Here is a 57,671-nt window from a genome sequence, read left to right as displayed (position 1 = left end):
CCCTCCACGCTCCTTTCTGATTCTTCATTAATTATCGTTTATCGATAATTTTTTATTGACTTTCGATAAATCCAGCGCCATCATGAAGCCCAACGACGAACGGAGCACCTATGAACCAACGCGAACTTTCCCTCTGTCTCAGGATCCTCGACGCGAGCATCGTCGTCGGATGCCTCTGGTTCTGCCTCGGCATCATCCCGATAAAGGCCGACGAAGCCCTGGCCGCGCACGGCACCGTTCTCGGGTGGGCATTCGCCGTCGTAAGCTGCATTCCCCTGCTGGCCATCGGCGTGCTCGCATGGCGCCTTTTCGCCGATATCGGCAGAAATAGGTCATTTTCAACGGAGAATGCCGCGCGCCTGCGGCTCGTCAGCCTCTTCGCGCTTGCCGAGGGAATCCTGTTCTTCGCGGCCATGATCGTGATCGCAGCGCTCGGCCTGCTCACATCTGGAGCCCTGGCCGTCGCGCTCGTCATCACCATAGCCTGCTTCGCGCTCGCCATCGTGTCCGCCACGCTTTCGCACCTCACGCGCAAGGCGGCGCAGCTCCAAGACGAAAACGACCTCACGGTGTAACGGAGCGGCCATGGCAATCCACGTGAATCTCGATGAAGTGCTCCGCCGCGAACGCATGACTCTGACCGAACTCAGCGACCAGGTGGACATAACCATCGCGAACCTCTCGAACCTCAAGACCGGCAAGGCGAAGGCCATGCGCTTCACCACGCTCGACGCGCTCTGCCGTGCGCTCGACTGCCAGCCAGGCGATATCCTCGCCTACTCCGACGAAGACTAGACCCCCATCGGGCGAACGCGGCCCGATGCATCAAGAGAGAACCGTTGCAGAACGTGCGTTCATGCGCGCAAGGAGGAATCATGCCTCGAAACCACGCATTGCCCCAGCCGCCAAGCGAAGCCGCGGCATCGCCGATGCCATCGGCAACCCCATCCGCATCGCCCGAAGCCCCCGTGAAGATGCCGAAGAAGAGCATCCCTTTCGACAAGAAGAGCCGGCTTGCGCTTTTGCTCGCCTTCGGCCAGGCCGTTCTTTCGTCATTCATCTTCTATCCGTACGATGCGATGGAATTCGGCTCCTTGCCGGGCGTCGGTCTCACGATCATGACCATCGCCGTTCTGGCATGCGCGTTCGCCATCTTGGGTAAACATGCGCGTATCGATCGGGTGACCATACCCCTTACCGTAACCTGCCTGATTCTTGCCCTCATTCCTGCGCTGTACGCGAATCCCGACCTTCGCTTCCTCAATTGCCTCATCTTAGGCGGAACGCTGACCCTGGATGTCTTCCTCGTGGCGAACCTTTGGGAAGGATGCTGGGCGAGCAGCCGAGCTGTCGGGGCCTCCATCTGGTTCTTCTTCGTAGCCCTGTTCTCGAATCTGCTCGGCCCTCTGAATGCCCTGGCGCACCGATCCCGCGGCAAGGACGGACGTGCGCACGGGCCGCAGGGCGTGGCCGCAGGCATCGGCATCGCGCTCGGCCTGCTCGTCATCCTCATCATCCCGCTGCTCGCCAGCGCCGATGCCATGTTCTCGCAGATCTTCTCGCGCATATTCGATCTCCTCGCGCACCTGCGCTTCGACAGGATAGTCACGCACCTGACCATCGTCCTCATCGTGACGCCTTTGGCGTTCAGCCTGCTGTGGGCTGCATCCCACGCCCGCTCCAACCCGCATGCAAGCGCGGGCGAAGGCGCCCTTCCTGACGCTTCGAGCAGACGCATCGCCCGCCGCATTCCGGCGGCGACGCAGGTCATCGTCCTCATAAGCGTCGATATCGTGTATCTCGTCTTCGTCGCGGTGCAGTTCATCTACCTGTTCGGCGGCACGGAAAGCGTCCATATGTACGGCGGCTATGCCGAGTACGCACGCACCGGATTCTTCCAGCTTGCCACCGTCGGCATCATCAATGCATGCATCGGGCTCCTTGCAGCGCAAGGCGCGGGACATGCGCAGTCCGTCGGATCCCGCGCGGCCCTTACGGTCGGCAACGTCGCGCTCGTGCTGATGACCGCGGTCATCCTCGCCTCGGCGGCGATGCGCATGAATCTCTATATCCAGGAATACGGCCTCACGCTGATGCGCCTGCTCACACTGCTCGGCATGACGTTCACGGCCGTGCTCCTCGCGGCGCTTCTCGTCAAAACGTTCTATGCGAAGACCAACTTCTTCCGCATCTTCATGATCGCTGGCCTGGCCCTCTGGATCTGCTTCAACTTCATGAACATCGACAAGCTGATCGTCCGGTACAACGTGGCCCAATATGAATCCGGCGCTATCGAAAACGTCGACACGTGGTATCTGAGCATGCATACCAATGCGGATACCTTGTCCGATCTTCAGGCGCTTGAAACATACCTGAGAACGAAATCCGACGCGAACGAAAAGCTACACCTCGGAGACGATCTGAACTACGGCGATTCATACGAGTACGAGGCGGATATCCTGAAAGACCGCATCATCGCCTATGAAGACTCGAGGACGCGTGAACCCTGGCCGCTCTGGTCTTGGGCGCATCGAGCGTGACCGACCCCCTACCCTCGGCCGACTCCCTACCCTCAGCCGACGCACCTGCGGTAGTAGAACACGGCGATCTGAGTGCGATTACGCAGACCGAGCTTGGCGAGCACCGAGCTGATGTGATTGCGGAGCGTGCCTTCGGACATGCAGAGCATATCGGCCGCTTCGGCGTTATCCAGACCTTCCGCGACCGCACGGACGACTTCGCGTTCACGCTCGGTCAGGGAAGAGAGCGCCGATTCGTCGGTACGGGAGCCCCCGATGCCGCCCGCCATGAATGCGGCCCGCTCCAAGACCTCGCCTTCAAGCACGTTCTGGCCTGCCATCACGGCGCGCAGCGCAGGGGCGATGGACGCGACGTCCTGTTTGATCAGGTACCCGCGCGCACCCATCTTGAGCGCCCGCACGATGTATTCGTCGTCCGAAAACGTGGTCAGGAACACGACGCGTGCCTCGGGATCGTGCCTCAAGAGCTCCTCGGCAGCGGAAAGCCCGTCGCGACCCGACATGCGTATATCGGAAAGCAGCACATCGGGAGCATGCTCTTCGAACAGGCGCACCGCATCGTCGCCGTCCGACCCGAACGCGACGACCTCGATATCTGCCTGCGCGTCCAGGATGATTCCCAGGGATTCACGTACGATCGGATCGTCGTCCACGATTACGAGCTTCATTCAGCGACCTCCTCGGTCGTCGTCCGTACGCTTCTATCCGCCGCATCCCTCGCACCGTCGTCAGGTGCGTCCGATTCTTTCCCCTTCGGAATGGATACGAACACCACGAACTCATCGCCGCAGGTCAATCTTATAATGCCTCCATGGGAAGCCACGCTTTCCCGCATCGTTCGCACCCCCATGCCGCCGGAGCGCTCGGCTTCAAGGAAGGCCTCCGCCGGACCACGGGGCACAACCCCGTCGTTGCGCACGACCAGCTGCCAGAACGCAGGATACTCGGTCGCACGGACGCTCGCGTGCGCCGCGTGCGCATGCCGTGCGGCATTGGTCAGGGATTCACGCGCGACCGAAACCAGGCAGCGCGTCACAGCCGCCGGCGGCTCTGTATCCAGAACGCATGCCACACGCACCTTCGGAATGCCCGAAGTCCCTGCGAGGCGATTCAGCTCCACGGAAAGGCTCACGCCGTCGTCTTCCAGGTCATGCACGCTCTTGCGCATGGTATCGAGCGCGTCGTCAAGACCCGCGGCGATACGGCCGAAATCAGCCGTCACGCTCGCATCCGGCGCATGCACCACCTGCAATGCCTTCGTCTGGAGCGACAGCCGCGTCAGCTGATGGCCCACCTTGTCATGGATGTCCCGCGCGATGCGCGTGCGTTCGGCCAAGGCGACTTCGCGCGCTTCGAAACCGCGCGCCGCCTGCAGCTCATGATTCCTCGCATCAAGATCGAGCAACCTGTCCTGCAGATCGTCCTGCAGGTTTCGCATGCGGCCTTCGGTATCGAGGAGCCTCGTCGTGCGAAGCGAGACCAAGGCGGCGCCAAAACAGGCGATGGCCACGCAGAACGCTTCGAAGAGGAAAATGCTCCGCGTGGCCATCCATGCGGCGAGAGGAAGAATCCAGGTCGCCGACGCGACCGCACTATGCGAAGTCTTCGACGCATCGCCCGCCCTCGCCGCGTCATACGCTACGAGAGGCAGCATGGCCAGACCCGATTCCGCTGCTCCGAAAACCACGGCGGAGGTCACGCACCATGCCGTGAGGATGCGGCGATCCGAACCCGCACATGCGACCGTGAGCTCGGAGGAGGCCGTCCCTACCGCCGAGCCGTCCTTCGCCGCCGCACCCGCACGTGCGGATATGAGCTCGAAGACCGCCGAGAAACCGATTCCCGCCACGAAGAAGACGACAGCCAGGCCGCGTTCGCCGCGCGCGAACGCGAATGCGAACGAGAGCGCCAAACAGACCGCCGCAACGAGGGCTTTGTCGATGATTCTTTCCATACCGGCCATTCTATGCGAAAGGCTCGGCCGGGCATCCATGACAAACGTCAGGGTCCATTCATGACGACGCTCACTTTCGCCCACCATGCTTCTGGTCGAGAATGAGGATACCGATCGAGAAGAAAGGCCCCTGTATGGAACGCAGCATCGTCCAGGTGCGGAACCTGGTGAAACGGTACGGAGAACTCGCAGCCGTCGATCATCTGAACTTCGACATCCACCCAGGTGAGATCTTCGGACTCCTCGGCCCCAACGGGTCAGGGAAAACCACGACGATCAACTGCATCCTGCAGCTGCTGCGCTACGACCATGGCGAGATCGATCTGTTCGGCACCCGCATGAACGCGACGGACTACGAATCGAAGCGTCGCATCGGCATCGTTCCTCAGGACGTGGCCGTATTCGACGAACTCACCGTACGTGAAAACATCGATGCGTTCTGCGCGCTCTACGTTTCCGACCGTGCGCAGCGACACCGAATGGTCGACGATGCCATCGCGTTCGTCGGACTTGAGAAATTCGAGAAATTCCGTCCGAAGAAGCTTTCGGGCGGGCTGCTGCGCCGATTGAACATCGCCTGCGGCATCGCGCACAAACCCGAGCTCATCTTCTTGGACGAGCCGACCGTCGCCGTCGATCCCCAGAGCCGCAATTCCATCCTCGAGGGAATCCTGCGCCTGAACGCAGAAGGTGCAACCATCGTCTATACCAGCCATTACATGGAAGAAGTCGAGCAGATCTGCTCGCGCATCATGATCATGGACCATGGCACGAAGGTTGCAGAGGGAACGAGCGACGAGCTCAAGAGCATGATCGGCATGGGCGAGCGCATCAGGATCGAAGCCGCGACGCTCGAAGATGCCGCGCTCGAACGGCTGCGCGGGCTCGCCTGCGTCCGCAGCGTCGCGTTCGATGGGGGCATCGCGACCGTTGAATGCTCGTCGGGCGCCCATAACCTCGTCGACGTCCTGGCCGTGCTGGCCGATGCCGATGCGCCGTACGGACGCGTGACATCCGAGCCGCCCACGCTGAACGACGTGTTCCTCGAGATCACCGGCCGCGCCCTGCGTGACGAGGCGTAGGGGGCAGCGATGCTGACGACATTCAAATACCAGGTCATAGGAATGCTGCGGGACAAAGTGCTCATGGTCTGGTCGCTCGGATTCATAATCGTGCTCTCGCTTATATTCATGGCCATGTTTTCGAACCTGCAGGACAGCTACGAACCCTCCGCCCAGCCGTTCGGCATCGTGCAGGACGACGCCTACGATGCGGCGCCGGGATTCGATGCGTGCATCAGAGGCATATCGGACGAGGATGCCGAAACGCGCCTCGTCGAGCCCACGTTCTTCGCGAATGCCGACGATGCGCGCGCGGCGGCGAAGAACGGCGACGTCGTCGGATATATCGATGTCGAGGACGACACCCCGACCCTGCACGTGACTGCCGAAGGGAACGATTCGGTCACCATCATGGTGCTGCGCGCGGTGCTCGATGCATACGTTGAGACGCGAGCTCAGTATCGGGCCATTCTTTCAGGCGACATGACCTGGGCGATCGAGCAGGGCGTCATCGACCCGACGACGCTCGCGTCCTTCACGCAGACGGGATCGGACGTTGATGCCGATGCATTCATGTCGTCGGTCATAGATGGGCTGGCCAGTCGCCAAGACCGCATCGCCATCGAAAAGGCGCAGGTCACGCATCAGGAGGTCGATGCGTCTGTGCGATACTACTTTTCCCTGCTCGCCTTCGCCTGCGGCATGGGCATGACCTTCTCGATGATCGCCATCAGAAACCTGTGCGCCAATACATCCGCGCTCGGCGCACGGCAGACCATGGCAGGCATGCCTCGTTGGAAGATGCTCGTATCCTGCCTTGCCGCTTCATGGGCCTGCATCATGGGATGCCTGCTTGCGGCATTTCTGTTCCTGAAATTCTTCGTCGGGGTCGATTTCGGTTCGCGTCAGGTGCTTTGCATCGTCGTTCTGGGAGTATCGAGCCTCATGTCATGCGCAGCCGGTGCCGTCTTCGGCACGATGCGCACTATGACGACCGGCATGATTTCAGGAATCACCTGCCTGCTTTCGCTGTTCACAGGGCTCTACGGCACGGCAGCGCAGAAACTCGCCGATTTCGTCGAAGCCACGGTTCCGGTGCTGTCCTGGGCGAATCCGTTGTGGGAATCGACCCATGGGTTCTTCAGCCTGCTGTATTACGACACGCTGAGCCCCTTCGCCCAGAATTGCGCCGCCATGCTCGGCATGGCCGCGATCTTCATGATCATCGCGCTGGCTCGCATGAGGAGGATGAGCTATGAGCATCTTTAGAACCGCTCTGCGGATCGTGGCCGCGCATAGAGCCTACGTGCTGGTCTATCTGATCCTGTTGAGCATGCTCGGCCTGTTCATGGGCCTTGCGAACGGCGTATCGAATTCCGAGACCGTTACAGATCCGAAGCCCGTCGTCGCGGTCGTGGATCGAGATGGCAGCCAGCTGTCGCATGCGGTCGCCGACTACCTTTCGACGGTCGGCGAAATGACCGAGATCGACGATAGCGCCCGCGCGCTGCAGGATGCCGCAGCCGAAGACCGCATCCAATACGTCCTTGTCATCCCTGAAGGATTTCAGCACGACTTCGAAGAAGCGGTCGCATCCGGCACGGATGCGCCCAGCCTCGATTCCGTCGTCAGCTATCGTTCGGGCGCGGCCATGCTCATGAATACGCGCACGGCCTCGTTCTTGGGCCAGGTCTATACGTATCTGGGAACGACGGCGCACGATGTGGAGGAAGCCGTGACGCTCGCGGACGATACGATGGCCGACCGCGCCGAGACCGAGCTCATACCCGCCGACACCACGCCCCTTTCGAACAGCCTGACCATCTACCTGCAGTTTTCAACCTATCCTCTGTTCGCGTTCATCGTGGTCGCCATTTCGATGTTCATGGATAAGCTCAATCGCCGCGCGATTCGCGGACGTACGCTCGGGTCGCCCATCCCAAGCTTTTCCCGAAGCACGCAGATCTTTTCGGCCTGTCTGCTCATCGGCTTGATCGGATGGTTCTGGATCTGCCTGCTCGGACTTGCCGTATTCGGAGGCGACATGGAGGCCTCGTCCTGGCCGCTGCTTGTCGTCGCCGGCGCCGCGATGCTCGCGTATGCGCTCTGCGCCGTTGCGATAGGGTTCCTGCTCGGCCAAGCCGGGCTTAAGGACAACGCGGTCAACGCCGTGGCCAATATCCTCGGCATGGTGCTCTCGTTTCTGGGCGGCGCCTGGATCTCTCTCGAATTCATGCCCGACGCCGTCGTCAAAATCGCCCATTTCACGCCATCGTATTGGACGAACAGCATGATCACAGGAGCGGCGCATGCGGATTCCGCTTCGATGCAGACGATCGCTCCCCTCATAGGAGACTGCGGAATCGCCCTGCTGTTCGCGCTCGCGATCTTCCTTGTGGCCGTCGCGATAGGGCGGGCGCGCAACGCGAACGCGTGATGGGAGAAAATGGCTCGAGACATGCATGGTCGGGCCACGTGGTTCGGTACGTATGAGTTCGACTCGACCCGATCGCTTCCCGTCCCGCACCCGATTCCCAAATGTAGGATGGGAGGCGGTTCGCGCATCGGGGCAAAACTGTACGACCAGCAGTTTGTGCGGCCACCCCTCCGAACATCCATCTGACATGACACTATGAATTGCATGTTATACGCATGTATAATGCATGCATGATAGCCAGGAGAACGGAGTGCGGAATGCCAGCCTTGCAGGTAAGGGAATTCCCCGAAGATTTGTACAAAAAACTGAAAGCGACCGCGGCACACGAACACCGCAGCATCGCTCAGCAGACCATCATGTGTGTAGAACGAGTGCTGCGGGATCATGGCGAAGAAGAGATTCAGGGCAGCGGCGAGATGCATCGGCATCGCGTCACGCCCCATTCCCCTTATCAACAGGACGAATCCCTTCAGAAACGAGAGGCGCGCATCGCGAAACGACAAGAGATCTTCCGAAGAATAGATGCCCTTCCGAAGCTCGACCTTCCAAACGGCGCACTCGGTCCCGTCGATATCATCCAAGGTATGCGCGAAGAACGCGACACACAGATTCTTGGTACATCCTTGAATCAGGTCGTTTCATCGACGGAAGAGGAACGTGCATGATCGTCCTTGATGCCAGCGCAGTCGCGCAGATCGTTTTTGGTTCTAGGGAAGGCGATGCGCTTCGTGAGTTCATGCTTGAAGGAGAGAAATCCATTGCGCCCGACCTCGTGCGTTCAGAGCTCGCAAACGTCTTCTGGAAATACCATCAAGCAGGCATGTTGGAAAGAAAGGACGCCCAGGTTCGATTAAGCGAAGCGATTGCGCTCATCGACGAGATCCATCCCTCGGATGACCTCGTCGTCGAAGCCTTCAATGAAGCCGTCCGCCTGAACCATTCTGCTTATGACATGTTGTATCTGGTTCTTGCCCGGCGAACGGGATCGACGCTTTTCACGCTTGACAAGGAACTCCAGGAAGCCTGCCTAGAAACGGGAGTCGACTGCGTGACATCGACGAGGCTTTAACGCCTACGAGCTTTTCTTGAACGTATAGACGTATTCGACAGTGCCTTCTCGCTGAATGCCGGGATCGGATTCGAGAAAGCCGCCGGCGATCCCTGCCTCCGCCGCAGCAATATCGCAATGGCATGCAGCGATGCCCAAATCGATCTTCTGCACATCGCCGGTCGTCTCCCTCTCGAACCCTTTGCTTCTGGCCTCGAAGAAATGCACCTGGTCGCCATCGACCACGAGACGCCACGGCTGCGCGTTTCGCGCCGACGGCGCACACCGGACCGCCTCAAGCGGGATGCTCCACATCCCTACTTCAGACTCGCTCAAGGGATGCGCGAAGTCTCCCGTAAAGAACAGTTTCTCGGATGCATGACGCGTGTCCGCCTTAACCGCCGCGCGCATTGCCTTCTCGCGAAGGGAACGTTTGCGCGCCGGGCGGCCCAGCGGGCTTACGCAGGGCATGAACTCGCCCTCCCCGACGTTCATGGCGCGCTCGAATGCAGGACGATCAAGCGTGCCGGCAAGACATACGGTCCCTAATCCGAGCGAGTGCGCCTGCAGCATGAATTTCTCGAAAGAATAGCCGAATGCCAGTTCGGCACGCGATTTGCGGGCAACTTTCGCGCAAACGTAGTAGTCCGCACCGGAGATGACCTTGCTCGTAAGGCCGTACTCCTCGGCATCGAGCACGTCGAACGTCACTTCGATTCCGAACGGATTCGGAACATCGGCCAGGAATTCACGCATCGCCGCGAGCATTTCCGGGTCGAGCCCCTTGCCATCGAACGTCCTGACGCTCCTACGCTGCTTCATGTCCTGCAGATTCATGCCGATTTCCTTTCGATACATGCGCACGCATGCGTCATGCCGTGTCGCATCGGATTCGTTGCATGCGAGATCGATGGCTCAACCATGGCGACCAACGGCAGTTCCTCGATCGCATAGAGTTTTCGCCTTGCCCTTTTAGACAGCTCAGCCGAAAAGCCCTTGGGATGCTCCCCTGAGAATACAACCTCGGTCAACAATAAAAAAGCCGAGGCTCGAACGAACCCCGGCTTTCGTATTCGGATGGAGCCGATGAGCGGACTCGAACCGCTGACCTACGCATTACGAGTGCGTTGCTCTACCAACTGAGCCACATCGGCATCCTGCGCTTCAAGCGCGGAGCAGAATTATAGCGGAACGCATGCAGCCGCGCCATAGGAGTTTTACGCGACGCGAGCATTCCCATAAGTCATCGAATGGCTGGTCCACCAGGATTCGAACCTAGACCAAGGGCACCAAAAACCCTTGTGCTGCCATTACACCATGGACCAATAGAGAAAGAACCGATCGAACCGATGCGCGCGCTCGCGAGGCTCGGCATCCCGCGGGTTCGCGTAAATTCATCGTGGTGGGCCGTCGGGGACTCGAACCCCGGACCTTGGGATTAAAAGTCCCCTGCTCTACCAACTGAGCTAACGGCCCGATTTCGCATAAATGCAAGAGGACATTCTACCGATGCGGGCAAAACGGGTCAATGCGGAAGCATCCTCAAAATTCCTGCACAAGACTTTCAGGTGATTTTAAGGACGCCCCGCTATCATGCGGAGCATGCTCGATGAACTTGACAGAGCGTCGAAGACGTATCGGAAGGAACGTCGAGCGAGAACCTTCACAGAGACCACCCCTCCGCCTCCGCGCGGCGCCTGCCGACTCCTCTCCTTCATCCCTGCATAGGCCGGCGTCAAACGGATGGCGTCTTCCCTCCCTGCAGTCGGATGGCGCATTCCCTGCGCGTCTCCGACGACCCTGCACAGCGGCCCGGCCACCCCGGGCCGCTTCCTTTTCCTGCCCGACGGCTTTGAGTCCCTAGGCGATTCCGCCAATGCATAAAGCCGGGTGGGCGGCACGAATGAATCTGGCATACCCGAACGGCGATCCCGCTGGCATACAGGGTCAAGCCCGACCCCGACGATCCCGACCGCTTCCCGTTCCTATGCAGGAATCCTTTTACGATCGGCTTCGAGCGCAGCCTTTGCCTCTTCCATCTGAACCTTCACCGCGTCATGCCCGGCACCGCCATACGTCGTGCGCGCGCGCACGATCGCATCGATGTCCAGCGCCGAGACGATATCCTCTTCGAACAGGTCGGATGCGCCCTTCAGCTCCTCGATCGAAAGATCGGCCAGATCCTTTCCATTCTTTTCGCAATACAGCACGAGTTCGCCGACCGTTTCATGCGCCTGACGGAACGGCATCCCCTTCTTGGTCAGATAATCCGCCACATCGGTCGCCGCCGTGAACCCTTTGCTCGCACCTGCGCGCATAACGTCTTCGTGCACCGTCATCGTGGACACCATGCCTTCGACGATAACCATGCAGTCATGCAGCGTCTTCGCCGCGTCCATCGCGCCTTCCTTGCACTCCTGCAGGTCCTTGTTATAGGCCAGAGGCAGCGACTTCATCGTGACCAGAAGTCCGACCAGGTCTCCCACGACGCGGCCCATCTTCCCCCGCGTCAGCTCGGCGAAGTCCGGATTCTTCTTCTGCGGCATGATGGACGACCCGGTGGAGAACGAATCGGACAGCGTGATGAAGCCGAACTCGGTCGAAGACCAAAGCACGATCTCCTCGCAGATGCGCGAGAGGTGCATCATGGCCACGCTGCACGCATAGTCCAGGTCGAGCAGGTAATCGCGATCGGACACCGCGTCCAACGAATTAGGAATGGCGTGATCGAAGCCGAGCAGCTCGGTCGTCATCCGACGGTCGAGCGGATATGTGGTACCCGCAAGCGCCGCCGATCCCAAGGGATTCGCGTCCGCCGCGCTATAGGCATCCAGCAGGCGTTTGAAGTCGCGCGTGAACATCCACGCATACGCAAGCAAGTGGTGGCTCAGAAGCACCGGCTGCGCATGCTGAAGGTGCGTATAGCCAGGCATGACGATGCCGAAGCATTCATCGGCCTTATCGAGAAACGCCCGACGAAGCTCGCAGTTGACTGCGAGCAATTCGGCTATGGCATCCTTGGCGTACAAACGTATATCGGTCGCGACCTGGTCGTTGCGGGAACGGCCGGTGTGCAGGCGCGCACCCGCCGAACCTATATCGGAGATAAGCCGTCCCTCGACCGCCATATGGATGTCTTCATCGTTCACGTCGAATGCGAAGGCGCCTTCGTCCATCTGGCTCTTGATATGCGAAAGCCCCCGCTCGATGGCCGCATAGTCCTCGTCGCTGATGACGCCTTGCGCGACAAGCATCTTCGCATGAGCCAGCGATCCTCGAATATCCTGGGCATACATCGATGCATCCGTCGGAAGAGATGCGCCGAACTCCTGCGTGAAGGCGCTGACGCCCTTCTCGAACCTGCCTGACCAAAGAGCCATGGATGAACCTTTCTATCTTCCGGATGCGCAGAAAACCGAGCGGCATTCCGCACTTGAAGCCGCTGCGAGAGCCAAGCGGTTCGCCACGTTTGCAACCGCTGCGGAAGTCGAGCGGTTTGTCGCGCCTGGAGCCATCGAAGCAAGCCGTTAGGCCGCATGGGCGACCGCCCATGCGGCCATCAGCGAAGACTGATCGAAAGCTGCATTAATCCTGCTTGGCGCCTTGCTTCTGCGCCCAAACCGTCGTCGGAAGGCCGTGCAGGTACATGAAGCCCCGGGCCGCCGTGCGGTCGAACGTATCGGCCTCGCCGTAGCTTGCCAATCCGTAATCATAGAGGGAATACGGACTCTGGCGGCCGACGACCACGCACGATCCCTTGAAGAGCTTGACTTTGATGGTGCCGGTCACGTGCGTTTGCGTTTCTGCGCAGAATGCATCGAGCGCCTGTTTGAGCGGCGAGAACCAGAGGCCGTAGTACACGGAGGTCGCCCACTGCTGCTCGACGCCGAGTTTGAAATGCACGGTCTCGCGGTCGAGACAGAGCGATTCGAGCGCCTTATGGGCGGCGATGAGGACCGTTGCCGCAGGCACCTCGTAGCATTCACGCGACTTCACGCCGACAAGGCGATTCTCGACCATATCCAAACGGCCCACGCCATGCGTGCCGGCGGCATGATCGACTTCATTGATCAGCTTGAGGAGGCTCATCTTCTCGCCGTTCAGCGAGCAGGGAACGCCGGCCTCGAACCCGATCTCGAGATATTCGGGCTCGTCGGGCGCATCGGCCGGATTGGTCGTGGTCTGCCAAATATCCTCGGGAGGCTCGTTCCAGGGGTTTTCCAGAACGCCGCACTCGATCGCGCGGCCCCACAGATTGTCGTCGATGGAATACGGGGATGCCGGAGTGACGGGCACGGGCACGCCGTTCTCCTTGGCCCAAGCCATCTCATCCTCGCGGGTATGCAGGTTCCACTCGCGCACCGGAGCCAGGATCGTCAGGTTCGGATCGAGCGCCTTGATGGATGTCTCGAAACGCACCTGGTCGTTCCCTTTTCCCGTGCAGCCATGCGCGACGAAGGCGGCTCCGTACGTATGCGCGGCTTCCACCAGGTATTTCGAAATGAGCGGACGGGAAAGCGCGGACAGCAGCGGGTAGGAGTTCTCGTACAGGCCGTTCGCCGCAAGCGCTTTGGTCAAGTACTTGTCCGCATATTCCTCGCGCATGTCGATGGCTTCGGACGCGATGGCGCCCATATCGAGGGCCTTCTGCTTGATGTACTCGAGATCCTCTTCGTCTTGGCCTACGTTTCCGCAGATGGCAATGACATCAAGGCCTTTTTCGACCTGAAGCCACTTAAGGACGACGGAGGTATCGAGACCGCCGGAATAGGCGAGAACGACCTTCTGCTTTTCGGATGCGATGGTTTCGACAGTCATGAAAGTTCCTTTCTTCGGGTGCTTTGGCGCACGGCGATATCGGAAAACAACAGGCGTTCGATGTGCGGCAGAAGCGATGCGAGCAGTCGATGCGCGGCTTGCGGCCATGCAAAACGCCGATGAAGCGAAGCGAGGGATGGTTTAACGGACCATACGCCCGAAGCGAGCGTATATATGAAAAAGCCCGGCGACGCCGGGTGCTGTCATACGTCCTATGGAAGAGAAAAGGGTGTTAGCACCCTATCGGACCATGCATCAGCACACACGAGCGTCGCAGCGTGATTCGTCGGTCCTGGCGTCGGAGGGAGATCGGCATCGTGAATGCGATAGGCATGGGTGCGAACTCCTCTCGATCGATGCGCCGCACGAGACGGCTTCTTTGACGGCTTCCTTGGCGCGCGGTTACGCCTTTGGCCCAAGCGCCTGACGCATGCGGAGGGAGCATCTGTCGCACCCACGTGCATCATGTGCAGCGCTTTTTTGTATGGGTAGGTACACTAACCGTTCGACGCCGATGGAGCAAGTAAGAATTCTAATCTGGAAATTCATGCACAATTTAGCCATATCATCTCTGTGTTATGCATAATTGCTGAATATCAGCTTATTTTTATGCATCTAAAAAATGTGACTGATGTTTTGATAGGCAAACGGCCTCGTGATTCGACGATCCTGAAACCGGCGAACGGCGCTTACGGGAGTGGATTTTCAGTGCGAACGATAGGCGGATCGCGTGCGGGCATGTGGGTCATGCGGGTTGTGCGGGTCGTGTGCGACCGCGCAAGTCATACGAGTCGCGTGCGGTCGTGCGTGGGCCGTGCGGGTCGTATGCGGTCATGCGCCGAAGGCCGTAAGTCAAACCCTTCCTCGATGCCAAAAAATCGAAGCTTAGTATACCCTGTAGGGGTATTTTTTCGGTACATAAGTCGTTATTGCAACGAAGTGACGCTTGATTAAGGGCAGTTTCGTTGTGAGCGCAACAGAAACGATGCTCGAGATTCTCTAAACAGCGATTTTTTGTCATCGGCATCGAATTCGATGGTCGAAAAGGGGCTATACCCCCCCCGCACACTGAACAAACCGCCGAACATGGCGGCTCCCATCGCGCTGAACGGGCAACCGAATCTGAACTCCTGCATGAGCAGAGGCCCGACACCCCGATCACAGCTCGACGCGAACGAAGTTCTCTTTCCCGACGCCGCAGATAGGACAGACGAAATCATCGGGAAGCTCATCGATTTCGACGATGTACCCGCACACCTGGCACTGCCATCCATAACGAGGAGTCGAACCCGACCCGACGCCCGCATCGCTCGGCTGAGAGGCATCGGACCCGTTCGCATCGTCCGCAATATCAGGCGCTTCGTACGACGAGGCCTTCGGAGGTGTCTTTCCACCTTTGACCTGGTGATAATATGCATACGTCATCGGTTCCTCAGTCGATAGGACATCCGCCTCCTCGACCTCGCCGACGATCAGCATATGCGACCCGACATCCTCGGAAGACAGCACGCGCACGCCCATATGGGACACGACATGTTCGGCCACATACGGAACGCCCGCCTCGTCTATACGGATTTCGGTATCGGAGAATTTATCGGTGTCGGCGCTCGAGCGGAATCCAAAACGCCCGATGAGCTCCATAGGAGCGGACTCTGCAAGCACCGAAGCTTCGAAACGGCCGGACGAAAGCACGACGCCCGTCGTGAAGTTATCCTTGTTGATCGCAACGATCACACGTGCGGGCTTCGATGTGACCTGCGTTAACGTATTGACGATGCATCCCGCTTTCGTGTCTTCATCCTGTGCGGCAATCACATACACGCCGCAGCTCATAGCGCGGAACGACTTTGAATCCAACATTGGTCCCCCTTCGATCGGAATCGCACGAACCCAACGCCTATCATACGAGCTTGTGCGAATTTTCGCGCGCAAGAATCGATCGGGGGATGGACCGATGGAGCAGACCATACGTTCCGCCACGAAGGCAGCCGCTTCGCGCAGCATTCCCGCAGCTCTCTCGCAACTGCCCCGCACAGCCATCTCTCTCAGCTATCTCACGCAGCTCTCACGCAACTGTCACGCAGCCGCCTCGCGCAGCGTTCCCGCAGTTCTCTCGCAACTGCAGCGCAGCCATCTTGCCTTATAATCAACGCTTGCCTTCGCAGGGCGCCCGTCGCAACGACGCCGTTCGAGGCCGTCCACCGCATCGCGGCAGCAATGCTGTGCGCCGGGCTGCCACGGCAGCCAACGCTCGCACGCGCTTGCCTCGATGCCCGACGGCAACGCATGCGGTCCGACCCGTCCGGCACCGTCCTTAGATTCGCTCGTCGCACGCCACCGACCGTTAGGCCTCCATGGACCCGATCACGCTCATCATAGTCTGCCCGCTCGTATTCCTCGCGGGCGTCGTCGATGCCATCGCTGGCGGCGGGGGACTCGTCTCGCTCACCGCGTACCTGCTCGCAGGCTTGCCCGCCCACACGGCGATCGCCACGAACAAGCTCTCGAGCACGGTCGGCACGGCGGCTGCGACATTTCGCTTCATGCGCGGAGGCTTCGTCAAGCTGAAACCGGCGATTCCCGCCGTCATCGGCGCGCTCGCCGGCTCGGCTATCGGAGCGCGCCTGGCGCTGCTCACGCCCGACGGCATCTTCCAAATCGTCCTCATCGTATCGCTGCCCCTTGTGGCCATCGCGGTCCTGCGCAAGCCTGACCTAGGAGCATCCAAGGCCGAAGACGTACCGTTGCATCGCCGCCTCGCCGTCATCCTGGCTATTTCGCTCACCGTCGGCGTTTACGACGGCTTCTACGGGCCCGGAACGGGAACGTTCATGCTGCTTGCATTCGTCGTGTTCGGAAAGCTCGGAATCAAAGAAGCATCGGGAGAGACTAAAATCGCGAACCTGGCGTCGAACGTCGCCGCGCTCATCACGTTCCTGCATGCCGGCGTCGTCTGGATCGGGCTCGGACTTATCGCCGCGGCATTCAGCATCATCGGCAACTACATCGGAGCCGGCCTGGTCCTGAAGGGCGGCACGAAGATCGTGCGCCCCATCATCATCGTCGTCATCTCGCTGCTCTTCATCAAGGTCATCGCCGACCTCGTGATGTAGATCCCGGTATTACAGCACGTGCCCGAGCAGGAAGCCGAAGATCACACCGATCACGCCGATGCCCGCGGTCACGCATGAGATGAAGACGTCATGCTGATGGTCTTCCCTGCGATAGCGTTCCGCACGCTCGATGTCGGCGATCTCCGCATCGATCATGGCGATATAGGAATATCCGCGCCCCAGCACCTCGACGACAAGCGGATTGCCGTCCCGATATGCAGCACCGACATATCCAAGCTGGTCAAGACGCCGCATAGATGCGCCGGCCGCCGTGTCGCGCTTCACGAAGGCAAGCGGGCTCTTCTTTTCCTCGGCCCTGTTCGCCGTCTCGATCTGAATCAAGCGACGCAGCACCTTCTCGTCGTATTCGCTCAGCCTGTCTTCCATCGTCAGCGCATCTCCTCGTATCCGCCGTCATCGGCGGCGGCCCATCCCGAATCGTGAATCAGTCGGCAGTATATCGCACGCAGAGAGGGTTTCGCCATTTCGTGCCGCAGCGCTCCGCCCTTAGGCGATGCCCGCCGCCTCGAGCGATCCAGTCTCCAGCAGCCGCAGCAGATCCGCTTCGGAAAGCACCGGAACGCCCAGCGCAACGGCCTTGTCGTACTTGCTGCCGGCGGCTTCGCCCGCGATCACGTACCCCGTCTTCTTCGACACACTGCCCGACACCTTGGCGCCCATGGCCTTCAGCCGCGAGCCCGCCTCATCGCGCGTCATGCCGCTTTCGACGAGCGACCCCGTCAGCACGAACGTGATGCCCGCAAGCGTCTGAGGCACGTCCTCGCCCTCTGTCCGCACGTCTTCCATGCGGACGCCGAGCACCCCCAGCCGATGGATGACTTCGCGGTTGTCGGGCGTCTCCAAGAACGCACGGATGCTCTTGGCGATGATGCCTCCGACGCCGTCGATGGCCGCCAGGTCTTCCTCGGATGCCCGCATGAGCGCGTCCATCGAAGGATACGCGGCGGCGATCTGCGCGCCCGTGGTCTTGCCGACATGACGAATGCCCAGGCCGAACAGCACGCGTCCGAACGGTCGCGCCTTGGATGCCTCGATCGACGCAATCAGCTTGGCGGCGATGGTCGATCCCAGATGAACGGGTTCGCCCTCCTTGTTGGTGCGCCCCGTCTCAAGCGTGGCCAGGTCGTATTCCGAAAGGCTGTAGTAATCCGCAACGTCGGTCAAGCGCCCCGATTCCACCAGGCGCGCGACGATCTCCTCGCCCATGCCGTCGATATCCATGGCGCCGCGGCTCGCCCAATGGATGAGGCGTTCCGTCGCCTGAGCAGGACAGTCGATGGAAACGCACCGGAACGCAGCCTCTCCGTCCTCGCGCACGAGCGGGCTTCCGCAGCTCGGACACATCGCAGGCATTTCCCAAGGAATCGCGCCTTCCGGACGCAGCGAAAGCACCGGGCCCAGAACCTCGGGAATCACGTCCCCGGCCTTGCGCACGATGATCGTGTCGCCGACGCGCACGTCTTTGCGGTGCACCTCGTCGAGGTTATGCAGCGTCGCACGCGCAACTACGGAACCGTCCACGCGCACCGGATCGAGCTCGGCCACCGGCGTGATGGCTCCTGTGCGTCCGACCTGGACCGATATGTCGCGCAGCACCGTAGTCTTCTCTTCGGGCGGGAACTTGTAGGCGATGGCCCACCGCGGCGCGCGGGCCGTGAAGCCCATCTCGCGCTGGATCGCGAACGAGTCCACCTTCACCACCACGCCGTCGATGCCGTACGGAAGCGAGTCGCGCCGGTCGGCCACCTCTTCGCAGAAGCGATGCACCTCTTCGGGCGTGTCGCAGCGCTTGACGTCGGGATTCACGTGGAAACCGCAGTCGCCGAGCCATTTCAGCAGATCCCACTGCGATTCGGCGCGCACCGGAGCGTCGTCGGCGATGGCGTATAGGAACGTGGAGAGGTCGCGCCCTTGCGTGACGGTCGGATCCTTCTGGCGAAGCGAACCGGCGGCGGCGTTGCGTGGATTGGCGAACCCTTGCCTGCCCTGCGCGGCTGCGGCCGCGTTCAGCGACTCGAAGCTCCGTTTCGGCATGTAGACCTCGCCGCGGACCTCGATGCTCGCATCGGGATCGACAAGTCCCTCGATGCCCGCATCGCGCAGGCGCAACGGTATGTCGCGCACCGTGCGCATATTGACGGTGACATCTTCGCCCGTGGTGCCGTCGCCGCGCGTCGCAGCCTTCGTCAGCACGCCCGCCTCGTACGTGAGCGCGATGGACGAGCCGTCGATCTTAAGCTCGCAGCAGAACGGCACCGGATGCCCGATGGCTTCCACGGTGCGCGCGAGCCATTCGTCGAGCTCTTCCAAGCCCATGGCGTTGTCCAGCGAATACATGCGCACCGCATGGCGCACGGGCGAGAACTGCTCGCCCACGTACCCGCCGACGCGCTGCGTCGGGCTGGTCGGATCGATGAGCTCAGGATGGGCCTGCTCGAGTTCGCGCAGTTCGCGCATCAGCGAATCGAACGCCGCATCGGAGATTTCCGGCGCATCCTTCGCGTAATAGAGATACGTGTGGTGCTCGATTTCCTTGCGAAGCGCCCGAACGCGCGCACGGGTCCCGTCGGCATCCAGAGCCTGGCCGTCCGACCCGAAAAGGCTGTCCTGATCCATGATTGAAGAAATCCTCCGTTTGAGGGCTACCAGAGCCGGTTGGTGTGATCGATGCCGATAGGCAGGCTGAACGCGATGAGCGAGATTCCGTAGACGATGCCGACGAGCCCGATGATGAGCCCCAAGCTGCCAGGCCAGATGCACATGGCTCCGCCCAGAACGATCTCGAAGACGCCCGACGCGAGCTCGACGACGCACATGATGCCGCCGAAAGAACGCAGCTGCACGCCGACGAACATCTGCACCAGGCCGAATACGACGAGTCCGAGGCCGACGATCCACGCGGCGATCGTCACGCCGATGAGCGGATGCGCGCAGAGCACGATGCCGAAAACGAGCACTGCAATGGTCGTGAACAGGGATATCCCGCCTTTTTCCTGCAGCGTTCCCCGCACGCGCAGGTACGAGACGAGCATGACGGCTCCGACGAACAGGAACCCGACGCCCGCCGCGTACGACAGGCCCGCCAGGAACGTTTCAGGATTGAGAACGCTCGCGATGCCGAGCAGGACCAAGACGATGCCCGAGATGAGAAGCGGTGCGTTCACGGGCCCGCCGCTGCGCCCCGGCAGGAACTCGTCGCGAGAATCCAGAAGCGTGACTTTGATATCGCTCATGACGTTCTCCTCATGAATCGGCCCGCAGCCTGCGGCAAACGGTCGAGCACATCTTCGGCCGTCGGCCCGAAGGCCAGGCCTTCTCCCGCCATCCGTCCCGCGCACGCATGGATATGCGCGCCGAGCACGGCCGCTTCGAGCGGCATTATGCCGTACGCAAGCAGAGACCCGACGGCGCCGGCGAGCACATCTCCGGTGCCCGCCTTCGCAAGCGCCCAGGTGCCCGCATCCACGATATAGGTCGAACCCTCGGGCGTCGAAATCCAGACATCGGATCCCTTCAGCATGCAGATCGTCGAAGTCGCTTCGGCGATGGCCTGGGAAAGCGCCACGGGCGCGAGATCCCCGTCTAGACGCATCGCCTGGGCGATGCGCGCCGCCTCTCCCAGATGCGGCGTGATGACGGCGGTCGTGCGGCCGGTGCGCTTTTCGAGCAGCGCACGCACGTCGCCCGATCCCATGGCATCCAGGGCGCCGCCGTCCAGAAGCACCGGACAGTCGGAACGTTCCAGCACGCGTGCGATGCTCTCGGGCGAACATGCCGCGGCGGGCCTTTCGGAAACCGAAGGGACCCCTTGGGCGCACGCACGGCTCAGCTCGCGCAAGAGGCCGTCGCGCGCCGTCGAAGAGGGAAATCCGCATCCGACGACCACCGCGCGCGGGCGACGCGGCCCATCCTCATGCCGTACCTCGGCGAACGACGCATGGTCGCGCACCACGATCGAGGGGCTCTGCGCCCGCAGGGCCGCCCGCGCCCTCGATGTCGTGTACGCGATAACGTATCCGCAGGCCAGCTTATTGGCGGCACAGGAGGAAAGCACCGCCGCGCCAGGATAGTCCTTGCTTCCGACATACAGCTCGCACACGCCGCGCGAATACTTATGGGCATCGGCAGGTATCCGAGGCACGAGGTCGGCCGCCGCTTCGGGCGGCACCACGCAGGAACTCCCGCGCGCAGGACGGATGTCGTCCAGCAACGTCACGCCCGATCACATCCTTCGATGGCTTCCGCGGTTTCCGAGCCGAGCTCGTCGAGCATGCTGCGCGCTTCCTTGAATCGGCTTGCGAGCTCGGCCTTCACATCGCGCCGACGTTCCTTGTCCTCTTCCGCCGCCTTCGTGATGGCGACCGCGTTCGCGACGACGACCGCATGCGTGTATGAAATCGAAAGGGGGATATCCGTGATGCCCTGCTCCCGGGCGAGCTCGGCCGCCCGCCCATGCAGCACCGCGACGGGCTTGCCGCGCCGGTCGTGCGAGACCTCGACGTCCTTCATGCCGATGCCGCAGGCCAGAATGCCTGTTCCAAGCGCCTTGCACACCGCTTCCTTCGCCGCGAAGCGGGCGGCGAACCGCGCGGCGGCATTGCCCTTGGATTCGCAATACGCACGCTCCTCGTCGGTGAAGACCTTCGAGACGAACGACGACGTGCGCGCAAGCACACGCTCCATGCGCTCGATTTCGACGATATCGACCCCAAGTCCGACCGGCATGCCGCGCCCCTATTCGACCGTGACCGATTTGGCCAGGTTGCGAGGCTGATCAACGTCGCAGCCACGTTTGATGGCGATAGCGCGGGCGAAGAGCTGCAGCGGCACGCTGACCGTGACGGCGCTGAAGCAGTCGCGCACCTTCGGCACATAGATCACATAATCGGCGTGTTCCTTGATGTCCTCGTCGCCTTCGGTGGCCACGACGACGATGCGCGCGCCGCGGGCCTTGCATTCCTGGATATTGGAAACCACCTTGTCGTACGTGGGGCTCTGCGTCGCCACCGCGATGACGGGGAACCCCTCGTCGAGCAGGGCGATCGGCCCATGCTTCATCTCGCCGGCGGCATAAGCCTCCGCGTGCAGGTAGCTGACCTCCTTGAGCTTGAGGGCGCCTTCGTAGCAGATCGTGGCCCCGATGCCGCGCCCGACGAACAGGGCGCTCGTCGCGTCCTTGCAGGCCTCGGCCGCCTCGTCGATGGGCGCGAGGTCGGACAGGATCTCTTCCACCTGCAGCGCCGTGTCGGCGAGCTCGCGGAAGAGCATGCGGATCTGCTTGGTCGTCAGAAGCCCGCGCACCTGGCCGAGCAGCATGGACAGAAGCGTCAGCGCGACGACCTGGCCGAGGAAGCTCTTGGTGGCGGCCACGGCGATTTCCTTGTTCGCCTTGATATAGATGACGCCGTCGCTTTCGCGGGCGATCGGGCTGCCCACGACGTTCGTGATGCCGAACACCTTCGCGCCGCGGATGCGCGCGTCGCGGATGGCGGCGAGCGTATCGGCCGTCTCGCCGGACTGGGATACGGCCACGACCAGCGTGGACGGCGTGACGATCGGGTTGCGGTAGCGGAATTCGCTCGCCACCTCGACTTCGCACGGAATGCGGCTCCAGCCTTCTATCAGATTCTTCGCGACGAGGCCGGCATGGTAGCTGGTGCCGCATGCGATGATGTAGACGCGATCGATGGCCGCGAGCTCTTCGAAATTGAGCGTGAGCTCGTCGAACTTCAGATGGCCGTTCACCATGCGCCCCGCAAGGGTGTCGCGGATGGTGCGCGGCTGCTCGAAGATCTCCTTCATCATGAAGTCGGGGTACCCGCCGCGCTCGGCGGCCGAGATATCCCAGTCGACATGCATGACCTCGGGTTCGATCGCCTCGCCGTCGAAATCGCGATAGGAGATTGAAACCCCTCCGTCCACGCAGGCCATGCGCGCGAAGGTATCGTTCTCCAAGACGACGGCATCGCGCGTCTCGTCCACGATGGCCACGATATCGCTCGCCACGATCGCGCCCGTCTCGCCGGCGCCGATGATGACCGGAGAATCCTTGCGCGCGGCCACGATGACGCCGGGCTCGAACGTGCAGGTGACGGCCAGGCCGTACGCGCCGACGAGCCTGCGCGTGGCCATGCGCACGGCATCGAGCAGATCGCCTTCGTATGCCTCCTCGATCAGGTGCGCGATGACCTCGGTGTCGGTGTCGCTTCTGAACTCGTGCCCGCGCCCGGCAAGCTCTTCCTTCAGCGCGGCGAAGTTTTCGATGATGCCGTTATGGACGACGGCGAAGCGTCCCGAGCAGTCGGTATGGGGATGCGCGTTGCGCTCGCTCGGGCGGCCGTGGGTCGCCCAGCGCGTATGCCCGATGCCGCAGGTGCCTTCGATATGCTCGGACGCGACGATGGCTTCAAGGCCGGATACCTTCCCCACCTTGCGCCTGACCACGAGACCCGCATCCGTCTGCACCGCGATGCCTGCGGAATCGTAGCCGCGGTATTCCATGCGCTTCAGGCCGTCGATCAGGATATCTGTGGCCTGCGAGGTGCCGGTGTATCCAACGATGCCGCACATCTTACGGTTCCTCCTTCAGGCGCCTCCGCGATCGCGGACGCGCTCGGATCAATACGCCCCGATGGGCTCGATGCGAGAAGCGACGACGTGCGTCGGCGCACGGCCTCGTGAAAGCCGGCTCGCATGCGTTTCGGTCGATAGGATATTGTAACGCCGAAGACGGGCGCCCACCTGCCCGTCTGAAAACATCCTGAATCACGCCAGACCCGAGAGAAGCGGGGTCGCCGGACCCTTCGAAAGGACCGTCAGGCGGCGCGTCGCACGCGACAGGGCGACATAGAGGCAGCGGCGCGCGATATCGTCGTCGGGCGGATAGGCCGAAGACGATGCGTCGGGGATGACGACGTGGTCGAATTCGAGCCCCTTCGCAAGGGAGACCTCGAGCGCGACCATGCCGGATTCGGGAAGGGGCTCGTCGCCGCGCATGACGCGAGGCGCGTCCTCGCCCAGGATGCGCTCGATACGCTTCAGCTCCTGCTTCGACCGGGCCACGAGCGCCACGAGCCCGTCGCCCGACCGCGCATCGCGAACCGCTTCGCAAAGGGCCTGCGCATACGCTTCATCGGATGCCGCCTCCACGAACGCGGGCGCCATGCCTTCGGGCTGCACGGAATTGACCTCGATGCGCGCGTCTGCATCCAGAAGACCTGCGAACAGGGCCGTGATCTCGGGAGACGAGCGATAGCTCGTCATGAGCCGGCATTCATCCGCCGACCCGAACGCACGCGTGAACAGGCGGCGGATCTCGCCGTAGGTCGCGGTATGCGCGACGATGGCCTGATTCTCGTCGCCCAGCAGCATGAAGTGCGCCGAGCGGAAGTACCGCGCCAACACTGCGAGCTGGGCCGATGTATAGTCCTGCACCTCGTCCACCATGACGTAGCGCGCCCAAGGATCCCCCATGCCCGTGATGGCCGTCTTAAGGTAGAGCCATTCCGCCGTGGTCAGGTTATCGCGGCCGATCAGGCGGCGCGCGACGCGGTCCACGTTGAGCCATCCGAAGGTCTCGAGCGTCTTGAAGGCATCGGCATGCAGGTCGTCCAGGTAGATGCGGATGCGCGATGCCGTTTCCTCGTCGGACAAAGGGTCGCCGTATTCGTTGAACAGGCGGCGCTGCTCGCCTTCGTCGAGCCCGAGCATCTCGTCTTCCGCCCATTCGGTATGGGCCGCCTGCTTCACGCGGTTGGTCAAGCGATCGAAAAGCTCTTCCTCGACCGCAGCGAACAGACGCGGACCCGCGGGTATGCGCCCGAATTTATCGAAGACGCCCTGGATCTGGGCAGCCGTGAGCACCGCGCGTCCGGTGCGAAGCACGACGGGACGGAAGTCGCCGACCTCGAAGCGGAACCCGTCGAGCATTCCATCGATGCGCGCAAGGTCGTCCGCGGACAGCTCGTCGGCACGCATGCCGCGATCGGTCGCGCCGAGGGATCGCGCGAACCGCGCCCAGGTCGTCGAATGCGGATTGCTCTCGCCCATCTGGGGAAGCACGTCGTCGATATAGCGCCTGAACACCGGGTTCGGCGTGAAGAGATGCACGTCGGACGGATCGAGCGTCTCCCGTTCGCGGTAGAACAGATATGCGATGCGCTGCATCAGCACCGACGTCTTGCCGGATCCCGCAATGCCGTCGACCAGCAGCACCGGCACGTCTTCATGGCGGATGACCTCGTTCTGCTCCTTCTGGATCGTGGCCGTGATGGCCTGCATCCGAGCGGACCGGTGCTTCTTGAGGGAAGCGAGCAGCAAAGGATCCTCGATCGCGACCGACGTGTCGAAGTACGCGTTCAGACGGTCGGCCTCGATATCGAATTGGCGACGGTTCTCCAAATCGACGACGATGGTGCGCCCGTTCGCCTCATACGAGGTCCGCCCCATGTCGCGGTTGTAATACGTCTCCGCGACCGGAGACCGCCAATCGATGACGAAATGCCGCCGGTTCTCGTCGGTCATGCCCGTCGATCCGATATAGATGTCCTTGACCGGGTCGGTCGGCTTGAACCGAAGCTCGACCTTGGCGAAGTACGGCTGCGCAAGGAGCTGGCGCGCACGGGAGAGGTTTTCGGAAGCCACGCGGGCCGCGGCGTTGTATTCGTCGATGACCTGGTTCATTCCCTCGAGTTCCACCTGAGCTTCGAAGGAATGGTCCAGATCGGCCGTATCGAGGCCGAGATCATCGCTCATCGAGCTCTTATCCGCCGCAGCGGCGCGCATGATGTTCGCAAGCTTCGCGACCTGCACATCCTCTATGCGCTTGAGCTTCGCATACGTCTCGTTCAGATGCTCCTGCTCTTTGACGAAGATCGGATCCGCGGCGCTTCCCGGTGCGTTCATTCCGCATCTTCTTCCAAGAGCTTCGCCGCCACGATCTGGCTGATCTTGTCCACATCGAAGAACACGTCGCCCTCGTCGATGATGTCCTTCAGCATGACGCCGTCGACGTAGTCCTCGATGACGCGGTCGAGACCGATCCAGAACTTCACCGAAGCGCAGTCGGCGATGCGCGCGCAATCGAAGGTCACGCCGTCGCATGACGACACGGGAAGGACGTTCCCCTCGGCCGCGCGCAGGATGTCGCCCGCACGGATCGCGGCGGACGGCTCGGCGAGCACATAGCCGCCTCCCTTCCCACGCACGCTTTTGAGCAGGCCTGACTTGACCAGTGGACGGGCGAGCTGCTCGAGGTACTTCATCGAGATGCCTTCGCGTTGGGCCACGGCGCGCAGAGAAAGGGGCGTTCCCTCTTTCTCGAAATGGTGAGCGACGTCCGCCATGAGACGCATGGCATAGCGCCCTTTCGTCGTGACAAGCATCCTCGCTCCTTCGATCGAAACGCACCTAGATGCGTAGCAATTGTGTTCCGGTCGTGCGCGACGCGGGTTTTCCCGCCTTTTGCGCGCTGTCCATATTGACATATGGAGCCGTCCGTTTATTTTAATCATATAATTTTTATAGGAATTAAAGCTCTCCGGAAAGGCTTTCCCATGGCGCAACCGCTTCTCAAGATCAACGACCTGTTCGCATCGGTCGACGACAAGCTCATCCTGAAGAACGTCAACCTCGAGCTCGCCGCCGGCGAGACCCATGTCCTCATGGGCCCCAACGGCACGGGCAAGTCGACGTTCGGCCACGTGGTCATGGGCGATCCCGTCTACACCGTCAATGGCGGCTCGATCGAATTCGATGGCCAAGACATCACCGGCCTCTCCCCCGACAAACGCTCCCGCGCCGGGCTCTTCCTGAGCTTCCAGGCTCCGGTCGAGATTCCCGGCGTGCCCCTGTCCAGCTTCCTGCGCGCATCCGTCGCGGGCCGAGAAGGCGCCGACCTCAAGGGCAAGCAGTTCCGCAAGCTCCTGAAAGACCTCTGCGAAGAGCTCGACATGGATCCGGCCTGGCTCGATCGCGAGCTCGGCGTCGGCTTCTCCGGCGGCGAGAAGAAGAAGGTCGAGATGCTCCAGCTCCTGCTCCTTCAGCCTAAGCTCGCCATCCTCGACGAAACCGACTCCGGTCTCGACGTCGACGCCCTCGGCGTCGTGTCCCGCGGCATGGAAGCCTACCGCCGCCGCTGCAACGGCACGCTGATGGTCATCACCCACAACACGCGCATCCTCGAACACCTGAGCATCGACCGCGTCCACGTCATGATGGGCGGGCATATGATCGCCGAAGGCGATGCGAGCATGGTCCAGTCCATCGACGAGAACGGCTTCGAGCAGTTCGCCGCCGCCGAAGCGGAAGCCGCATCCCATGACGAAGAGCTCCTGGCCGCGCTCATCGAGCGCGCCGCGGCGGACGCCGAATAGGAGGCTTCCCCATGCCTAAGAAACGCACCGAGGTCGCCGACATCGACCGTTCGATGTACGACTTCCGCTACGAAGAGAAGGATTTCGAACGCGTCGACGCCGGCCTGACCCCTGAAATCGTCGAAGAGATCTCGAGCCGCAAGGACGAGCCGCAGTGGATGCTCGACTTCCGCCTGAAGTCCCTCGAAACCTACCATCGCATGGCGACCCCCGACTGGGGCCCGTCGATCGCCGGGCTCGACATGGACAACATCGTCACCTACGTCAAGCCCAACACCGACCAGAAAAGCGACTGGGAAAGCCTTCCCGACGACGTGAAGAACACGTTCGACCGCCTGGGCATCCCTCAGGCCGAACGCGCCTACCTCGCGGGCGTCGGCGCCCAGTACGACTCCGAGCTCGTCTATCACAGCGTGCAGGAATCCGCCGCCCAAATGGGCATCGTGTACTCCGGCATCGAAGAGGCCCTGCACGAGCCCGAGTGGGAGAAGCTCATCCACGAGAAGTTCATGACGCTCATCCCGCCCACCGACCACAAGTTCGCCGCGCTCCATGGCGCCGTATGGTCGGGAGGATCGTTCGTCTACGTCCCGAAGGGCACGCGCCTCGACTTCCCGCTGCAGTCGTACTTCCGTCTGAACGCCAAGGGCGCAGGCCAGTTCGAGCATACGCTCATCATCGTGGAAGATGACGCCGACCTGCACTTCATCGAGGGGTGCTCGGCGCCGAAGTACAACGTGGCCAACCTCCACGCCGGCGCGGTCGAGCTCTTCATCGGCAAGGGTGCCCACCTGCGCTATTCGACGATCGAGAACTGGTCGAAGAACATGTACAACCTCAACACCAAACGCGCCCGCTGCGACGAGGGCGGCTCGGTAGAATGGATATCCGGGTCGTTCGGCAGCCACGTGGGCTACCTGTATCCGATGTCCATCCTCGCAGGACGCAAGAGCCGCTGCACCTTCACCGGCATCACCTTCGCCGGCCAGGGACAGAACCTCGACACCGGCTGCAAGGTCGTGCTCGCGGCCCCCGAGACCTCGGCGGCCATCGAGACGAAGTCCATCTCCAAGGGCGGTGGCGTATCCACGTTCCGCAGCTCGGTGGTGGCCACGCCGAACGCGACCGATTCCGCGGCCAGCGTCTCCTGCCAGTCGCTCATGCTCGACGACGTCTCCCGATCCGACACCATTCCCGCGATGGACGTCCGCTGCAAGAAGGTGGACATCGGACACGAGGCGACGATCGGCCGCATCGGCGACGACACCATCTTCTACCTGATGAGCCGCGGCATCTCCGAGGAAGAGGCCCGCACGATGATCGTCAACGGCTTCGCGGACCCGGTCTCCAAAGAACTCCCGCTCGAATACGCGGTCGAAATGAACAACCTGATCAAACTCGAAATGGAAGGGGCGATCGGCTAGGATGGACGCCATTACCCTGCAAAACGCCAGCCCGATGCCCGCTCCCACGTGGCATCGCCTGAGCATGAACGGCGCGGACATAGAAACCCCCGCCGACCTTATCCAGGCGCATGACGCCATCGTCGAAGTGCCCGAGGGCGAAAGCGCACTTTCTGTGACCGCCGTCGCGCTCACAGACCTTGAGGGCGATGCGTTCGATACGGCTGTGGACGCGCTTTCGGCGCGCACCTATGCGACGCGCATCAGCGCGCAGGATCTTGCGGGCGAAGCCGACGACGACACCGACGGCGTGCGCGACACGGCATATTCCCGCTATCAGATCGATGCCGCCGAAACCGAGCGCGCAGCGTCCGTCGCCGCCGCGTTCGAGACGGGCATGGGCGCGGATGCGCGAGCATTCCTGCTCCAAGCCGCCGGCGAGGTCATCGTCGTGGAAGCCCCCGAAGGCTCCGAAGGCGCGGCGACCGTCCGCCTCAACGGCATCGACGGGGCGGTCAACACGGCCGCCGTCGACGTCGTGGCCCACGAAGGCGCGCACGTCGATATCGCGATCGCCTTCGACACCCCGACTAAGGGAGTCGGTGCCATCGGTGCGACGTTGCGCGTATTCGCCGGCAAGGACGCCGTCGTCCGCGTGACCGCCATCCAGACGGCCGACGATTCCTGGCAGTGCTTCGACGACGAGGGCTATGTGCTCGACGAGTCCGCAAAGGTCGAGGTCAGGCATACCGTTCTAGGCGCCGGGGAATCCTACACGGGGCTCGCCTGCGACCTGCGAGGCACCTCCTCCGACATCGACGTGGACACCCGCTATCTGGGCCACGGAGAAAACGAGCTCGACTTCAACTACGTCATCCGCCATCACGGCCAACGCACGATGTCCGAACTGAATGCCAACGGCGTGCTGGCCGGCGAAAGCGTCAAGACGCTCCGCGGCACGATCGATCTGATCCGCGGCTGCAAGGGCGCCAACGGCCATGAATCGGAAACGGTGCTCATCGCCGATGACGGCGCGCACAACCGCACGGTTCCCGTCATCCTCTGCTCCGAAGACGACGTCGCCGGCAACCATGGCGCGACGATCGGGCATATCCGTCCCGAGCAGAAGTTCTATCTGGCATGCCGCGGCCTTTCCCCCGATGCGGCCGAAGCTATGTTCGCGCGTGCGCAAATCGAAAACGCCGAGATCAATGCCGTCGACGAGACCGTCAGGGCCAGTGTCGTGCGCCTCGGCAAGACGCTCCTCGGAGATTACGAGGGGGTCGAGCAATGAGCGGCCCCAAGTGCATAGCGTTCGATCCGACCGACCTTTCCACCAGCCCGTTCCGCTGCGATTTCCCGCTGCTTTCCCTGCACCCCGAGCTCGCGTTCCTCGACTCGGCGGCCACGGCCCAGCGGCCCTCCGTCGTGCTGGATGCCCAGCGTTCGTTCTACGAGACCATGAACGCGAACGCCCTGCGCGGGCTGTACAAGCTGTCGTTCGAAGCGACGATGGCCATCGGCGATGCCCGCAAGAAGACCGCGGAATTCATCGGCGCGCATGAAGCGAACGAGATCGTCTTCTGCCGCAATGCGTCGGAAGCCCTCAATATGGCGGCCAAGGCGTTCGCACCCACCGTGCTCGAACCGGGCGACGAGGTCTGCATCTCCATCATGGAGCACCACAGCAACCTCATCCCCTGGCAGCAGGCCTGCCGTGCCGCAGGCGCCACGCTCGTCTACCTGCGCCCGGACGACCAAGGCGTCATCACGGATGAAGAGATCGCCGCGAAGATCGGGCCGAAGACCAAGATCGTCTCCGTCGTGCACATCTCGAACGTGCTCGGCGTGCTCAACCCCGTCGAGAGGATCGCCCAGGCGGCGCATGAGGCCGGAGCGTACATGATCGTCGACGGCGCGCAGTCGGTCCCCCATATGCCCGTCGACGTGGAGAAGATCGGCTGCGATTTCTTCGCGTTCTCCGCCCATAAGGCCTTCGGTCCCATGGGCGTCGGCGTGCTCTGGGGCAGGAAAGAGCTGCTCGACGCTATGCCGCCGTTCCTCACGGGCGGCGAGATGATCGATTCCGTCACCGAGGAAGATGCCGTCTGGTCCCCTGTTCCCGAAAAGTTCGAGGCCGGCACGCAGGATGCGGCGGGAATCTATGCCGCAGGCATGGCGCTTTCCTATATCGATTCGGTCGGCTTCGACTACATCCAGGCGCGCGAGGCCGCGCTCGTGGCGGAATGCATGCGCCGGATGGCCGAGCTTCCGTTCATCGAGATCGTGGGGCCGGACGACGCGGCCGCGCATCATGGCGTGGTCAGCTTCAACGTCAAGGGCGTGCACCCGCACGACGTGTCGGGCATCCTCGACGGCGAAGACGTCGCCATCAGGGCCGGACATCACTGCGCCCAGCCGCTTCTCACCTGGCTCGGCGTGCCATCCTGCTGCCGCGCGTCATTCGCGTTCTACAACGAGCGCCGCGATATCGATGCGCTCATTCATGCGCTCAAGACCGTTTGGAGTATGTTCAATGCCTAGCATCTATACTGCCGCGCTCATGGAACACAACGCCCACCCCGACTACAAGTACGATCTGGAAAACGCGACCCACGAACACGAGGGAATCAACCCGAGCTGCGGAGACGAACTCGTGCTGAAGCTTCGCCTCGGCGATGACGGTCGCACGATCGAAGAAGCGGCGTTCACCGGGCATGGCTGCGCCGTTTCGCAGGCGTCGGCCGACATGATGGCCGATCTCATCACCGGCGAAAGCATCGAGGAGGCTCAGAGGCTCTGCAAGCTGTTCATCGGGATGGTCCAGGGCAAAGAGCTTTTCGACCAGGACCGAGAGGATCTGGACGAGGCCGCCGAGCTCGAAACCATCTCGCGCATGCCCGCACGCGTCAAATGCGCCGAGCTCGCCTGGCGCACGCTCGAAGGGATGCTTGCCGAGCAGGCGTAAGATCCTCGAACGCGATTAACCACCATGCATATGATTGCAGCGATAGAACCGCCGAAGGCCGCCGATTTCAGCGGCCTTCTTTTTGAACCGAACCCATGCGGATTCCCCAGCTTTTGCAGCAAGCCACGCACTACTCTTCCGAACGGCCCGGCTTACCGCGCACATAGGAGCCAGCGCGGTATACCGCAGCAACAACACCGGCAATAAGACCACTGATGACAAGGGACGGAAACCAGCAAACGAAGAAAAAGAAGATTATCGCCCCTAGGGGGCTTCCAGAAGCCAACCCACGAGTCGATATCTCGCTGCACATTACTATGAAATCTGCACGCGCTTTTGCAAACATGCCGACCCACTCTTCGAGGCCTCCGAAATACGAATCCGAATGCAAAGTAACGTTCGCATGCGAAAGGTACATTTCCTCCATAGCACGAGCCCGTAGGTAAATGAGAAAAAATACCAGCATAGGAGGAAAATGCCCATCGTTGCAGGCAAACTCTTTTTCATGGCTCTCCTCGACTCGACCTGGCTATCCGAACCGAAATTATAGTCAACACCCTCCGAATCAGCAGGCATCGGAGACCCCTCCGTTCGAGGCTACCGCTCCGTGCTAGCAGCCAGATGCAGCGATTCAGTCTATACCCATCCCGACGAAGAGCCCCTCCCTTCATTATCGGGAATGACAACCTCCTAGGGAACCTCAGAAAAATGGAGCCCGCCGCACATGCGGCGGGCTCCGAGGAGGGGGCCTCAGGATTCTTAGGCCAGATTGTAAACACCTGACCTGCGCGTCGTTTATCGCACGAGCATGCCGAACAAGCTCTAGGCCGCATGAATCAGGCAGACTGCATGCAGTTGCGCGCGGAAATGCGGCCGAACGCCATGGCCTCCCCGACGTTACCGTTTCCCTGATAGAGATAGCCCCACACGGAACCGAACTCTCCAGCGGCATACAAGCCGGGAATGGGATTGCCTTCGTAATCCAGGATCTCTCCCTTTGCAGACCGCTTCGGACCGCCGTCGGTATTGAGCATCGCAGGCGCGCAGCGCTGCGCGTAGAACGGAGCCGTCGCGACGGGAGTCAGGGTATCGGCCGGACGATAGAAGGCCAGGTCCTTCCCTTCTTCGCATGAACGATTCCATGCATCGACGGTGTCTTTGAGCTCGTCGGCGGGCACTCCGCACATATCCGCAAGCTCCTCGATGCTGTCGGCCTTATACAACCAGCCGTCGGAAACGGGGTCGGTCGTTCCCACCGTATCGAAGTCGAACGCGTTATTGTAGCTATCCGCGTCGAAGACGAACCATCCGATGGACGGCATAGGCAGATGGCTCCATTCGCCGCCGAACTGCATGACGCCATGACGGCTGCCCACATGCCGGCTCAAATCATCCGAAAGAGCATCGTTGGAAACGTCGAGGGACTTATGCCCATCCCAATCCATATAGAAGCGGCGGCCGTTCTTCGCCACGGTGATGCCGAACCGTTTGAACGTATGGCTCGCCAGAGCTCCGTTCGAGAATGCCGAATTATCGAGGTTGCGCCCGGCCATCCAGAATCCGGCCGCATTATGCATGTGCCAGAAGTCGGCTCCATGGCGGGCGCAGATCTTATGCCCGTCGCCGGTATTGCCCGTCATCGCGAATGAAATCGCGCTGCCGCAGCCGCAGAACCCTTCGAGGAATTCCTCGTTGTGCTCGTATCCGCCCGTGCACATGATGACGCCTTTGTTCGCCTTGATGCGCTTGCCTTTGGCGACGACTCCGGTCACGCGGCCCTCCCCGTCCTGCACAAGGTCCTCGAGCGGAGTGCTCGCCCGGTATTCGATTCCCGGATAATCGCTTTCGCGCACATAGTTCAGGAAGTTGTACACGTGGTTGAACGGCGGCTCTGCCTTATCGTTGAAGCTGTACTCAGGCGCGCACCAGCTGGCGAATTCGCGATATTCGGACTTGGGCCGCGAAGACAAGTCACCCCGCGCGTTCCCCTCTTCGTTCATGTCGTAAACGCCGCGCGTCGAGTCGAGCATATCCAGCGTGGCTCCGAGGGAAAGCACCCAATCGAGATTCTCGTTGATGCCCTCGCAGAACGACTCGAGCACATCATCGGGAATGCTCTGTCCGATCGGCGTGGTGGCGCAATCCTTGAGATACTGCAAGGGGTATTCGTTATTCTCGTCTCGACCGAGGAAGTCTCCGGCGCACACGGGAGAGCAGCCCGCGGCTGATGCCTCCTTTTCGATAAGAAGGCAGCTTTGCCCAGAGCCCTCCTTGGCGACGGTTATCGCCGCCGAAAGCCCGGCGATGCCGGCGCCGCATACGATGACGTCGAATTCCTCGTCCCATGTTCCGGTATCGTTCGACGACCCTGAACCCGACGACGAATTGGCCGTGCGGGGCGCGCATCCGGCCAGGGCCGCGCCGACGCCAACGGCTCCGAGACCCATCATCGCAAGAAAGTTCCTACGCGTAGAACCGGTGTCCATATGATGCTCCCTTCCCTAAAACGCCTCGCGAACCGCTCGCGGGGCGCCGATGTGAAAAGAGTGCTTGACCAGCGCTCGAGGCGCGTCCCCCTTTCCAGGGTAAACCGGTTGATTCGGATGTCGACCGCTTCCATTCCGGGCAAATCGTGCCCTCGTCGAAGCAAAACCGACAGGCTCGAGCCTCCGACAGCCCGGACTTCAACCAGCCCGAACGGCGGACCGCTTGCGCATAGGCCGATTAAAGCGAAGGAACCGTATATCAGCGAACGGCGTACCTATCGATGAATTCGATAAGCTGTTGCTTGTTGGCAACGCCCGCCTTGAGGTACACATGGCGAAGATGGGTCTTCACGGTTTCTCGGGATATGAACAGCTTACGGCCGATTCCGTCCATGCTGTATCCGTGAACCGCCTCGACCAGAACTTCCTGCTCGCGCGCCGACAGTCCGTATTCCTTGCAGAACGCTTCGAGCCTGTCGGCGAAATTCACGACCGCGTGCCTTTCCCTCTCACGCTCAATATCCGCCGGAGCTTCGGATGCGCCCCTTTCGCACGCCTCGCCCAACGCGGCGTTGCTGATGCCGCCTTCGAGATCGATTCCTTCGAGGGCGGCGCCTTCCTTATGAGAAGCATCCATCCCGCGAACGACATCTGTCCTCATCCCCATACGACTTCCTATCAGGAAGAAGAAAAGCCCGTAAAGAGCCATGAGCCACAGGCACACGCACGCAATAGCCCAAATGAGCCCCGCATTGGCATAGAACCATTCGTTCAAACCGGATGCGATCAGGCGTGCAAGGGCGGTCGCAAGCTCGAACAAGCCGTAATACAGCCCGAAATACAGGTAGACATGCCGGGGGTCGTCGTAGGCCCGTTGCGCCAGAATCATCCAGAACATAACCTGGAATATCGTGTAGGCGCACTTCACCATGCTGCCGGAAAGAGGGGAATCGGTCAACCAAAGGAAAGGAAGCAGCGCGCAGCCCGTAGCAAACAATGGGACCGAATAACAAAGCATCTCGGTGAAGCTCAGCTTCTCTCCTCTCAAGGATCCGTATATGACGAGCAAAGCCAGCGTGGCAAGCGCGAATATCTCATTCGTCGAATCGTAAAGGCCGGACTTCATCCCTTCGGATGAGCAGATGTGGGCCACCAGGCCGAACACGAAGGGGAACAGCGTCGCGCTCACGAACAGAAGCGCCCACTCCCTGCCTTGGCTCAAAAACGAAAGCACCTGCTCCTCGCTGCTCTTGTGCGGCAAGCCGTACTGCATGGGATTTTCCCGTTCCGAACGCGCGTGCGTCTTCCTCTTCAGACACACGGCGAGCAACACGATGCCGAGGGCCTTACACGCGGGCCGCGCGGCAAGCACCGCCTCGGGAGGCAGATACAGGCAGGTCGCATAGAAAAATTCGTTGAGCAGATAGGCGACAGGAAGGGCAACGGAAGATAGTCGGGCATCGAACGAGGCGATCAGATGCGCGAAAAGGAGAGTTATACCCGCCTCCCCTATGCCTGCGAACAACCCCGAAAAGATATTGAGAGGCAGGACTTCTCCACGCGAAGGGTCGAGAAGGGCGAGCAGGGTATAAGCGACAAGATGGATAGCCACGCACGCCGTGCTCACGAAAAAGAGCTTCTTCACGGACGGAACGGAGCTACGGAACAGCCATGCGATGCAGAGGCAGCCCGCAACCTTGACGAATCGTGCGATATGCACCGTGTAATCAGGAATCCCGGCGGCGTCGCTGCGCGCCGTCCAAACCGCGGAAAGGAACACGGCGAATCCCAGAACGGCCAGGCACAGCGTGACAAGCGAGCTGCGCTGCAGACCGTTCGACGCGCACATGTCCTGTTCGGTCATGAAACCCCTCCATTTCCCTTCGATATCCCCTAGCGTACAGCACTGCACGAAAAAGGTACCGAAAAACACGGAGAGGACGTCCGACACGCATGGCCCCAGCGTGACGAACGTGACCTTTGCGTGACGGATTCGACCTTCGCCAAATCGAAGGCGTCCAACGGCACGGCGACCGCCCTTCGCCAGACCCCTCATGACCCCGGCTGCGCAACCCGAACGTCAGACCAGCTGCGCCGCATGATCGACGAACTCCCGAGCTGATGCCTGCGCTGCACGCTCGAGTTATATGCCCAAGCTACATGCCCGAGTCGAATGCCTGCCGTATGTCCGAGCCGCATGTCTGCTGTGCGTCCGAACCGCATGTTAGAGTTGCATGCCTGCGCTGCATGCTCGTGCTGTACATTCGAGTCGCACGCCCGAGCAGATTCCAATTTCGGGGAGTTCTGAGAATCCGCGCACGCGACGGGGCTCTCGATTCCAACTTTTAAGAGTTCGGGACAACGGGCGAAATCCTGGACGCTCCGGACGGCTCCTCGGGAAGGAGCCGGAATGCATTCCAAGAGGGAGAAGGAGGCGGTCCTGGCGCAGTTCCACGCCAGCGGCCTGCGCGTGCACACGGCGTGCAGGGAGCTGCCCGGGTTCCCCTGCGACGAGACCCTGCGCAAGTGGCTGGAGGAGGAGGCCCGAGGCCCGCGCGACCCGCCGGAGCTGCGCCGGAGGGGCTCCGCCCGCGGGCGGGCCAGGCGCCGCAGGTACCCCCGAGGCGACGAGGAGGGAGGCCGCCGGGCTCGTGCGCGCGGGGGTCTCCCCGCCGGTCGCCGCCCGCAGGCTCGGCGTGTCCTCCGGATGCCTCGTCTCGCGCTGGGCGCGCGCGTCGCGCGGTATGCCTTCCCGCGAGGACCGGGGCATAGGAGGGCCGGAGGAGAGGACGCCCGCCGGAGGCGGGGAGCGGGCCGAGTGGCGCGACTGGGCGGCGGACCTGCCCGAGGACCCGCGGGAGCGCCTCGCGGCCCTGGAGCGCAAGCGCATCGAGATGGGCGCGGCGTTGGACGTCCTGAAAGCACCGGGCCCTGGCTCTTTGAGCCGCCGGGAGAAGGCGGCGGCGGCCGGGGCGGCGAGGGCGGCCGGCGTTAGCGTCGCGGCCGCCTGCAGGGACCTGGGCCTCGCCCGCTCGATGTCGCGCAAGGGTCGGTCGCCGGACAACGCACGGGCCGGGGGGTTCTTCGGGACCCTCAAGCAGGAGTTCTTCTACGCGAGAGACTGGACGGGGGTGGGCTGCGAGGAGTTCGCCGCCGAGCTCGGCGCCTACATCGTCTGGTACCGCGACCGCAAGCTCAAGAAGGCGCTGGGATGGAAGACGATGCGCGAGCATCGAGAGGAGATGGGGGGTCGCCGTCTGAGGTGTCCAAAAAACGTCCGTCTTCCCAAGGTCATGAAGGCGAGCTTTCCAAAATAGGCATGCGAAGGTATGTCTGCAGGGGCTGTGTGAGTTACTTCACGTCTGTTGCCGGCATCGTCTTCAAGGATCGCAAGCTTCCGATCTCGACATGGACCGACTTCCTCGCGCAGCTGTTCTCTCGTGACGGCCTTGAGTCGACGACAAGGGAAGATAGGTGCAGCGTCACCGCGCATCCATACTGGAGGCAAGCTGTTCGTAGTGCTTTCCGGCATGCAGGACGATGCGGTCCTGTCCGGCAACTTCCAGATTGACGAAACCTATTCCCGGTCGCCTTGCGCGATGCCGCCAGGATCGACGAGAGCTACCCCGCAGATTCTCGCGCAACCAGATGTGCATAGGAGTCGGATGCGACGCCAAGCCAGCGGTCTTCCTGTGGGAGCTTGGCAAAACGAACTCCGAGAAGACCATGAAGGCGTCCCGCGCCGGGGTCGAGAAGGAGTCGAGTGAATTTGTATACAACTCGGAGGAAATCTGCAAACTGTCCGACAAGAAAAGCCCGATCACGCAGGCCAATCGCCTCTGCCACCTCGCGAAGCACTTCCTCAAGTCCCATTCCGGGCTCAAGAAGGACAATCGCAGGGGCTCCTCGCCGTCTTCTGCATGATGTCCAACCTATCGGAAAGCAAGATGAAAAGGCGGCCTTCGCGCTGGATCGTGCTATACGTAATCCGAATACGCCCCGGTTTAGAGAGTTCTATCACACGCGAACAAGCGAAGTGCATTAAATTCATCTGCTCCCAGCAGGGGGGTTCCTTGTTTATTGCCGAGAAGGGACCTTGTGGCGGCTGGGGTATCTCGCATGGCTCGGCGAAACTGCGTTTGACATGCCAAAATCCGATTAGTCCCTCAAGCTGGTCTAGAGGGGGCTCAGGGGAATTTCTTGCTTTTGGTTTTAAAACCTTTTAGTATGAGGATAATAGGGGAAATAGAGATTTATTGTGGCTTTTTTGCTCTGTATATATGCCAAACGGCTACGCGATGTGAAGACACCACCGTCGAGCGAGGGACGGCGTTGGAAGTGTAGGTTTGTTTTTGGGTCTATGGAGAAGGGAGATTCTTATGCAGAGCGAAAAAACAAACATACCAAGGAACGCCTTCAACAGGCGTGATCTCCTTAAGGGCAGCGCGCTTATCGCCACAGGCATCTTCGCCGCCAGCGCTCTTCCCGGCTGCGTGCCAAAAAATCCAGGCTCAGAAGCTGGCTCGGCCGTTGCCGACCTGGAAGGGGTAAACTACGAGACCTATGACACCGATGTTTTGATCATAGGAGGCGGCCTGTGCGGCATGAATGCCGCACAGGAGGCCATCGAAAAGGGCATAAACGCCATCGTCGTTGAGAAATCCACCATGGGACACGGCGGCGCTGCGGGCATGAATTGGTACGCGGTTATCAGTGAGGTCCAAGACCCCGCAACTTCAGTCAAATATGACATCTTCGCCGGTGCCGGCTTAGTCAACCAGAACGTTGCCAAGGCCGTTGACGACTGTGCAGGCAAGGAAGGTGGCGTTCCCCGCTGCGTCAACCAAGGCACGACTTTCCTCGAGCGAAACGCGGATGGAGCCCTGGTCAAAAAACCCGTCGCCAACGACTTCAGCGCGAAAGGCGTGTACACCCGACATGGGGCCGACTGGCTGGCGGCGCGCGGCGTGAACGTAGTCAACAACACCATGATCACTAACTTGCTTGTCCAGGACGGCAAGTGCGTCGGAGCGATGGGCATCGACCTGCTCAACGGCGTCATGCGCGTGTTCCGCTCCAAGGCAACCATCTCCACTGCCGGCGGTGGCGCCTGGATGAACGGCTGGGTGACCGTTTCCGCATGCACTATCAATTCCCCCGACAACACGGGCGACTTGGATGCCATGGCCTTGCGCCACGGCGCCCGTCTCCACAACATGGAGCTCAATATCTACGATCTGATCATGATTTATCCCACAGGTATCGCCTACTCCTACAACGGAGCCCTAGGAAACGATCCCTTGTACAAAGACAGCGTCTGCGACGCAGACGGCAACTTCTGGATGCGCGAGATGGAGTCCCCGATTCCACGCAATACCTATATTGCTGAAGTCGCCAAGAAGGTTCGCGACGGAAAGGGCAGCGAGCATGGGGGCGTGTACGTCGACCTTCGAGACAAGGACGGCGTACCCTCCGAGGAGATCAAGAAGTTCGGCAAGTACTACGCCCGTAACATCGACCCTCTGCGCGAAAAGTTCGGGTTCGACATTCGCAAGGATCTCATTGAGGTAATCGTCGAGCAGGCTGATACCGTCGGCCACCCTGTGGCCGACGGCAGCTTCATGACCGACATCCCCGGCCTATTCTGGGCCAACCCCTCCAAGCTCTACCGCCAAACGAACAACAGCCTCTTCGGATCCGTCATGGCCATGCGCAACGCCGTCGATTACGCCCGATCCGATTCCGCACCGATTCCAGGTGACGAGGTTTGGACCGCACTCAAGGACGAGTACGACCGCCTTCAAAGCCTGCGTACGGCTAAGGTTGACGACCCACTGTATCCACATCAGATCCGCCATGCCATTCAAGCCGCCGTCAACAAGGGCCTGGGCGTCATGAAGAACGAGACAGACATGCAGGTATGTCTCGACGAGCTGCGCCGCATCCGAGAGGAAGATATGCCCCGCATGGCCCTGCGCAGCGACACCATGGTCTACAACACCGAATGGAAGCAGGCCATCGAGAATGTCAACCTGCTCGATTTCGCCGAGGCAACCACCGTCGCTGCCATGGCGCGCAAGGAATCACGTGGCGTTTTCATCCGCGACGACTATCCCGAGAAGGACGACGAAAACTTCCTGTGCGCCATCGGCGTGACCATGAAGGACGGACAGATCTCCACCGAAAAGTTCGACTTCGACTTCTCCGTCTTCGACCGCGATAAAGTTCTCGACATCATCAACAATCCCTGGCCGAGCAAGAAGTAAGGAGAGTGCGGCATGAAGGTCACCGTTTTGCGCTTTGATCCCTCCAAGGATCCCGAGCCTTATGAGGCGTCCTACGACGTGCCCTGGCACGAGTACATCACCGTGCTCGAAGTTCTCATGTATATTTATGAAAACTACGACCCCATCGCGTTCGACTACAGCTGCCGCGGCCGCGTGTGCGGCCGGTGCGGCGTCATGCTTGACGGGGAGCCCTGCTTGGCGTGCTACACGGTCATCGATTCCGACCGTAGCATCTCCCTTGCTCCGCTCAACGGCTTCCCCGTCGTGAGGGACTTCATCGTCGACCGCAGTAAATTCCAGAATCGCATTTCCGCCATTTACGACCGCCAGCGCTATCAGCCGCTTTCGCTAGATGAAATCGATACCGAGTACGACCCCGCGGTCGTCGACAAGGCCAAGGGAATCGAATGGTGCGCGCGCTGCATGCTCTGCGTGTCTTCCTGCCCGGTGGTAAACAGCCCCTCTGGCTCGAACGGCTATGTCGGCCCGGCCGGCCTGGTTGCCTTGGGCCTTCGCTTCTACGATCCGAACGACCAGGGCAACCGCGTGGTCGAGGCTGTGCAGAACGGCCTGTTTGACTGCATTCAGTGCGGCAAGTGCGATGAGGTTTGTCCGGCAGCTGAGATAGATCATCTTGGCATTTACGCCGACTTGCGTGCTGCTGCCGAAGAGCAGGACGTCGTTCCGACCAGACAGGCCGAAGTCTAGTTTCGCTCTCGCCTTACCAGCGCTGGCTTATCCGAGAACCCGGATTCCCTCCATCTGGGTTCTCTCTTTTTCGTATGGAAATCCATGATGCCTTAGACTGTCGTCTAATTCGCATCGACGGCTCTAATATGATTTGGTCATGCGCAAAACTCCAGATTGCTTGCCTTCTTCTCACGGCGCATTTGGGATATCCGCATCGTGTTTCGCATCGCTTTTTTAGGCGAGGTCGGCTTTGGGCGACGAGTAGTCTGCATCTGTATGATTCCAGCGTGATTCCGTTGGCTTTCATAGGGGAGAGAACTATGCAATTCCAAGGCTATCGAAATTGTTCGACACCGCTAGCATCAATATCGAAAAGCATTCTCGGGAGAAGTCTTCCTCGTTGCGACAATCAGTGTGAATTGCGGGAAATGTTGCACAGAGGAGACGGCGAGCTACCGAATCGTAGATTAAGACCGTAAAGTCGCCACATCTGCTCTCTGTAAATTATTTTGTCGAACGCAGGTAAGAATAGGTAATGCCGGTTGGAGAGACCGACGCTGTCCAACCCGTCGAAGAAGATACTCAGTTTCCACATTGCGCTCCTAAATAAGAGAAAACCGGGCGATTTGCAGCAAGAGTCGCAAAGGAATTCTAGACCCCTGCCAACCGCATCGCGGCTTATGCTCTATCCTGCATGCCCCGATACGGAACTTTGAACTCAACGCCAGTAGTCGAAGTATCGTTTTCGCAGGTTAATTTATTTACTCTTTGGTTTGCGATTTTGCTACTCAGTTAACTCGGGGTTCGGTCCGAAGGACCCGATTTCGACGTAGGCTCAGTCCTTTTCTGAGTAAAGGGGGTCCCCTGGCTCAAAGGATTTACTTCCTGCGTCCCCTCGTGTATTCTTCACTATCGTGTACTAAAGTAGAACTCAGTGTTGAGTTCCAGGTGAGTTCCACTTTCGGGATGATTCCGTGCACCTGAGAATAAATAAAGCCGCTGTTCAAGCGGCCCGCTGAGTTAGCGCTCTCCCATTTTGCGACAACAGAGTGGGAGAAAACCCTTGAAGAGCTACGCGACGGCATCGTGAAACATAGGCTCTCGAGAGTGGACGGCCTCACACGTCTAGGATACCGCACTGTCTTGCTCGGAGATTACGTGGCCCTCTTCTTCCAAGATGGCGACGACGCACCTACCGAATTAGATGCAGCCTCACGATTCGAGCGGCAGCATAACGAGCTGCAGCACGTCATCCACGACAAAACGCTTGGCGGACATCCGGTAAACCTTCTCTATAAGATCCGCGCGCAGTATCTCATCCGGAGTGCCCGTGTCGACTACGGCACCATCGTCAAGAACGGCCAGGTAGTCGCAATACCGAGCAGCAAGATTCAAGTCATGCAAGACGACCACCGCCGAAAGGTTTTTCGTGCGCACGGTTTGAAGGATCTTATGCTGCTGAAAAACGTCAAGATGATTCGTCGGCTCGTCTAGAAGAAGGACATCGGTTTGCTGAGCTAGGGCTCGTGCTAACATAGTGCGCTGGTATTCGCCGCCGCTTATCCCTGTGATCGGACGGTTCTGTATTTCTTCTATCCCCAGCTCAGCAAGAGCCTCATCCACAATAGACTCATCCTTTGCGGTGAAGCCTTCGAACACGTTGCGATACACCGCGCGCCCAAGGCGCACATACTCGCGAATCGTCAGCGGGATCGATGCAGATTCCGTCTGCACCACGACGGCCATCCGTTTTGCCAGCCGCTTCGTGGAGTAGCTGCTCAGCGCATCGTCCATGAACACGATATCACCGGATGTCGGGTTCATGGAACGGTACAGGCATTTCAAGAACGTGGATTTGCCCGATCCGTTCGGCCCGATTATCCCGAAGACGCAACCGTGCGGGATAGAGAGGCAAACCCCACTCAGCGTGGGATTTGCCTCTCGGGTTCCCGCATAGCGGAACGTTACGTCTTTGCAGTCGAAAAGCGCCATGAATTCCTATTTCAGAGCATCGGAAATGGTCTGCATCGCATCCATCATTTTCGGCGTAGGCCAGGTGTTATGGTTGGAGATGCCGATGATCTTGCCGTCCTTGACCGCCTTCATGGTATCGGCGCCCGGCTCGGTGAGCAGTCGAGCCTTATCCTCTTCGAAGGTAGAGCCGGTGCGGCCATATTTGACGATGATCACATCCGGATCTTTTTCAAGCACGGCTTCCCAATTCACCTCTTCGAGATACGGAGCTTCTTCATTGGCGAAGATGTTCTCCAGTCCCAAATGCTCCATCATCTGGCCCTCGATGCTTGCATTGCTGACCGACATCACGGGATATTCCGGAGAGAAGTAGAACAGCATCACTGCGGTCTTTCCCTTACCGGGCTTCGACTTGTCGAGCTCTACCATCTGCTGTTCGAACTCTTCGGCCTTCTGCTCGCCGCGCTCGGGCTGTCCAAGCACCTTGCCAAGTTCACGCAAATCACTGCTGATAAGCTCGAACGGAGTCCCTTCCGGAACCACCAGGGATCCAGCGCCGTCGGCCTTCGCGTGCGCGACGCCTGAGTTCGGCATGATCACTTTGATTCCGGCAGCTTCCACCTTTTCAGGATCGAATCCGGTGAACGTATCCGTAATGACGAGATCGACATCTTGGGAAATGATGCTCTCGGTGCTCAGCTCGCTGTCCGAAATGATTTCGGTTCCCATGGCATCGGCTTCCGGATTCGGATCTTTGAACTCGCCCGAGCGATACGCGAACTGTCCCTTTTCTGCAAGCTCGGCCGCATAGATGGCCGAAGTAGGCCCGGAAGTGAGAATCTTCTTCGGAGCCTCGTCGAACGTGACTTCGCGACCACCGTAGGTATACGTCACCGGATACGCAGCATCCATCGACGCCGACGACGCTTCGGTCGAGTTGTCGGCGGAATTCGAACAACCCATAAGGCAACCGACCAGCACGGCGCTGACGGCCAACGCTGCTCCCACTTGCTTCATCATCCTTGTTTTCATCATCTTCCTTTCTCAATCCCTTCCCTGTTTCCCTGACTTCCTTTTCGTTTCCAACCCGCCGCTTCGGCTATACTGCCGGCGCACCAATGCGATGAGGACGGGGGTCCCGACCAGTGCGGTAATGATGCCGATGGGAATCTCCCTCGGTTGGAAAGCGATTCGTCCGATAACATCCGCCCAGACCATCAGCGTCGCGCCGAGCAGCGCCGATACGGGAATCACGGATCTATTGGTAGCGCCCACTAAACGGCGTGCCGCATGCGGAATCACCAGGCCCACAAAACCGATCTGACCGGCCACCGACACCAGAACGGCGACGCATGCCGATATCAAAAGCATGCTCGCCATCCGCAGATGTTGCGGATGAAAGCCGCTGACCTGCGCGGTTTCATCAGAGACCGATATGGCATCCAGGCCCGATCCTATTCCCATTCCGACGATCATCGTTGCCAGCAGCGCAAGAACCGGAAGCAGCATCTGGTCCCAGTTCGCAAGCGCCAGAGATCCAAGCATCCAGAACATCACCGAGCGTGCAGCGCCTTCGTCGCCGGATGCGAAAACCATCAGGTTCGTGAGCGCCGTCATGGCAAAACCGATCGTAATGCCCGCGAGAATCACGCGACTGGATGTCAGGGTGCCGCCCGTCGAGGCGATCGCGAACGCCGCGACTGTGGCGATGACGGCACCGATGAATGCCGCACCGGCCAATCCGAACGCGCTGCCGATTCCGAACACCAAGATGAGGGCTGCACCAGCAGACGCACCCGATGCAGTGCCCAGCAGATACGGGTCTGCCAGCACATTGCGCACCAGGCTTTGCATGATGGCACCGCAAATAGAAAGACCTGCTCCGACGATTGCGGCGAGCACTATGCGCGCGCCGCGGACATCCCAAACGATCACTTCGTCACGTGGGCTGAACGAACCCTGGCTTCCGGAAATCTTGCACCAGAAAACCTCCAGGACAACACGTGGCGAAATATCCGCGAGCCCGATTCCGAAGGCCGCGAATATAGAGGCGATCAACAGCAGAGATCCCACAATGACCACTAAGACCGCACGTCGGTTCATCCGCAGATCATCCTTATTCGCACATCCTTCAAACTAGGTATCTGAACGGTCGGATTCGATTATTTTATTCCAATAGACCTAAAAAAGTTAGACATGTCTAATTTTTTTAGGCGAAAAAGAGCGTTGACGGCATGGAGCAGCCCTACGTCATCCCGTTACGGGCTCCATGAAGGCACGGTATCGTGGGCAATCCCGTAAGAGCTGTTCATGGGTGCCGAAAGCCGAGAGCTTGCCGTCCTCGACGAATGCCACCGAATCTGCCGAACGTATGGTCGAGAGGCGATGCGCGATGGTGATCGTAGTTCGACCCTCATACATGAAACGACCTGCTGCGACGAGTTTCTGCTCTAGATTCGGGTCGAGATTCGACACCGCCTCGTCAAAGATCACGATCGGAGAATTCTTCAAAAACGCCTGGGCTAGACTGAGACGCTGACGCTGTCCGCCCGAAAGCGTCGCGCCACGTTCGCCGATCAACGTATCCAGCTGGTCCGGTAGCGCACGGATCGTTTCATCCAGCTGAGCGATCTCGAGAGCCTGCCAAAGCTCGCCGTCGGAAGCGCTCGGCTTGGCCATGCGCAGATTGTCCCGTACCGTGCTGCGGAATATATACGGATGCTGCGGGACAAGCGTCACAAGCGTGCGCAGTTGGCTGAGCGGAATGGAATCGATCGGCCTGCCTCCGATGCAGATGCTGCCGGATTGGGGCTGATAGAGCCTCACGGTCAGCGCCGCCATCGTGGACTTGCCAACCCCGGTCCGTCCGACGAGCGCCACCGACGAACCTGCCGCGATCGAAAGGCTGAAATCATCCAGAATCTTGGCATCATCGGTATATCCGAAAGTCAGATCCTGGTATTCGATGCCCAACGCTTCGTCAGGGAAGTCTGCCGATTCGCCGTTGTCGGGAATCTGCCGAGGCATGTCGACCAATTCGAAGAACCTGCGCGTCGCGCCTGAAACCTCTCCGAGCTTACGGAGCATGCCTGAAAGGCTCAGGCATGCTTTGCAGGATGCACTGAGCAGCATCATTGCGGACGGTATATAGGCAAGCTCCACGCTGCCGGCCTGATTCAGCGCAAGCAGCCAGGCCAACGTACCGATGGTTGCAGTTGAAATCATGAGCTGCGAAACCGCGATCTCGATGCCCGAGCGCACGATATACCAGCGCTTGCATCGTTGGACCTCCAGGGTTGATTCTCGAATCACGTCCAGCTGCCGATCGATCAGCCCGAGGCTGATGATCTCTCGCGACCCTTGGATCATTTCCAGAGAGCGGCTTTTCTGCCTGGCAAGACTCTGTCGAATGCGTTCACCCTGTCGGGTTTGCAAGGGCAAAGTGAGTATCGGCACAAGCAGAACCGCCGTAGCGGTTATGAAAAGGATCATCCCGGATGGACCGACCAGAACGATCATGACGATCGTGAAGATCGCATTCGCCGCAACCGTGGCTAGGAAATCGATGACGGTATGGGCGTAGAACCACTCGGTAATCTCGACATCGGACATGGCCGCGGCAGTGACGTCCCCGGTCGTCCTGTGCTGCAGCCCAGAAGGGCTTACGCGATTGATGGCATCGAAGATCTCGATACGCAGATCCGCGATGATCTTATAGCTGTAAACGTGCGCGAACCACATATCCAGCCACCAGGTCACTCCCACCGATAGAACGAGAACCGCCAGGCCGGCCAGCGCCCACCAGGCGATGCCGTCTATGTGATTGACGAGCATGATATGGGAGACGAGCGCCGCTCCCAGCACATTAAGAACCGTCACGCAGATGCGATGCAGCAGAAGCATCGCGAAGATGAGCGCGACGTATTTCTTATACTGCGTCAGTCTCGGCAAAAGCCGCGCAAGCGGATCGAAGGCTTCACGAAATGCATTCTGCTTCATGATCGAATCAGCTCCTGGGCGGTAGCGACGAGGGCCGCATAGGTACCGTTTCGGAGCAGCAGGCTTTCGTGGTCGCCGATTTCAACGAGGCTGCCTTTCGATAGGACGACGATCCTATCGACCTGACGAACGGTTTCCAGACGGTGGGCGGACACGATGACGGTCAAGGTTCTGCCTTCGCTGGATAGTTTCTTGCGATGGTTCTCGATGGTGGACAAGACGAGCTGCTCTGCTCCAGAGTCAAGAGCCGACGTGGCTTCGTCCAGCAGCAGAATCGGGGTATTGCGAAGCAGCGCGCGGGCGATGGCCAGACGCTGGCGCTGGCCGCCGGAAACGCCGCTGCCGCGTTCTTGCACGCGAATATCCAGCAGCTCGTCGATATCGGCGATATCATCGAGTCCAAGCGAGAGGCAGAGTTCGCGCAGCTGCTGGTCGGAGGCTTCTGGTGCGCAGGCTCGCAGATTGTCGGCAATGCTGCCGTCGAAGATGACCGGCTCTTGAGGAACGAGCGTAATGAGCGAAGACAGGTCCTCGCGAGAAAGCGCGCGGAGATCAATGCCGCCGATGCTGATCTTCCCGCTGGACGGATCGCCGAACCTGAGCAAAAGACCGAGCAGGGTTGATTTACCGCATCCGGACTGCCCCACAAGCGCAACCGTCTCGCCGGACCCGATGGTCAAGGAGATATCATCGGTTGCGCGAGACTTCGTCGACGGATAGCAATACGAGACCTGATCGAAATGAATATCGAACACGGTCGGAGGCGCCTGGCTCGGCAAGTCGTCGTCATGAGGCGTTCGGGCCTTCAGCAACCCAAGCGCTTGCTGCGCAGTTGCATAGCCATGGAAGCCGGCATGCCAATTGGAGCTAAGATCCTGAAAAGGACGGAAGAGCTCGTAGCTCAGGAATAGGCACCAGAACAGCTGCGCGATGTCTACATGCCCATGCCAGACCTGGACGATGCCCAGCGCCAGCACGATCACAGGTCCGCCGTTCACCATCCAAGATGAAATCGCGGACCCCAGAAGCGAAATCCGCATCTGCGACAACGTGGCGGACAGGAGGGTCCGGGCAGCGTGGATGATCTTGCTCCGCTGCTGCTCCACGTTGTTGAAGAGCTGCAAGGTCGTCATGCCCTGCATCGCATCAACCACCTCGGCATTCATTTGAGAATACTGTTCCCAATGCTGGTAGCCGCGACGATCCAGCACCTTGTTCCATAGATTGGGAAGAATCGGGGCAAGCAAAGCCGCGCATCCGCCCACGAACGCCACCAAAGGATCCAGTCGGAATAGCAAGACGATGGCCACGGTCACGGTTACGATGGTGACGCCGAGCTGCGGAATGTATCGTCCGTAGTAATCTTCCAGCAATTCAACGCCATCGGTCACGAGCGCCTCGACCTCGCCGGTGCGCTTCGAAGACAGGCCGAACGGACCCATCTTGTTCAGATGCTCGAGAAGCCGCACCCGGACATCGAGCTTGATGCTTCTGCCGACCCGACTGACAAGCAGCTCCTGAACGAGCATAACGATCGGACGCACCAGAAGAACTACGGCGAATAATCCTAAAAGCAGCGTTATGTGAGAGAAATCCCATGCATACAGCGTGGCGAAGATGCGCGATATGAGCCAAGCCTGGAAAAGCAGGATGCCAGATAAGGCCAAACCGATGAAGAAGGACGCGACCATGGGCAACCATCCGGCACGACCGAGCCTGAGGATGTCGTAATGGGGCATGCTCTTCCTCTCCGATAAAAGTTAGATATGACTAACATATCGGAAAATTAGCAGGTCGGACGTATTCTGTCTAGCGCACGTTCCGTTTTGGGAACAACGAGGGCGTGGCTGGACGAATTTCCTTTATCCGGTCTCAACGGCCCTAAAACTTACGCCTTACGCGCCATGCGCCGCTGGGCAAGCCGCACGACGACGGCGACGCCCGCGACGATGACCATGACCGGCAAGGTATTGCCGACCGGAAGGCTCCAGGTAAGCGACCAGCGATAGAGTGCGAAGCCGCCGATCCACAATGCGAGGGCCACAACGTCGAACGGATCATCCGACATATCGCGCTCCAGAATGAAGAAATCGGCGACGACGAGCGCGGCCATCGGCGCGAACACGGACCCGATCAGGTAGAGAAACGCCTCGAAATCCCCCACGGGAGCGAACGCCGCCAAAACCGCACCCACGACAGCGGCCGCAACGCCTACGATGCGCGCATCCAAACGCGATGTTATGGCAGACGCGGACTCGCCTGCCGACTGCGCATCCAGAAACGTCGTCGTCACCGTGGAGAAGACGACGATCATGATGCCGACGATGCCGAAGCCCGCCGCGCTCAGAATTCCTGCGATATCGCTCGTGCCTGCGATCAGGGCCATTCCTAGGCCGATCATATACATCCAGCAGCTGCCGAGCAGATAGGCGACCGTGGCCGCACCGCTGCCCGTGCCGGGCTTCTCCGCGAAACGCGTATAGTCGCCCGCAACGGGAAGCCATGAAAGGGGCATGGCGACCGCCAGCTCGACCCCGGCACCGAACGTCATGGTTCCGTCGGCGGCGAAGGAAGCCGGGGATCCGTCGAGGCTCCCGAACACGACGTAACTCACGATCAGCGTAAGCACGAACAGAAGCGCCGCCGCGATCGATTGCAGCCTCCCCATCCAACGCACGCCGAACGCGATCCACGCCACGATAAGCGCTGCGATCACGACGCACCATCCCGCAGTGCCCAGCGCCGGGACGATCTGCGTCGCCGCCACAGCGCCCGACTGGATCATGATGGCCGTCCACCCGACCAGTTGAAGGAAGTTCGCCGCCGAAAACAGCACCGACCCGCGCGATCCGAACGTGCGTTTGGTCGCATCCATCGCCCCGACGCCGGTGCGTGCGCTTACGAGCGAGACCAGATAGAACATCGCACCGCCGATGAGATGCCCTAGAAGAATCGCCGCAAGTCCCTGCTCGATTCCAAGCGGCGCGAAATACGTTCCGGTGAGGATTTCCGCCAAGGATACCGCTGCGCCGAACCATATAAGGCCGAGCGTGGGGGTTGAAAAAGATGCATGGCGATCGGCCATATCGGCTCCCTTCGTTGGCATTACCCACATCAGGTTCTTCGGGTCGAAGCGACGTTACGCTTCCTCTCAGCCCGCATGGCGCGAGCTCCCCGCCTCCCGTCTTTCGAGAGTTCCGATAATCTAGCACAATCGGCCGCATCCGTCGGAGTCCGCGAAAGACGCGGCCTATAATCCTTGCCCGATCGCACTCTGAAAGCACCCGTGCGTTCAAACGGCTTTCGACGCCTCGGCAGGAGCTATGCGCATGACAGACGGAACGCCTCAGGATATCGATGCGAAGATGCCGACGATGCCGGAAGAAGCATCGATGCATGCCGACACGAACCGGTCGGACACGATCGTGCGCTTCGAAGGCGGCGGGGATGCGTCGGTGCATGCCCGCACGAGCCAGGAGCGCATGAGCGCCTCGGGCAGGCCGCTTTCACCCCGCTGGCTTCGCATCGTCTCGATCATCTGGTCAGGACAGGCCGTTTCCATCATAACGAGCGGCGCATCCGGCTGGGCCATCATCTGGCACGTCACCCAAACCGAGCAGAGCGCCCTCATGCTGTCGCTGCTCATGATGTTCAGCATGCTGCCCTTGGGGCTTCTCTCCCCGCTGGGCGGAGTCATCGCAGATCGATTCAACCGCAAAGCGGTCATGATAGTCGCCGATCTGGGAGCAGGCGCATCCTCGCTCGTGCTCGCCCTGCTTGTCGTCGCAGGCACTCGCTCATTCGCGCTCATCTGCCTGTTCGCCACCATTCGCAGCGTCTTCTCCGCATTTCACGCCCCGGCGATGACGGCGGCCATGCCCATGCTCGTCCCGGAGCGGCACCTTCTGCGCATCAACACCCTCGACCAGCTGCTTGAAAGCATCTCGAGCATCTGCGCGCCCGCCGTGGGCATCGCGCTCTATACGGCCTTCGGACTGGCGCCCACGCTCATCATCGAATTCATCGGCGCCCTCGTCGCCTGCGCGGCGCTCGGCCTTGTCAAAATCCCCACCGTGAAGGTCGAGGAGGAATCCACCGTCGCCGAGCAGATGCGCGTCGGCTGGGATGCGCTGCGTGTCCATAAAGGACTCGTCATGCTTCTAGGAGGGCTGACCGTAGGGCTTATGGCCTTCGCGGCGCTCGGCGCGATCTATCCGCTCATGGCCACGCAGCACTTCGGCGCGGACGGAACGATGGTCTCTGTCGCCGAGGCGATTTCGGGAACGTGCATGCTCGTAGGATCGATCGTCATCATGGCCTGGGGAGGCGGCAGACGGCTCGCGCTGCTGCTCTGCGCCTCGGCCGTCCTCATCGCCGTGCCCATCATCGCCGCAGGGCTGCTTCCTTCCACCGCGTTCTGGATCTACGCAGGTCTCATGGGACTCGCGTCCGTCTTCATGGCGTGGTTCAACGGACCGCTCATGACGCTCATCCAGCAGCGCGTTCCCGAAGAGAAGACGGGGCGCGCCATGGGGTTCTTCTATGCGCTCATCGGCCTTGCCATGCCGGCAGGGATCGCAGTCGGCGGCGTCATCGCCGAATGGATCGGCATCCCGACGTTCTTCGTCGCTTCGGGAATCCTCTTCCTCGTCATCGGGCTCTCCGGATACCTCTTCAAGGACATCCGCGCATTGGACGCACCGTCCCAGGCCTCGAAGGCCTCGCTATGAACAGACCGCGCGACGAGCGATAAGGCGCGCGATCGCGTCCATGAACGCAGCGTCGGCGCCGAGGGCGGGCACGTAGGTGAATGACGGGTCGGAGATCCCCGCGGTCGCGGCCGCATCCAGGTACGCGGCCTTCGCCTCGAACCGGATATCGTGATAAGTCTCCAGGCAGTCGACGGAGAAGATGGGCGAGGCGACGGCGATGTCGCGCACGCCTTCGGCCGCGAGGCGACGGACGGTAGGCACGAGCATCGGCCCCACCCACCTGCGGCTATCGAAGCGCGACTGGAATGCGATGACCTGGTCTTCTTCAGGAACGCCCAGGATTTCCGCCGTGCGCCTCAGCGTCTCCGCCGCCGCGTCGGGATACGTATCCCCGCCCTTCGTCACATATGAGACGGGAATGGAGTGATACGACATGACGAGCTTCGATCCCGGACGGTACGCCCAGCATCGCCTGATGGAGCCGGCAAGCGCATCAAGATATCCCGGTTCGCGCCAATATTCGTCGATTCGCAGGACCTCGGGCGCCGCATCGGCGGACAGGCTGCGCGCCTTCGTCAGAGCGGCGAACTGGGCGTCGAATTCGTCCAACACGCTTCCCGCGCAGGGAATGGTCTTCTGCGGATACATCGGCAGAACGATGATGCGATCGACGCACGCGTCCAGGAATGCTTCGATCGCGCCGCGGATGCTCGGTTGGCCGTAGCGCATCGCGAGCCTGACCTCGTGAGGCTCGTCTATCAGATGCGCAAGGCGGCGGGCGATCTCGTCGCGCTGCGCCTGGGACTCCAGCATGAACGGGCTGCCTTCGGGGGTCCAGAAATCGATGTAACGATCCAGGGTTCGACGCGGACGCTTCGGCAGTATGAAGAGCTCGAGGATCGGGCGCCAGATCAGAGGCGGCACGTTGATCAGATGACGGTCTTGGAGGAATTCGCGCAGGTGCGCACGAACGGCCTCTTCGGTCGGCGCGGCGGCGGTGCCGGTATTGACGATCAAGATGCCAAGCATGCGGCGGTTCTCTTCCAGCGCGAGAAACCGCGCATGACGGGGAATGAAACCCGTTCTTTATAGCATCGGGACGCCGAAGAATCACCCGTCAGATTGCAGGGTTCCACAAACACGCACGTCACAGCACATCTACCACCCATCCGAACGCGCCTGATGGCGACGCGCGAGCGCGACGGCGAAGGCGAGGGCGCCGGCTGCCAACGCAGGTGCCGAAACGCCGAACGCGAGCGCATGGGACACGAACCCGCCCCCGAGAACCAATCCCCCGATCGCTGCGGCGGACAGGATGGCCGTTGCGGCCGCGATGCCGAGCGCGAACAGAAGGAACGATCCCCGCTGGCGCGAAAACGAAAGCACGGCCGCCGCGGCGACCCACGACGCCGCGGCAAGCCATATGGCGGGATCCGACAGCAAGGCGACCGCATGCGTATCCATGGCCTGGCCGAACGACAGATGGTTCAGCGCATCCCATCCCGCAAGGCTGAAGGATCCGGCGCAGGCGAGACAGAAGCACAGAACGGCCGATGCGGCAGCGGTCGCCGCCGCTTCTTTTACGTCAAGCTCGCATCCGCAGGCCATCGGCGCAAACGCTGCCACACCGAACCCGCCGGCGAGCGGCGCCGCCAGCAGGCAGAGCGAAGGCGCGCGCCCACGACGCCCGATGAAAAGCCACCAGACGGCGCCGACGGCGGCGACCGCAGAACCCAAGCCGTAGGCGCCGGTCATGAAGAGCGCTGCGGAAAACGCCGCCAGCGCGACGAGCGATCCTGCAGCAGGAAGGAGCAGCGCCGCCGCGGCGGCCACCCCGACGACGGCCCAATACGCAAGGGCCGCAGATCCCGTGCCCCCTGCGATCCGAGGCATATTCCCCAATGAAACGACAACGAGGAACAGGCAGGCCGCAAGCGAGAACAGACGGGGTGCGACCTGCGCGGCGCGGCCGCCCAGCCCATCGAGGTCGGTCATGTCCAAGCCATCGTCCTCGGATGCCTCGTCCGGCATGTCGGCGGCATCGTCGGTCGCATCGCCTACGATCCGCGCAAGCTCGCGCTTGCCGCGGCGAACGTCGCCTAAATACGGCATGAGCTGGCCGGAAAATTCCTTCACCGTATCGAAGCGGCCTTCGCGCTCGATCGTCAGGGCATGGAACAGCACGTCGTCGAGCTCAGGCGACACATCGCCGCGCACCTGGGACGGGATGACGATCTCCGCTTCTTCGATCGCGCGCTCGGCTTCGGAGAGCGTGTCGGCGTAAAACGGGTTGTCGCCTGTGAGCATCTGGTAGGTAAGGGCCGCAAGAGCCCATTCGTCCGTTCGTTTATCGGGAGACTCGAGCCGCATCTGTTCGATCGGCATGTAGCCGATGGTACCGCCGGCGGCGCGGCCGAAGCCCGCCTCGTGCGAAAGCTCGGCCAGGCCGAAATCGGTCACCTTCACCTGACCCTGCCGGTTTATGAGCACGTTGTCGGGCTTGATATCCAGATGAAGCACCAGATTGTCGTGCGCCGCCTCCAATGCGTGGGACACGGCGTCGAACACGCAGGCCGCCGCATCGATAGAAAGCATGCCTTCCTGGCGCATGAGCTGCGTCAGCGTGATGCCGTCCACGTATTCCATGATGAGATAGGCCATCTCGCCTTCGATTTCGAAGTCGAGCACGCCCACGATGGCGGGGTCGATGAGCATGGCCGCGGTGCGTGCCTCGGAAAGCCCGGGCGCCTCGTACCCGACCGAATCGGGGTCCACGCTCGCGAGGGGCAGGCACTTGATCGCGACGCGTCTCTGGATGCGCGTGTCCCACGCCACCTGAACCGTCGCATATCCGCCTTTACCTGCGGTCGAGATGGGGCGGTATCTGTTCAAGATGAGATTTTGCACCTGCCGCCCTTTCGACTAGAATGAGTCGTTATTATATGCTTTGAGCTCACGAACCAAAACCGCAGAAAGGCTTGAGGTAACCACCCATGGGATTGTTCTCCAGGTCCGGCAACCCGGAAGGATCGGGCGGCAAAGTCTTCGATACCCCGCTTTCCCCCGTGCAGATCGTTAAAAAGGCTGAAAAGCAGATGCGCAGGGAGAAAATCCTCAGCGCCGGACGGGAATACGCCCCCACCCTGTACACGGTTCTCGTGAACGGCGACGACGACCAGCGCCTCTTCGGCTTCTATCCGACGCTCGCAGGCGAATGCGAGACGCGCCTTTCCGCCACTGCGGCGGCCGACGGCCTGACCATGGACGGCCAGCCGCTCGTGCGTTTCATCGTAGACGACACCCTGCGCCGCGGCAAATTCGACATCGTCGCCGAAGTCGTGAGCGCCTCTATCGTCAAGCAGCTTCGCGCCGAGGAAATGCAGCGCTACAGCATGTCGCCCGCATCCGCGCAGGCGCCCGCCCCGGCGCCGCACCAGGCCGCAGGCGACCTCCCGCATCCCGCGCAGCCGATGCCGGCCGCGCCCGCCGACCCCTACGCCCGCTCCGGCGCCTATGAGACGCCGTATCGCGCCGACCAGAACGCCGCATACCCGCAGTACGACGCCTACGCCCCCGAGACCCGGGAAAAGCCGCCGCTGCCGCGCGTTCCCAAGGAAGAGATCGACTATTCGCTCGATTACGGCGAATACACCTTCGACAGCAAGAACTTCGCCGACTATGACGACAAGGACGCCGCGGCAGCATCTCGCGATGCGCAGGCGAATGATGGCCAAGACGCCTTCGACGTGCCCTCGCCCGTCTCCAACCCGCTCTATTCCAGCCATAAGGCGGATTCCGTGCCGCTCGTCTTCGACAAGAAGCCCCGCGTCGCCGCCGACGCGCCCGCCGCTGCGGCAGCTCGTGCGGAAGGCGAGCCCGACCAGGCGTCCTATCAGGCGCATGGCCAGGTCTTCGGCCTGCCCGAAATCTATCCCGCAGGCGCCCCTGCCCCTGCTCCCGCACCTGCCGCGCCGCGCCCGGCCGCGCCCGCACCCTATACGCCCGCCGGCCGCGTGCCTGAACACGCCACCACCGCATTCACGGGCGGCGCCCAGGCCTCCGCATACGCGCCTTCCCAGGGTTCCGCCCATGCACGTCTGGTCAACACCGTGTCCATGCGCACGTACGACCTTGCCACCAACCGCATCCTCATCGGCCGCGAGACCTCGAACGACATCGTCGTGAACGACCTCAACACGTCGCGTCATCACGCCGAGATCCGCTTCGAGCCGCAGGGCGTCTGGGTCATCACCGACCTCGGATCGACCAACGGCACCTACGTCAACGGCCAGTTCGTCACCCGTAGAGGACTGCAGGAAGGCGACCGCATCACGCTCGGCGTGACCGACTTCGTCTTCACGCTTCGTTAGGAGCCCGGCCGTGATCGACATCATCCTGCTCGCCGGCCGCCTGCTCTTCGTCGCGCTGCTCTATCTATTCCTGTTCGCCATCATGCGCACGGGAATCGGCCTGGTCAAAGGCCAGCGTAAGAAGGAACGCAGCTGGGGTGTGTCCGTCGAGAAGGGCCCGAAGGAGCTGCGCGGCGTCAAGATGTCCGTCCACGGCCCCATCATCGTCGGCCGCTCGCCCGGCGCCGATATCGTCATCGGCGCAAGCTACGTCTCCGCCCGGCATGCGCGCTTCGTGCTCATGGGCCAGAACCTCTTCGTCGAAGACCTCGGCTCCACCAACGGCACCGCCGTCAACGGGCAGCGCATCTCGGCGCCCACCGCGCTCCGCAACAACGATGTCATCAACATCGGCGACGTCGTCATCCGTGCGAGGTTCGAATAGTGGCCTCGCGAAGCACACGGGGCCGGCACGAGCGCACGCCGCTCCCCACGTACGGTTCGCGGACCGACGTGGGCCTGGTGCGCGAGCATAACGAAGACAGCCTGGTCGTGCGTCCTCCCCTGTTCGCCGTGGCGGACGGCATGGGCGGCCATGCGGCAGGCGAAGTCGCAAGCGAAATCGCCGCCCAGACCCTTATCGAAGACACTCCTGACAACGCCGACGCGCAAGAGCTCGCGCGGGTCGTCGTCCAAGCGAACCGCAATATCATCGTCGCCGCGCGGCAGGGCCGCGGGCGCAAAGGCATGGGCACGACCCTCACCTGCGCGATCGTCGACCGAGAACGGCTGCTTGTCGCACAGGTCGGGGATTCTCGCGCCTATCTGCTGCACGATGGCGTGCTCCAGCGCCTGACGCGCGATCATTCCCTGGTCGCCGACCTGGTGGAAAGCGGACAGATCTCCGAAGAGGAGGCGCGCGTCCACCCGAACCGCAGCGTCATCACGCGCGCTCTCGGCTCGGACCCGCATACGCTGCCCGACATCTACGAGATCAACGTGAAGGCGGGTGACCGTCTGCTGCTCTGCTCGGACGGCCTGACCAGCATGGTGCGCGACGACGACATCGCCAAGACGATGCGCCGCATCCATGATGCCCAAGACTGTGCGGACACCCTGGTCGACCAGGCGCTCGATGTGGGCGGGCACGACAATGCGACCACCATCGTCGTGGATATCCCCGGCAACGCCGAAGCGAAGCGCAAGAAGATCGCCCTGAAATCGCGCTTCGCGGCTATTCTCGGGGCTCTCGCGCTCGCAGCCATCTTCATCGGGGCCGCCTTCGCGGGGCATGCCTATCTGAACCATATCGCGTTTCTGACCGTCAACGAAGGCCAGGTCGTCATCTGCCGAGGCCTTCCCGGAGAAGTCCTCGGCATAAAGACCTGGTCATACGATCACTCGACCGGCGTCGACGTCGCATCGCTCGACTTGCCGC

The 57,671-nt window shown here is 61.1% G+C and carries 47 protein-coding genes, 3 tRNA genes and 1 riboswitch (1 of these 51 running past the window's edge); of the genes, 23 read left to right on the top strand and 27 right to left on the bottom strand.

From position 1 onward, the window contains the following. The first annotated feature begins 110 nt into the window (after positions 1-110). From HMPREF0762_RS05750 to HMPREF0762_RS05740, 3 genes are all read left to right on the top strand, one after another. Positions 111-575: a DUF2975 domain-containing protein gene (locus HMPREF0762_RS05750; protein ID WP_006362571.1), complete on the top strand. Its 465-nt coding sequence runs from the start codon at positions 111-113 to the stop codon at positions 573-575. Positions 576-585: 10 nt separating this feature from the next. Beyond that, positions 586-795, top strand: coding sequence for a helix-turn-helix domain-containing protein (locus HMPREF0762_RS05745; protein WP_006362570.1), 210 nt, complete (start codon positions 586-588; stop codon positions 793-795). An 80-nt stretch (positions 796-875) separates the two neighbouring features. Continuing rightward, the gene (locus HMPREF0762_RS05740) at positions 876-2,540 is read left to right on the top strand and encodes a DUF4153 domain-containing protein (RefSeq protein WP_040619095.1); all 1,665 of its coding nucleotides are present in this window, start codon (positions 876-878) and stop codon (positions 2,538-2,540) included. 32 nt (positions 2,541-2,572) lie between these two features. Here HMPREF0762_RS05740 and HMPREF0762_RS05735 read toward each other — a convergent pair whose 3' ends face one another. Both HMPREF0762_RS05735 and HMPREF0762_RS05730 read right to left on the bottom strand, forming a co-directional pair. After that, positions 2,573-3,208 (bottom strand): response regulator transcription factor, encoded by a 636-nt coding sequence (locus HMPREF0762_RS05735; RefSeq protein ID WP_006362568.1) that lies wholly within the window; start codon positions 3,206-3,208, stop codon positions 2,573-2,575. Further along, a complete protein-coding gene (locus HMPREF0762_RS05730; RefSeq protein ID WP_040619093.1) occupies positions 3,205-4,494 on the bottom strand; it encodes a sensor histidine kinase in 1,290 nt (429 codons plus the stop codon). The genes HMPREF0762_RS05735 and HMPREF0762_RS05730 overlap by 4 nt, the downstream gene beginning before the upstream one ends. A gap of 134 nt (positions 4,495-4,628) precedes the next feature. Here HMPREF0762_RS05730 and HMPREF0762_RS05725 point away from each other — a divergent pair, with 134 nt between their 5' ends. The 5 genes from HMPREF0762_RS05725 (at position 4,629) to HMPREF0762_RS05705 (ending at position 9,061) form a co-directional block, all read left to right on the top strand. Continuing rightward, positions 4,629-5,576 carry an ABC transporter ATP-binding protein gene (locus HMPREF0762_RS05725; RefSeq protein WP_040619091.1) on the top strand — a complete coding sequence of 316 codons (948 nt, stop codon included), beginning with the start codon at positions 4,629-4,631 and terminating at the stop codon, positions 5,574-5,576. A gap of 9 nt (positions 5,577-5,585) precedes the next feature. After that, a complete protein-coding gene (locus tag HMPREF0762_RS05720) occupies positions 5,586-6,824 on the top strand; it encodes an ABC transporter permease (RefSeq protein ID WP_006362565.1) in 1,239 nt (412 codons plus the stop codon). Next, positions 6,811-7,992: an ABC transporter permease gene (locus tag HMPREF0762_RS05715; RefSeq protein ID WP_006362564.1), complete on the top strand. Its 1,182-nt coding sequence runs from the start codon at positions 6,811-6,813 to the stop codon at positions 7,990-7,992. Before HMPREF0762_RS05720 ends, HMPREF0762_RS05715 begins: the two co-directional genes overlap by 14 nt. 257 nt (positions 7,993-8,249) lie before the next feature. Beyond that, complete coding sequence (locus HMPREF0762_RS09360; RefSeq protein ID WP_040619088.1) at positions 8,250-8,657, top strand: hypothetical protein; 408 nt, start codon at positions 8,250-8,252, stop codon at positions 8,655-8,657. After that, positions 8,654-9,061 (top strand): type II toxin-antitoxin system VapC family toxin, encoded by a 408-nt coding sequence (locus HMPREF0762_RS05705; RefSeq protein ID WP_006362562.1) that lies wholly within the window; start codon positions 8,654-8,656, stop codon positions 9,059-9,061. Before HMPREF0762_RS09360 ends, HMPREF0762_RS05705 begins: the two co-directional genes overlap by 4 nt. Positions 9,062-9,064: 3 nt before the next feature. On the opposite strand, the gene HMPREF0762_RS05700 is transcribed toward HMPREF0762_RS05705, so the two are convergent. The 5 genes from HMPREF0762_RS05700 to argH form a co-directional block, all read right to left on the bottom strand. After that, on the bottom strand, positions 9,065-9,877 hold the full coding sequence (locus tag HMPREF0762_RS05700; protein WP_040619086.1) for a nitroreductase family protein: 813 nt from the start codon (positions 9,875-9,877) through the stop codon (positions 9,065-9,067). A 241-nt stretch (positions 9,878-10,118) separates the two neighbouring features. Then, positions 10,119-10,194 (bottom strand) — tRNA-Thr (locus tag HMPREF0762_RS05695). A 97-nt stretch (positions 10,195-10,291) separates the two neighbouring features. After that, positions 10,292-10,365: transfer RNA gene (locus HMPREF0762_RS05690), tRNA-Gln, on the bottom strand. 75 nt (positions 10,366-10,440) lie between these two features. Further along, positions 10,441-10,516 (bottom strand) — tRNA-Lys (locus HMPREF0762_RS05685). Between the two features lie 509 nt (positions 10,517-11,025). Next, on the bottom strand, positions 11,026-12,420 hold the full coding sequence (gene argH / locus HMPREF0762_RS05675) for an argininosuccinate lyase (RefSeq protein ID WP_006362558.1): 1,395 nt from the start codon (positions 12,418-12,420) through the stop codon (positions 11,026-11,028). Between argH and HMPREF0762_RS09355 the strand changes: the two genes are divergently transcribed. Continuing rightward, positions 12,419-12,571: a hypothetical protein gene (locus HMPREF0762_RS09355; RefSeq protein ID WP_006362557.1), complete on the top strand. Its 153-nt coding sequence runs from the start codon at positions 12,419-12,421 to the stop codon at positions 12,569-12,571. The two genes, argH and HMPREF0762_RS09355, sit on opposite strands and share 2 nt — an antisense overlap. 54 nt (positions 12,572-12,625) lie before the next feature. Here HMPREF0762_RS09355 and HMPREF0762_RS05670 read toward each other — a convergent pair whose 3' ends face one another. Further along, positions 12,626-13,858: an argininosuccinate synthase gene (locus HMPREF0762_RS05670; RefSeq protein WP_006362556.1), complete on the bottom strand. Its 1,233-nt coding sequence runs from the start codon at positions 13,856-13,858 to the stop codon at positions 12,626-12,628. 1,158 nt (positions 13,859-15,016) lie between these two features. Continuing rightward, positions 15,017-15,718 carry a flavin reductase gene (locus HMPREF0762_RS05665; RefSeq protein ID WP_006362554.1) on the bottom strand — a complete coding sequence of 234 codons (702 nt, stop codon included), beginning with the start codon at positions 15,716-15,718 and terminating at the stop codon, positions 15,017-15,019. 494 nt (positions 15,719-16,212) lie between these two features. Here HMPREF0762_RS05665 and HMPREF0762_RS05660 point away from each other — a divergent pair, with 494 nt between their 5' ends. Beyond that, positions 16,213-16,971, top strand: a complete 759-nt coding sequence (locus HMPREF0762_RS05660; RefSeq protein WP_006362552.1) for a sulfite exporter TauE/SafE family protein — start codon at positions 16,213-16,215, stop codon at positions 16,969-16,971. Between the two features lie 9 nt (positions 16,972-16,980). On the opposite strand, the gene HMPREF0762_RS05655 is transcribed toward HMPREF0762_RS05660, so the two are convergent. The 8 genes from HMPREF0762_RS05655 to HMPREF0762_RS05620 all read right to left on the bottom strand — a co-directional run bounded on the left by HMPREF0762_RS05655 (position 16,981) and on the right by HMPREF0762_RS05620 (position 26,375). Beyond that, positions 16,981-17,358, bottom strand: coding sequence for a hypothetical protein (locus tag HMPREF0762_RS05655; protein WP_006362551.1), 378 nt, complete (start codon positions 17,356-17,358; stop codon positions 16,981-16,983). A 120-nt stretch (positions 17,359-17,478) separates the two neighbouring features. After that, a complete protein-coding gene (gene ligA / locus HMPREF0762_RS05650) occupies positions 17,479-19,608 on the bottom strand; it encodes an NAD-dependent DNA ligase LigA (protein WP_006362550.1) in 2,130 nt (709 codons plus the stop codon). 26 nt (positions 19,609-19,634) lie between these two features. Further along, positions 19,635-20,225: an HdeD family acid-resistance protein gene (locus HMPREF0762_RS05645; protein ID WP_006362549.1), complete on the bottom strand. Its 591-nt coding sequence runs from the start codon at positions 20,223-20,225 to the stop codon at positions 19,635-19,637. Next, positions 20,222-21,208 carry an NAD(P)H-hydrate dehydratase gene (locus HMPREF0762_RS05640; protein ID WP_006362548.1) on the bottom strand — a complete coding sequence of 329 codons (987 nt, stop codon included), beginning with the start codon at positions 21,206-21,208 and terminating at the stop codon, positions 20,222-20,224. The genes HMPREF0762_RS05645 and HMPREF0762_RS05640 overlap by 4 nt, the downstream gene beginning before the upstream one ends. After that, on the bottom strand, positions 21,205-21,717 hold the full coding sequence (acpS, locus tag HMPREF0762_RS05635; RefSeq protein ID WP_006362547.1) for a holo-ACP synthase: 513 nt from the start codon (positions 21,715-21,717) through the stop codon (positions 21,205-21,207). The genes HMPREF0762_RS05640 and acpS overlap by 4 nt, the downstream gene beginning before the upstream one ends. Positions 21,718-21,726: 9 nt before the next feature. Next, the gene (glmS, locus tag HMPREF0762_RS05630) at positions 21,727-23,562 is read right to left on the bottom strand and encodes a glutamine--fructose-6-phosphate transaminase (isomerizing) (protein WP_006362546.1); all 1,836 of its coding nucleotides are present in this window, start codon (positions 23,560-23,562) and stop codon (positions 21,727-21,729) included. A 195-nt stretch (positions 23,563-23,757) separates the two neighbouring features. Next, positions 23,758-25,896: a HelD family protein gene (locus tag HMPREF0762_RS05625; protein ID WP_006362544.1), complete on the bottom strand. Its 2,139-nt coding sequence runs from the start codon at positions 25,894-25,896 to the stop codon at positions 23,758-23,760. Further along, positions 25,893-26,375 carry an RrF2 family transcriptional regulator gene (locus HMPREF0762_RS05620; protein ID WP_006362543.1) on the bottom strand — a complete coding sequence of 161 codons (483 nt, stop codon included), beginning with the start codon at positions 26,373-26,375 and terminating at the stop codon, positions 25,893-25,895. The genes HMPREF0762_RS05625 and HMPREF0762_RS05620 overlap by 4 nt, the downstream gene beginning before the upstream one ends. 171 nt (positions 26,376-26,546) lie before the next feature. Here HMPREF0762_RS05620 and sufC point away from each other — a divergent pair, with 171 nt between their 5' ends. The 5 genes from sufC to sufU are packed head-to-tail and all read left to right on the top strand — an operon-like array spanning position 26,547 to position 31,736. Beyond that, positions 26,547-27,365 (top strand): Fe-S cluster assembly ATPase SufC, encoded by an 819-nt coding sequence (gene sufC, locus HMPREF0762_RS05615; RefSeq protein WP_009079265.1) that lies wholly within the window; start codon positions 26,547-26,549, stop codon positions 27,363-27,365. 11 nt (positions 27,366-27,376) lie between these two features. Next, positions 27,377-28,789 (top strand): Fe-S cluster assembly protein SufB, encoded by a 1,413-nt coding sequence (gene sufB, locus HMPREF0762_RS05610; protein ID WP_006362541.1) that lies wholly within the window; start codon positions 27,377-27,379, stop codon positions 28,787-28,789. Position 28,790: 1 nt separating this feature from the next. After that, positions 28,791-30,062 carry a SufB/SufD family protein gene (locus HMPREF0762_RS05605; RefSeq protein WP_006362540.1) on the top strand — a complete coding sequence of 424 codons (1,272 nt, stop codon included), beginning with the start codon at positions 28,791-28,793 and terminating at the stop codon, positions 30,060-30,062. Further along, positions 30,059-31,312: an aminotransferase class V-fold PLP-dependent enzyme gene (locus HMPREF0762_RS05600; RefSeq protein WP_006362539.1), complete on the top strand. Its 1,254-nt coding sequence runs from the start codon at positions 30,059-30,061 to the stop codon at positions 31,310-31,312. The genes HMPREF0762_RS05605 and HMPREF0762_RS05600 overlap by 4 nt, the downstream gene beginning before the upstream one ends. Further along, positions 31,305-31,736: a Fe-S cluster assembly sulfur transfer protein SufU gene (gene sufU, locus HMPREF0762_RS05595; protein WP_006362538.1), complete on the top strand. Its 432-nt coding sequence runs from the start codon at positions 31,305-31,307 to the stop codon at positions 31,734-31,736. The genes HMPREF0762_RS05600 and sufU overlap by 8 nt, the downstream gene beginning before the upstream one ends. 836 nt (positions 31,737-32,572) lie before the next feature. Here the strand turns inward: sufU and HMPREF0762_RS05585 are convergent. Continuing rightward, complete coding sequence (locus HMPREF0762_RS05585) at positions 32,573-34,222, bottom strand: FAD-dependent oxidoreductase (RefSeq protein WP_006362536.1); 1,650 nt, start codon at positions 34,220-34,222, stop codon at positions 32,573-32,575. Between the two features lie 259 nt (positions 34,223-34,481). Next, positions 34,482-36,086 carry a helix-turn-helix transcriptional regulator gene (locus HMPREF0762_RS05580; RefSeq protein ID WP_040619078.1) on the bottom strand — a complete coding sequence of 535 codons (1,605 nt, stop codon included), beginning with the start codon at positions 36,084-36,086 and terminating at the stop codon, positions 34,482-34,484. Between the two features lie 787 nt (positions 36,087-36,873). Here HMPREF0762_RS05580 and HMPREF0762_RS08970 point away from each other — a divergent pair. From HMPREF0762_RS08970 to HMPREF0762_RS05560, 4 genes are all read left to right on the top strand, one after another. Next, entirely contained in the window at positions 36,874-37,539 is a 666-nt protein-coding gene (locus HMPREF0762_RS08970) for an IS3 family transposase (protein ID WP_050759679.1), read from the top strand. Positions 37,540-37,870: 331 nt separating this feature from the next. After that, positions 37,871-38,146, top strand: a complete 276-nt coding sequence (locus HMPREF0762_RS09350) for a hypothetical protein (protein ID WP_006362531.1) — start codon at positions 37,871-37,873, stop codon at positions 38,144-38,146. 455 nt (positions 38,147-38,601) lie between these two features. After that, positions 38,602-40,488 (top strand): FAD-dependent oxidoreductase, encoded by a 1,887-nt coding sequence (locus HMPREF0762_RS05565; protein ID WP_006362530.1) that lies wholly within the window; start codon positions 38,602-38,604, stop codon positions 40,486-40,488. Positions 40,489-40,500: 12 nt separating this feature from the next. Continuing rightward, on the top strand, positions 40,501-41,217 hold the full coding sequence (locus HMPREF0762_RS05560; RefSeq protein WP_006362529.1) for a succinate dehydrogenase/fumarate reductase iron-sulfur subunit: 717 nt from the start codon (positions 40,501-40,503) through the stop codon (positions 41,215-41,217). A 1,194-nt stretch (positions 41,218-42,411) separates the two neighbouring features. Here the strand turns inward: HMPREF0762_RS05560 and HMPREF0762_RS05555 are convergent. The 6 genes from HMPREF0762_RS05555 to cytX all read right to left on the bottom strand — a co-directional run bounded on the left by HMPREF0762_RS05555 (position 42,412) and on the right by cytX (position 50,257). Continuing rightward, positions 42,412-43,191, bottom strand: a complete 780-nt coding sequence (locus tag HMPREF0762_RS05555; RefSeq protein ID WP_006362528.1) for an ABC transporter ATP-binding protein — start codon at positions 43,189-43,191, stop codon at positions 42,412-42,414. A 6-nt stretch (positions 43,192-43,197) separates the two neighbouring features. Beyond that, positions 43,198-44,190 (bottom strand): ABC transporter substrate-binding protein, encoded by a 993-nt coding sequence (locus HMPREF0762_RS05550; protein WP_245935556.1) that lies wholly within the window; start codon positions 44,188-44,190, stop codon positions 43,198-43,200. Positions 44,191-44,217: 27 nt separating this feature from the next. Further along, positions 44,218-45,276 (bottom strand): FecCD family ABC transporter permease, encoded by a 1,059-nt coding sequence (locus tag HMPREF0762_RS05545; RefSeq protein ID WP_006362526.1) that lies wholly within the window; start codon positions 45,274-45,276, stop codon positions 44,218-44,220. A gap of 147 nt (positions 45,277-45,423) precedes the next feature. Further along, a complete protein-coding gene (locus HMPREF0762_RS05540; RefSeq protein ID WP_006362525.1) occupies positions 45,424-47,172 on the bottom strand; it encodes an ABC transporter ATP-binding protein in 1,749 nt (582 codons plus the stop codon). Further along, positions 47,169-48,911: an ABC transporter ATP-binding protein/permease gene (locus HMPREF0762_RS05535; protein ID WP_006362524.1), complete on the bottom strand. Its 1,743-nt coding sequence runs from the start codon at positions 48,909-48,911 to the stop codon at positions 47,169-47,171. Before HMPREF0762_RS05535 ends, HMPREF0762_RS05540 begins: the two co-directional genes overlap by 4 nt. Positions 48,912-49,060: 149 nt before the next feature. Continuing rightward, the gene (gene cytX / locus HMPREF0762_RS05530; protein WP_040619075.1) at positions 49,061-50,257 is read right to left on the bottom strand and encodes a putative hydroxymethylpyrimidine transporter CytX; all 1,197 of its coding nucleotides are present in this window, start codon (positions 50,255-50,257) and stop codon (positions 49,061-49,063) included. Continuing rightward, a riboswitch (TPP riboswitch) is annotated at positions 50,246-50,359 on the bottom strand. It overlaps the preceding gene by 12 nt. A 142-nt stretch (positions 50,360-50,501) precedes the next feature. Between cytX and HMPREF0762_RS05525 the strand changes: the two genes are divergently transcribed. Further along, the gene (locus tag HMPREF0762_RS05525) at positions 50,502-51,902 is read left to right on the top strand and encodes an MFS transporter (protein ID WP_115314283.1); all 1,401 of its coding nucleotides are present in this window, start codon (positions 50,502-50,504) and stop codon (positions 51,900-51,902) included. Here HMPREF0762_RS05525 and hemH read toward each other — a convergent pair. After that, entirely contained in the window at positions 51,897-52,913 is a 1,017-nt protein-coding gene (hemH, locus tag HMPREF0762_RS05520) for a ferrochelatase (protein ID WP_006362521.1), read from the bottom strand. The genes HMPREF0762_RS05525 and hemH overlap by 6 nt on opposite strands. A 129-nt stretch (positions 52,914-53,042) precedes the next feature. After that, on the bottom strand, positions 53,043-54,791 hold the full coding sequence (locus tag HMPREF0762_RS05515) for a serine/threonine-protein kinase (protein WP_006362519.1): 1,749 nt from the start codon (positions 54,789-54,791) through the stop codon (positions 53,043-53,045). 86 nt (positions 54,792-54,877) lie between these two features. Here HMPREF0762_RS05515 and HMPREF0762_RS05510 point away from each other — a divergent pair, with 86 nt between their 5' ends. The 3 genes in view from HMPREF0762_RS05510 to HMPREF0762_RS05500 are tightly spaced (at most 10 nt apart) and all read left to right on the top strand, a layout consistent with a single transcriptional unit that may run on beyond the window. Then, on the top strand, positions 54,878-56,254 hold the full coding sequence (locus HMPREF0762_RS05510; protein ID WP_006362518.1) for an FhaA domain-containing protein: 1,377 nt from the start codon (positions 54,878-54,880) through the stop codon (positions 56,252-56,254). A 10-nt stretch (positions 56,255-56,264) separates the two neighbouring features. Continuing rightward, entirely contained in the window at positions 56,265-56,678 is a 414-nt protein-coding gene (locus HMPREF0762_RS05505; protein WP_006362517.1) for an FHA domain-containing protein, read from the top strand. Beyond that, positions 56,675-57,671, top strand: the 5' portion of a protein-coding gene (locus HMPREF0762_RS05500; RefSeq protein ID WP_040619072.1) for a Stp1/IreP family PP2C-type Ser/Thr phosphatase. The gene runs 164 nt beyond the window's last position; 997 of the gene's 1,161 nt are visible here — the first part of the coding sequence; its start codon is at positions 56,675-56,677; its stop codon lies beyond the right edge, outside the window. Before HMPREF0762_RS05505 ends, HMPREF0762_RS05500 begins: the two co-directional genes overlap by 4 nt.

Origin of the sequence: Slackia exigua ATCC 700122 (genome assembly GCF_000162875.1) — a bacterium.
Classification (GTDB): domain Bacteria; phylum Actinomycetota; class Coriobacteriia; order Coriobacteriales; family Eggerthellaceae; genus Slackia; species Slackia exigua.
This window is presented reverse-complemented; position numbering and strand designations above follow the sequence as displayed.

Coding starts and splice junctions, on each gene's coding strand:
- HMPREF0762_RS05550 (WP_245935556.1), bottom strand. CDS start 44,190: ATGAAGCAAGTGGGAGCAGCGTTGGCCGTCAGCGCCGTGCTGGTCGGT.
- HMPREF0762_RS05700 (WP_040619086.1), bottom strand. CDS start 9,877: ATGAATCTGCAGGACATGAAGCAGCGTAGGAGCGTCAGGACGTTCGAT.
- HMPREF0762_RS05725 (WP_040619091.1), top strand. CDS start 4,629: ATGGAACGCAGCATCGTCCAGGTGCGGAACCTGGTGAAACGGTACGGA.
- HMPREF0762_RS09350 (WP_006362531.1), top strand. CDS start 37,871: ATGTGCATAGGAGTCGGATGCGACGCCAAGCCAGCGGTCTTCCTGTGG.
- HMPREF0762_RS05730 (WP_040619093.1), bottom strand. CDS start 4,494: ATGGAAAGAATCATCGACAAAGCCCTCGTTGCGGCGGTCTGTTTGGCG.
- HMPREF0762_RS05525 (WP_115314283.1), top strand. CDS start 50,502: ATGACAGACGGAACGCCTCAGGATATCGATGCGAAGATGCCGACGATG.
- HMPREF0762_RS09360 (WP_040619088.1), top strand. CDS start 8,250: ATGCCAGCCTTGCAGGTAAGGGAATTCCCCGAAGATTTGTACAAAAAA.
- HMPREF0762_RS05565 (WP_006362530.1), top strand. CDS start 38,602: ATGCAGAGCGAAAAAACAAACATACCAAGGAACGCCTTCAACAGGCGT.
- HMPREF0762_RS05670 (WP_006362556.1), bottom strand. CDS start 13,858: ATGACTGTCGAAACCATCGCATCCGAAAAGCAGAAGGTCGTTCTCGCC.
- HMPREF0762_RS05655 (WP_006362551.1), bottom strand. CDS start 17,358: ATGGAAGACAGGCTGAGCGAATACGACGAGAAGGTGCTGCGTCGCTTG.
- HMPREF0762_RS05720 (WP_006362565.1), top strand. CDS start 5,586: ATGCTGACGACATTCAAATACCAGGTCATAGGAATGCTGCGGGACAAA.
- HMPREF0762_RS05705 (WP_006362562.1), top strand. CDS start 8,654: ATGATCGTCCTTGATGCCAGCGCAGTCGCGCAGATCGTTTTTGGTTCT.
- HMPREF0762_RS05600 (WP_006362539.1), top strand. CDS start 30,059: ATGAGCGGCCCCAAGTGCATAGCGTTCGATCCGACCGACCTTTCCACC.
- HMPREF0762_RS05750 (WP_006362571.1), top strand. CDS start 111: ATGAACCAACGCGAACTTTCCCTCTGTCTCAGGATCCTCGACGCGAGC.
- HMPREF0762_RS09355 (WP_006362557.1), top strand. CDS start 12,419: ATGGATGAACCTTTCTATCTTCCGGATGCGCAGAAAACCGAGCGGCAT.
- sufU (WP_006362538.1), top strand. CDS start 31,305: ATGCCTAGCATCTATACTGCCGCGCTCATGGAACACAACGCCCACCCC.
- cytX (WP_040619075.1), bottom strand. CDS start 50,257: ATGGCCGATCGCCATGCATCTTTTTCAACCCCCACGCTCGGCCTTATA.
- HMPREF0762_RS05660 (WP_006362552.1), top strand. CDS start 16,213: ATGGACCCGATCACGCTCATCATAGTCTGCCCGCTCGTATTCCTCGCG.
- HMPREF0762_RS05580 (WP_040619078.1), bottom strand. CDS start 36,086: ATGACCGAACAGGACATGTGCGCGTCGAACGGTCTGCAGCGCAGCTCG.
- acpS (WP_006362547.1), bottom strand. CDS start 21,717: ATGCCGGTCGGACTTGGGGTCGATATCGTCGAAATCGAGCGCATGGAG.
- ligA (WP_006362550.1), bottom strand. CDS start 19,608: ATGGATCAGGACAGCCTTTTCGGGTCGGACGGCCAGGCTCTGGATGCC.
- HMPREF0762_RS05715 (WP_006362564.1), top strand. CDS start 6,811: ATGAGCATCTTTAGAACCGCTCTGCGGATCGTGGCCGCGCATAGAGCC.
- HMPREF0762_RS05510 (WP_006362518.1), top strand. CDS start 54,878: ATGGGATTGTTCTCCAGGTCCGGCAACCCGGAAGGATCGGGCGGCAAA.
- HMPREF0762_RS05545 (WP_006362526.1), bottom strand. CDS start 45,276: ATGAACCGACGTGCGGTCTTAGTGGTCATTGTGGGATCTCTGCTGTTG.
- sufB (WP_006362541.1), top strand. CDS start 27,377: ATGCCTAAGAAACGCACCGAGGTCGCCGACATCGACCGTTCGATGTAC.
- HMPREF0762_RS05605 (WP_006362540.1), top strand. CDS start 28,791: ATGGACGCCATTACCCTGCAAAACGCCAGCCCGATGCCCGCTCCCACG.
- hemH (WP_006362521.1), bottom strand. CDS start 52,913: ATGCTTGGCATCTTGATCGTCAATACCGGCACCGCCGCCGCGCCGACC.
- HMPREF0762_RS05540 (WP_006362525.1), bottom strand. CDS start 47,172: ATGAAGCAGAATGCATTTCGTGAAGCCTTCGATCCGCTTGCGCGGCTT.
- HMPREF0762_RS05555 (WP_006362528.1), bottom strand. CDS start 43,191: ATGGCGCTTTTCGACTGCAAAGACGTAACGTTCCGCTATGCGGGAACC.
- sufC (WP_009079265.1), top strand. CDS start 26,547: ATGGCGCAACCGCTTCTCAAGATCAACGACCTGTTCGCATCGGTCGAC.
- HMPREF0762_RS05585 (WP_006362536.1), bottom strand. CDS start 34,222: ATGGACACCGGTTCTACGCGTAGGAACTTTCTTGCGATGATGGGTCTC.
- HMPREF0762_RS05665 (WP_006362554.1), bottom strand. CDS start 15,718: ATGTTGGATTCAAAGTCGTTCCGCGCTATGAGCTGCGGCGTGTATGTG.
- HMPREF0762_RS05625 (WP_006362544.1), bottom strand. CDS start 25,896: ATGAACGCACCGGGAAGCGCCGCGGATCCGATCTTCGTCAAAGAGCAG.
- HMPREF0762_RS05560 (WP_006362529.1), top strand. CDS start 40,501: ATGAAGGTCACCGTTTTGCGCTTTGATCCCTCCAAGGATCCCGAGCCT.
- HMPREF0762_RS05645 (WP_006362549.1), bottom strand. CDS start 20,225: ATGAGCGATATCAAAGTCACGCTTCTGGATTCTCGCGACGAGTTCCTG.
- argH (WP_006362558.1), bottom strand. CDS start 12,420: ATGGCTCTTTGGTCAGGCAGGTTCGAGAAGGGCGTCAGCGCCTTCACG.
- HMPREF0762_RS05535 (WP_006362524.1), bottom strand. CDS start 48,911: ATGCCCCATTACGACATCCTCAGGCTCGGTCGTGCCGGATGGTTGCCC.
- glmS (WP_006362546.1), bottom strand. CDS start 23,562: ATGTGCGGCATCGTTGGATACACCGGCACCTCGCAGGCCACAGATATC.
- HMPREF0762_RS05620 (WP_006362543.1), bottom strand. CDS start 26,375: ATGCTTGTCACGACGAAAGGGCGCTATGCCATGCGTCTCATGGCGGAC.
- HMPREF0762_RS05740 (WP_040619095.1), top strand. CDS start 876: ATGCCTCGAAACCACGCATTGCCCCAGCCGCCAAGCGAAGCCGCGGCA.
- HMPREF0762_RS05735 (WP_006362568.1), bottom strand. CDS start 3,208: ATGAAGCTCGTAATCGTGGACGACGATCCGATCGTACGTGAATCCCTG.
- HMPREF0762_RS05745 (WP_006362570.1), top strand. CDS start 586: ATGGCAATCCACGTGAATCTCGATGAAGTGCTCCGCCGCGAACGCATG.